The 55,931-nt window shown below is 74.7% G+C and carries 56 protein-coding genes, 1 tRNA gene, 1 pseudogene and 2 riboswitches (2 of these 60 running past the window's edge); of the genes and pseudogenes, 34 read left to right on the plus strand and 24 right to left on the minus strand.

Annotated features, from left to right (window positions below; genetic code table 11):
• From der to gcvP, 13 genes are all read left to right on the plus strand, one after another.
• Positions 1–438, plus strand: partial view of a ribosome biogenesis GTPase Der gene (der, locus tag CLV35_RS07800; RefSeq protein WP_121192863.1) — the end only. 1,086 nt of this gene lie to the left of the window's left edge; 438 of the gene's 1,524 nt are visible here — the last part of the coding sequence; the start codon falls outside the window, past its left edge; the stop codon is at positions 436–438.
• A gap of 75 nt (positions 439–513) precedes the next feature.
• Positions 514–587: transfer RNA gene (locus CLV35_RS07805), tRNA-Pro, on the plus strand.
• Positions 588–826: 239 nt separating this feature from the next.
• Entirely contained in the window at positions 827–1,441 is a 615-nt protein-coding gene (locus CLV35_RS07810; RefSeq protein WP_121192864.1) for a CDP-alcohol phosphatidyltransferase family protein, read from the plus strand.
• Complete coding sequence (locus CLV35_RS07815) at positions 1,438–3,933, plus strand: mannose-1-phosphate guanyltransferase (RefSeq protein ID WP_147431907.1); 2,496 nt, start codon at positions 1,438–1,440, stop codon at positions 3,931–3,933. The genes CLV35_RS07810 and CLV35_RS07815 overlap by 4 nt, the downstream gene beginning before the upstream one ends.
• 30 nt (positions 3,934–3,963) lie before the next feature.
• Entirely contained in the window at positions 3,964–4,749 is a 786-nt protein-coding gene (locus CLV35_RS07820; RefSeq protein ID WP_121192866.1) for a DUF881 domain-containing protein, read from the plus strand.
• Positions 4,746–5,078: a small basic family protein gene (locus CLV35_RS07825; RefSeq protein ID WP_121193017.1), complete on the plus strand. Its 333-nt coding sequence runs from the start codon at positions 4,746–4,748 to the stop codon at positions 5,076–5,078. Before CLV35_RS07820 ends, CLV35_RS07825 begins: the two co-directional genes overlap by 4 nt.
• A 2-nt stretch (positions 5,079–5,080) precedes the next feature.
• Positions 5,081–5,746, plus strand: a complete 666-nt coding sequence (locus CLV35_RS07830) for a DUF881 domain-containing protein (RefSeq protein WP_121192867.1) — start codon at positions 5,081–5,083, stop codon at positions 5,744–5,746.
• A 78-nt stretch (positions 5,747–5,824) separates the two neighbouring features.
• Positions 5,825–6,199 carry a glycine cleavage system protein GcvH gene (gene gcvH, locus CLV35_RS07835; RefSeq protein ID WP_121192868.1) on the plus strand — a complete coding sequence of 125 codons (375 nt, stop codon included), beginning with the start codon at positions 5,825–5,827 and terminating at the stop codon, positions 6,197–6,199.
• Between the two features lie 122 nt (positions 6,200–6,321).
• Positions 6,322–6,834, plus strand: a complete 513-nt coding sequence (locus CLV35_RS07840) for an FHA domain-containing protein (protein WP_121192869.1) — start codon at positions 6,322–6,324, stop codon at positions 6,832–6,834.
• Between the two features lie 32 nt (positions 6,835–6,866).
• Complete coding sequence (ftsR, locus tag CLV35_RS07845) at positions 6,867–7,613, plus strand: transcriptional regulator FtsR (RefSeq protein WP_121193018.1); 747 nt, start codon at positions 6,867–6,869, stop codon at positions 7,611–7,613.
• A gap of 68 nt (positions 7,614–7,681) precedes the next feature.
• Positions 7,682–8,167: a bifunctional nuclease family protein gene (locus CLV35_RS07850; protein WP_121192870.1), complete on the plus strand. Its 486-nt coding sequence runs from the start codon at positions 7,682–7,684 to the stop codon at positions 8,165–8,167.
• A gap of 187 nt (positions 8,168–8,354) precedes the next feature.
• On the plus strand, positions 8,355–8,963 hold the full coding sequence (locus CLV35_RS07855) for a MerR family transcriptional regulator (protein ID WP_121192871.1): 609 nt from the start codon (positions 8,355–8,357) through the stop codon (positions 8,961–8,963).
• Positions 8,964–9,032: 69 nt separating this feature from the next.
• A riboswitch (glycine riboswitch) is annotated at positions 9,033–9,128 on the plus strand.
• Positions 9,129–9,240: riboswitch (glycine riboswitch) on the plus strand.
• Between the two features lie 29 nt (positions 9,241–9,269).
• The gene (gcvP, locus tag CLV35_RS07860) at positions 9,270–12,113 is read left to right on the plus strand and encodes an aminomethyl-transferring glycine dehydrogenase (protein ID WP_121192872.1); all 2,844 of its coding nucleotides are present in this window, start codon (positions 9,270–9,272) and stop codon (positions 12,111–12,113) included.
• Positions 12,114–12,171: 58 nt separating this feature from the next.
• Here the strand turns inward: gcvP and CLV35_RS07865 are convergent, their stop codons facing one another.
• Positions 12,172–12,372: a DUF5999 family protein gene (locus CLV35_RS07865; RefSeq protein WP_121192873.1), complete on the minus strand. Its 201-nt coding sequence runs from the start codon at positions 12,370–12,372 to the stop codon at positions 12,172–12,174.
• Positions 12,373–12,656: 284 nt separating this feature from the next.
• Here CLV35_RS07865 and CLV35_RS07870 point away from each other — a divergent pair, with 284 nt between their 5' ends.
• Both CLV35_RS07870 and CLV35_RS07875 read left to right on the plus strand, forming a co-directional pair.
• Complete coding sequence (locus CLV35_RS07870) at positions 12,657–13,733, plus strand: type III polyketide synthase (RefSeq protein WP_121192874.1); 1,077 nt, start codon at positions 12,657–12,659, stop codon at positions 13,731–13,733.
• A 1-nt stretch (position 13,734) separates the two neighbouring features.
• Positions 13,735–14,244 carry an isoprenylcysteine carboxyl methyltransferase family protein gene (locus CLV35_RS07875; RefSeq protein ID WP_121192875.1) on the plus strand — a complete coding sequence of 170 codons (510 nt, stop codon included), beginning with the start codon at positions 13,735–13,737 and terminating at the stop codon, positions 14,242–14,244.
• A gap of 6 nt (positions 14,245–14,250) precedes the next feature.
• Here the strand turns inward: CLV35_RS07875 and CLV35_RS07880 are convergent, their stop codons facing one another.
• The 4 genes from CLV35_RS07880 to CLV35_RS07895 form a co-directional block, all read right to left on the minus strand.
• Complete coding sequence (locus CLV35_RS07880; protein ID WP_121192876.1) at positions 14,251–15,135, minus strand: formate/nitrite transporter family protein; 885 nt, start codon at positions 15,133–15,135, stop codon at positions 14,251–14,253.
• A gap of 109 nt (positions 15,136–15,244) precedes the next feature.
• Positions 15,245–15,742, minus strand: a complete 498-nt coding sequence (locus tag CLV35_RS07885; protein ID WP_121192877.1) for a phosphatase domain-containing protein — start codon at positions 15,740–15,742, stop codon at positions 15,245–15,247.
• A complete protein-coding gene (locus CLV35_RS07890; protein WP_121192878.1) occupies positions 15,739–18,777 on the minus strand; it encodes an AAA family ATPase in 3,039 nt (1,012 codons plus the stop codon). The genes CLV35_RS07885 and CLV35_RS07890 overlap by 4 nt, the downstream gene beginning before the upstream one ends.
• On the minus strand, positions 18,777–19,925 hold the full coding sequence (locus CLV35_RS07895; RefSeq protein WP_121192879.1) for an exonuclease SbcCD subunit D: 1,149 nt from the start codon (positions 19,923–19,925) through the stop codon (positions 18,777–18,779). Before CLV35_RS07895 ends, CLV35_RS07890 begins: the two co-directional genes overlap by 1 nt.
• A 122-nt stretch (positions 19,926–20,047) precedes the next feature.
• On the opposite strand from CLV35_RS07895, the gene CLV35_RS07900 reads away from it, so the two are divergent.
• Positions 20,048–21,526 carry a glutamate--cysteine ligase family protein gene (locus CLV35_RS07900; RefSeq protein WP_121192880.1) on the plus strand — a complete coding sequence of 493 codons (1,479 nt, stop codon included), beginning with the start codon at positions 20,048–20,050 and terminating at the stop codon, positions 21,524–21,526.
• Positions 21,527–21,529: 3 nt separating this feature from the next.
• Here the strand turns inward: CLV35_RS07900 and CLV35_RS07905 are convergent, their stop codons facing one another.
• A complete protein-coding gene (locus tag CLV35_RS07905) occupies positions 21,530–22,678 on the minus strand; it encodes an SDR family oxidoreductase (protein ID WP_121192881.1) in 1,149 nt (382 codons plus the stop codon).
• A gap of 214 nt (positions 22,679–22,892) precedes the next feature.
• On the opposite strand from CLV35_RS07905, the gene CLV35_RS07910 reads away from it, so the two are divergent.
• The gene (locus CLV35_RS07910) at positions 22,893–23,513 is read left to right on the plus strand and encodes a LysE family translocator (protein WP_121192882.1); all 621 of its coding nucleotides are present in this window, start codon (positions 22,893–22,895) and stop codon (positions 23,511–23,513) included.
• Positions 23,514–23,519: 6 nt separating this feature from the next.
• Here CLV35_RS07910 and CLV35_RS07915 read toward each other — a convergent pair whose 3' ends face one another.
• Both CLV35_RS07915 and CLV35_RS07920 read right to left on the minus strand, forming a co-directional pair.
• Positions 23,520–24,626 (minus strand): MFS transporter, encoded by a 1,107-nt coding sequence (locus CLV35_RS07915; RefSeq protein ID WP_407938191.1) that lies wholly within the window; start codon positions 24,624–24,626, stop codon positions 23,520–23,522.
• 59 nt (positions 24,627–24,685) lie between these two features.
• Positions 24,686–25,450, minus strand: a complete 765-nt coding sequence (locus CLV35_RS07920) for an SDR family NAD(P)-dependent oxidoreductase (protein WP_121192884.1) — start codon at positions 25,448–25,450, stop codon at positions 24,686–24,688.
• Between the two features lie 83 nt (positions 25,451–25,533).
• Between CLV35_RS07920 and CLV35_RS07925 the strand changes: the two genes are divergently transcribed.
• The 3 genes from CLV35_RS07925 (at position 25,534) to CLV35_RS07935 (ending at position 28,543) form a co-directional block, all read left to right on the plus strand.
• The gene (locus CLV35_RS07925) at positions 25,534–26,634 is read left to right on the plus strand and encodes a spore photoproduct lyase family protein (protein ID WP_121192885.1); all 1,101 of its coding nucleotides are present in this window, start codon (positions 25,534–25,536) and stop codon (positions 26,632–26,634) included.
• Positions 26,635–26,696: 62 nt separating this feature from the next.
• Entirely contained in the window at positions 26,697–27,920 is a 1,224-nt protein-coding gene (locus CLV35_RS07930; protein WP_407938197.1) for an MFS transporter, read from the plus strand.
• Positions 27,917–28,543 (plus strand): NADPH-dependent F420 reductase, encoded by a 627-nt coding sequence (locus tag CLV35_RS07935; protein WP_121192886.1) that lies wholly within the window; start codon positions 27,917–27,919, stop codon positions 28,541–28,543. Before CLV35_RS07930 ends, CLV35_RS07935 begins: the two co-directional genes overlap by 4 nt.
• A gap of 9 nt (positions 28,544–28,552) precedes the next feature.
• Here the strand turns inward: CLV35_RS07935 and CLV35_RS07940 are convergent, their stop codons facing one another.
• The gene (locus tag CLV35_RS07940; RefSeq protein WP_121192887.1) at positions 28,553–29,611 is read right to left on the minus strand and encodes an Rv2578c family radical SAM protein; all 1,059 of its coding nucleotides are present in this window, start codon (positions 29,609–29,611) and stop codon (positions 28,553–28,555) included.
• Between the two features lie 61 nt (positions 29,612–29,672).
• On the opposite strand from CLV35_RS07940, the pseudogene CLV35_RS07945 reads away from it, so the two are divergent.
• From CLV35_RS07945 to CLV35_RS07970, 6 genes and pseudogenes are all read left to right on the plus strand, one after another.
• Positions 29,673–30,277 (plus strand): annotated as a pseudogene (locus CLV35_RS07945) (DUF7711 family protein).
• A 215-nt stretch (positions 30,278–30,492) separates the two neighbouring features.
• On the plus strand, positions 30,493–31,065 hold the full coding sequence (locus CLV35_RS07950; RefSeq protein ID WP_121192889.1) for a hypothetical protein: 573 nt from the start codon (positions 30,493–30,495) through the stop codon (positions 31,063–31,065).
• A 35-nt stretch (positions 31,066–31,100) separates the two neighbouring features.
• On the plus strand, positions 31,101–31,259 hold the full coding sequence (locus CLV35_RS07955; protein WP_121192890.1) for a putative motility protein: 159 nt from the start codon (positions 31,101–31,103) through the stop codon (positions 31,257–31,259).
• 60 nt (positions 31,260–31,319) lie between these two features.
• On the plus strand, positions 31,320–32,933 hold the full coding sequence (locus CLV35_RS07960) for a methyl-accepting chemotaxis protein (RefSeq protein WP_121192891.1): 1,614 nt from the start codon (positions 31,320–31,322) through the stop codon (positions 32,931–32,933).
• Positions 32,934–32,970: 37 nt separating this feature from the next.
• Positions 32,971–33,939, plus strand: coding sequence for an SDR family oxidoreductase (locus CLV35_RS07965; RefSeq protein ID WP_121192892.1), 969 nt, complete (start codon positions 32,971–32,973; stop codon positions 33,937–33,939).
• Between the two features lie 24 nt (positions 33,940–33,963).
• Positions 33,964–34,731: an SDR family NAD(P)-dependent oxidoreductase gene (locus CLV35_RS07970; protein ID WP_231121591.1), complete on the plus strand. Its 768-nt coding sequence runs from the start codon at positions 33,964–33,966 to the stop codon at positions 34,729–34,731.
• Positions 34,732–34,743: 12 nt separating this feature from the next.
• Here the strand turns inward: CLV35_RS07970 and CLV35_RS07975 are convergent, their stop codons facing one another.
• On the minus strand, positions 34,744–35,748 hold the full coding sequence (locus tag CLV35_RS07975; RefSeq protein ID WP_121192894.1) for a sulfotransferase domain-containing protein: 1,005 nt from the start codon (positions 35,746–35,748) through the stop codon (positions 34,744–34,746).
• A 91-nt stretch (positions 35,749–35,839) separates the two neighbouring features.
• Here CLV35_RS07975 and CLV35_RS07980 point away from each other — a divergent pair, with 91 nt between their 5' ends.
• Complete coding sequence (locus CLV35_RS07980) at positions 35,840–36,742, plus strand: hypothetical protein (protein WP_121192895.1); 903 nt, start codon at positions 35,840–35,842, stop codon at positions 36,740–36,742.
• Positions 36,743–36,751: 9 nt separating this feature from the next.
• On the opposite strand, the gene CLV35_RS20770 is transcribed toward CLV35_RS07980, so the two are convergent.
• From CLV35_RS20770 to CLV35_RS08020, 9 genes are all read right to left on the minus strand, one after another.
• Complete coding sequence (locus CLV35_RS20770) at positions 36,752–39,673, minus strand: helix-turn-helix transcriptional regulator (protein WP_121192896.1); 2,922 nt, start codon at positions 39,671–39,673, stop codon at positions 36,752–36,754.
• 39 nt (positions 39,674–39,712) lie between these two features.
• Positions 39,713–40,240 carry a Rieske (2Fe-2S) protein gene (locus tag CLV35_RS07990; protein WP_121192897.1) on the minus strand — a complete coding sequence of 176 codons (528 nt, stop codon included), beginning with the start codon at positions 40,238–40,240 and terminating at the stop codon, positions 39,713–39,715.
• Between the two features lie 65 nt (positions 40,241–40,305).
• Positions 40,306–41,409: a threonine aldolase family protein gene (locus tag CLV35_RS07995; protein WP_121192898.1), complete on the minus strand. Its 1,104-nt coding sequence runs from the start codon at positions 41,407–41,409 to the stop codon at positions 40,306–40,308.
• Entirely contained in the window at positions 41,406–42,083 is a 678-nt protein-coding gene (locus tag CLV35_RS08000; protein ID WP_121192899.1) for an SDR family NAD(P)-dependent oxidoreductase, read from the minus strand. Before CLV35_RS08000 ends, CLV35_RS07995 begins: the two co-directional genes overlap by 4 nt.
• Positions 42,080–43,432, minus strand: a complete 1,353-nt coding sequence (locus tag CLV35_RS08005) for a DUF6421 family protein (protein WP_231121592.1) — start codon at positions 43,430–43,432, stop codon at positions 42,080–42,082. The genes CLV35_RS08000 and CLV35_RS08005 overlap by 4 nt, the downstream gene beginning before the upstream one ends.
• Positions 43,433–43,524: 92 nt before the next feature.
• Positions 43,525–43,929 carry a PPOX class F420-dependent oxidoreductase gene (locus CLV35_RS08010; RefSeq protein WP_121192900.1) on the minus strand — a complete coding sequence of 135 codons (405 nt, stop codon included), beginning with the start codon at positions 43,927–43,929 and terminating at the stop codon, positions 43,525–43,527.
• Between the two features lie 91 nt (positions 43,930–44,020).
• A complete protein-coding gene (locus tag CLV35_RS19990) occupies positions 44,021–44,173 on the minus strand; it encodes a hypothetical protein (RefSeq protein ID WP_183061866.1) in 153 nt (50 codons plus the stop codon).
• A gap of 68 nt (positions 44,174–44,241) precedes the next feature.
• Positions 44,242–44,640 carry a hypothetical protein gene (locus CLV35_RS08015; RefSeq protein WP_121192901.1) on the minus strand — a complete coding sequence of 133 codons (399 nt, stop codon included), beginning with the start codon at positions 44,638–44,640 and terminating at the stop codon, positions 44,242–44,244.
• A gap of 188 nt (positions 44,641–44,828) precedes the next feature.
• A complete protein-coding gene (locus CLV35_RS08020) occupies positions 44,829–45,110 on the minus strand; it encodes a hypothetical protein (protein WP_121192902.1) in 282 nt (93 codons plus the stop codon).
• A gap of 143 nt (positions 45,111–45,253) precedes the next feature.
• Here CLV35_RS08020 and CLV35_RS08025 point away from each other — a divergent pair, with 143 nt between their 5' ends.
• A complete protein-coding gene (locus tag CLV35_RS08025; RefSeq protein ID WP_121192903.1) occupies positions 45,254–45,667 on the plus strand; it encodes an SRPBCC family protein in 414 nt (137 codons plus the stop codon).
• A 4-nt stretch (positions 45,668–45,671) separates the two neighbouring features.
• Here CLV35_RS08025 and CLV35_RS08030 read toward each other — a convergent pair whose 3' ends face one another.
• From CLV35_RS08030 to CLV35_RS08040, 3 genes are all read right to left on the minus strand, one after another.
• Positions 45,672–46,541, minus strand: coding sequence for a hypothetical protein (locus tag CLV35_RS08030; RefSeq protein ID WP_121192904.1), 870 nt, complete (start codon positions 46,539–46,541; stop codon positions 45,672–45,674).
• Positions 46,531–47,028 (minus strand): SigE family RNA polymerase sigma factor, encoded by a 498-nt coding sequence (locus CLV35_RS08035; RefSeq protein WP_121192905.1) that lies wholly within the window; start codon positions 47,026–47,028, stop codon positions 46,531–46,533. The genes CLV35_RS08030 and CLV35_RS08035 overlap by 11 nt, the downstream gene beginning before the upstream one ends.
• A gap of 177 nt (positions 47,029–47,205) precedes the next feature.
• Entirely contained in the window at positions 47,206–48,249 is a 1,044-nt protein-coding gene (locus tag CLV35_RS08040) for an NAD(P)-dependent alcohol dehydrogenase (protein WP_121192906.1), read from the minus strand.
• Positions 48,250–48,510: 261 nt separating this feature from the next.
• Between CLV35_RS08040 and CLV35_RS08045 the strand changes: the two genes are divergently transcribed.
• Together CLV35_RS08045 and CLV35_RS08050 are read left to right on the plus strand one after the other, a co-directional pair.
• Positions 48,511–51,954 (plus strand): LamG-like jellyroll fold domain-containing protein, encoded by a 3,444-nt coding sequence (locus tag CLV35_RS08045; protein WP_121192907.1) that lies wholly within the window; start codon positions 48,511–48,513, stop codon positions 51,952–51,954.
• Between the two features lie 21 nt (positions 51,955–51,975).
• Positions 51,976–52,731: a sulfite exporter TauE/SafE family protein gene (locus tag CLV35_RS08050; RefSeq protein ID WP_121192908.1), complete on the plus strand. Its 756-nt coding sequence runs from the start codon at positions 51,976–51,978 to the stop codon at positions 52,729–52,731.
• A 6-nt stretch (positions 52,732–52,737) separates the two neighbouring features.
• On the opposite strand, the gene map is transcribed toward CLV35_RS08050, so the two are convergent.
• Positions 52,738–53,511 (minus strand): type I methionyl aminopeptidase, encoded by a 774-nt coding sequence (gene map, locus CLV35_RS08055; RefSeq protein WP_121192909.1) that lies wholly within the window; start codon positions 53,509–53,511, stop codon positions 52,738–52,740.
• A gap of 64 nt (positions 53,512–53,575) precedes the next feature.
• Between map and CLV35_RS08060 the strand changes: the two genes are divergently transcribed.
• The 4 genes from CLV35_RS08060 to CLV35_RS08075 all read left to right on the plus strand — a co-directional run bounded on the left by CLV35_RS08060 (position 53,576) and on the right by CLV35_RS08075 (position 55,228).
• On the plus strand, positions 53,576–53,878 hold the full coding sequence (locus CLV35_RS08060) for a helix-turn-helix domain-containing protein (RefSeq protein WP_121192910.1): 303 nt from the start codon (positions 53,576–53,578) through the stop codon (positions 53,876–53,878).
• A 78-nt stretch (positions 53,879–53,956) separates the two neighbouring features.
• On the plus strand, positions 53,957–54,442 hold the full coding sequence (locus CLV35_RS08065) for an SRPBCC domain-containing protein (RefSeq protein WP_269203895.1): 486 nt from the start codon (positions 53,957–53,959) through the stop codon (positions 54,440–54,442).
• A complete protein-coding gene (locus CLV35_RS08070) occupies positions 54,439–54,792 on the plus strand; it encodes an ArsR/SmtB family transcription factor (protein ID WP_121192912.1) in 354 nt (117 codons plus the stop codon). Before CLV35_RS08065 ends, CLV35_RS08070 begins: the two co-directional genes overlap by 4 nt.
• Positions 54,785–55,228 carry an SRPBCC family protein gene (locus CLV35_RS08075; RefSeq protein WP_121192913.1) on the plus strand — a complete coding sequence of 148 codons (444 nt, stop codon included), beginning with the start codon at positions 54,785–54,787 and terminating at the stop codon, positions 55,226–55,228. The genes CLV35_RS08070 and CLV35_RS08075 overlap by 8 nt, the downstream gene beginning before the upstream one ends.
• Here the strand turns inward: CLV35_RS08075 and CLV35_RS08080 are convergent.
• Positions 55,212–55,931 carry the 3' portion of an HNH endonuclease signature motif containing protein gene (locus CLV35_RS08080; RefSeq protein ID WP_121192914.1) on the minus strand. It continues 525 nt past the right edge of the window, so only the last 720 of its 1,245 coding nucleotides appear in the window; its start codon lies off the right edge, out of view — the gene reads right to left on this strand; it ends in the stop codon at positions 55,212–55,214. The two genes, CLV35_RS08075 and CLV35_RS08080, sit on opposite strands and share 17 nt — an antisense overlap.

Consider the following 55,931-nt stretch of genomic DNA (forward strand, 5'->3'; position numbering starts at 1 on the left):
GCCTTCAACAAGTGGGACCTGCTCGACGAGGAGCGCCACGAGATCCTCGAGCGCGAGATCGACCGCGACCTCGCGATGGTGCGCTGGGCGCCGCGGGTCAACATCTCGGCGATGACCAAGCGCCACCTCGACAAGCTGGTGCCGGCGCTCGACACCGCCCTCGAGGGGTGGGAGACGCGCGTGCCGACCGCGCGGCTCAACTCCTTCCTCGGCCAGCTCGTGTCGGCGACGCCGCCGCCGGTCCGCGGGGGCAAGCAGCCGAAGATCCTGTTCGCCACGCAGGCCGGTGCGGCCCCGCCGCGCTTCGTGCTCTTCACGTCGGGCTTCCTCGAGGCCGGCTACCGCCGCTTCATCGAGCGGCGGCTGCGCGAGGAGTTCGGCTTCGCCGGCAGCCCGATCTCGATCTCGGTGCGCGTCCGCGAGAAGAAGAAGCGCTGAGCCTGCCGGGTGTCAGGCGGCTCCCGCTGCTGCGGTAAGGTCTACGGGTCCGCCCGGCACGACCGGGCGCTCGTTCGGGCTGTGGCGCAGCTTGGTAGCGCACTTGACTGGGGGTCAAGGGGTCGCAGGTTCAAATCCTGTCAGCCCGACATCGTGACGCCCCCGACCAGAGCTCCTGGTCGGGGGCGTTCGTCGTTCCCGATGGTTGTCCGGTCACAGACGGTGGAGACCGGCGGCCCCTCACGGGTAGTGTCGCGGCACAGAGACGTACGAGGCAGCCCGTACGCCCCGTCCCCGAGCGCCAGCAGCTGCGCCGTCGCAGCGCTCGCCGCCCAGCCGCACCGGAGCGGGACAGCCCCCACACCCGCCCCGTCTGGAGGACGACAGCATGGACGGACCGCCTCCGCCCGAGCTCGTGCCGACCGACCGCGTGCTCACCGTGCCCAACGCGCTGTCGGCGCTGCGCCTGGTGGGCGTGCCCTTCTTCCTCTGGCTCGTGCTCGACCACCACGACGGGTGGGCGCTGGCGCTGCTCGTGGTGAGCGGGCTGACCGACTGGCTCGACGGCAAGATCGCCCGGGCCACGGGCACGACGAGCCGGCTCGGCGCGCTGCTCGACCCGGCCGCCGACCGGCTCTACATCGTCGCGACGCTGGTCGGGCTGACCATCCGAGGCGTGCTGCCGCTGTGGGTGCCGGTCGTGCTGGTGGCGCGCGAGCTGGTCCTGGGCGTCGCACTGCTCGTGCTGCGGCGCCACGGGTACGGCCCGCTGCCGGTGCACTTCCTCGGCAAGGCGGCGACCGCGAACCTGCTCTACGCCTTCCCGCTGCTGCTGCTCGGCGACGGCCGCGGGACGCTCGAGTCCACGGCCGACGCCTTCGGCTGGGCCTTCGCGGTCTGGGGCACGGTCCTCTACTGGTACGCAGGGGTGCTCTACCTCGCGCAGGCGCGCGAGCTGCTCCGGCGCGTACCCCGCCTGCGAGTGGGAAAGGCACTCTCGTGAAAGCCGTCGTGATGGCGGGCGGTGAGGGCACCCGGCTGCGGCCGATGACGGCCAGCATGCCCAAGCCGCTGCTGCCCGTGGTCAACCGGCCGATCATGGAGCACGTCCTGCGCCTGCTGCGCTCCCACGGCTTCGACGAGACCGTCGTGACCGTCCAGTTCCTCGCCGCGCTGGTGCGCAACTACTTCGGCGACGGCGAGGACCTCGGGATGTCGCTGCAGTACGCGACCGAGGAGACCCCGCTCGGCACGGCGGGCAGCGTGCGCAACGCCGCCCACCTGCTCAAGGACGACACCTTCGTGGTGATCAGCGGCGACGCCCTCACCGACATCGACCTGACCTCGCTGGTCAAGGCCCACCGCCAGCGCGGCGCGCTGGTCACGGTGTGCCTCAAGCGCGTCGAGAACCCCCTCGACTTCGGCATCACGATCCTCGACGAGGACGAGCGCATCCAGCGGTTCCTCGAGAAGCCCACCTGGGGGCAGGTCTTCTCGGACACCGTCAACACCGGCATCTACGTGATGGAGCCCGAGGTCCTCGAGCTCGTCACCGCGGGGGAGACGGTCGACTGGTCGGGCGACGTGTTCCCGAAGCTCCTCGAGCGCGGCGCCCCGGTCTACGGCTACGTCGCCGACGGCTACTGGGAGGACGTCGGCACCCAGGAGTCCTACCTGCGCGCGCAGGCCGACGTCCTCAACGGCAACGTCGACGTGCAGATCGACGGGTTCGAGGTCTCGCCCGGTGTCTGGATTGCCGAGGGCGCCGACGTCGACCCCGACGCCAAGCTCGTCGGCCCGCTCTACGTCGGCGACTACGCCAAGGTCGAGGGCGGCGCGACGCTGCGCGAGCACACCGTGCTGGGCAGCAACGTCGTCGTGAAGAGCGGCGCCTTCCTCGAGCGCGCCGTCGTGCACGACAACGTCTTCATCGGCCCGCACGCCAGCCTGCGCGCCTGCGTCATCGGCAAGAACACCGACGTCATGCGCAGCGCGCGCGTCGAGGAGAACGCCGTCATCGGTGACGAGTGCGTCATCGAGGAGGAGGCGATCGTCCAGTCGGGGGTCAAGGTCTACCCCTTCAAGACGGTCGAGGCCGGCGCGGTCGTCAACCAGAGCGTCATCTTCGAGTCGCGCGGCCAGCGCAGCCTGTTCGGCCCGCGCGGCGTCAGCGGCATCGTCAACGTCGAGATCACCCCCGAGCTCGCCGTGCGCCTCGCCAGCGCCTGGGCGACGACGCTGCCCAAGGGCTCGACGGTCATCACGGCCTGCGACCACAGCCGCGGCGCCCGCACCATCAAGCGCGCGGTCATCGCCGCCCTCAACAGCTCGGCGCTCAACGTCGAGGACCTCGAGGCCGTGCCGCTGCCCGTCGCGCGCCTGCAGACCGCCGACGGCGGCGTCGGCGGCGTCTACATCCGCACCACCCGCGGGCTGCCCGAGAGCATCGACATCGTCCTGCTCGACGGCGCCGGCGCCGACCTCAGCCAGAGCGGGCAGCGCAAGGTCGAGCGCGTCCTCTCCCGCCAGGAGTACCGCCGCGCCTTCCCCGGCGAGATCGGCGACCTGCAGTGGCCCAGCCGGGTCGGCGAGGGCTACGTCACCGCCCTGCTGCACCGGCTCGACACCCGCGGCGTCGCCGAGGCCGAGCTCAAGGTCGTCGTCGACACCGGCGGCGGCCCGGCCGCGCTGATCCTGCCGCCCCTGCTCGGCCGGCTCAGCATCGACGTGCTCACCATCGGCAACCGGCTCGACGAGACCTACCCCACCGAGACCCGCGAGGGCCGGCAGGTCGCGCTCGAGCGGCTCGGCGAGCTCGTCGCCTCCTCGGGCGCGGCCTTCGGGGTGCGCTTCGACCCCGTGGGCGAGCGCATCTCCCTCGCCGACGAGACGGGTCGGCCGGTGCCTGACGAGCGCGCCCTGCTCGTGGTGCTCGACCTGGTCGCAGCGGAGAAGAACCGCGGCGTCGTGGCCCTGCCGGTCACCACGACGCGGGTCAGCGAGGCGGTCGCGAGGTTCCACGGCGTACGCATCGCCTGGACCGGTACGTCGTCGGCCCAGCTCGCGGCGGCCGCGCACGACCCCGACCTCGTCCTCGGCGCCGACGGCCGCGGCGGGTTCGTGGTGCCGGAGTCCAGCGGCATCGTCGACGGCATCGCGGCCTTCGTCCACCTGGTCGGCCTGGTCGCCCGCACCCAGCTCCAGCTCTCGGAGATCAACGCCCGCATCCCCACCTCGCACATCGTGCGCCGCTCGATCCCGACGCCGTGGGCGGCGAAGGGATCGGTCATGCGCGCGGTGGTCGAGGCGGCCGGCGACCGGCAGGTCGACACGACCGACGGCGTACGCGTCGTCGAGCGCGACGGCAGCTGGACCCTCGTGCTCCCGGACCCCTCCGAACCGGTCACGCACCTGTGGGCCGAGGGGTCGAACGACGCCGCTGCGGAGGCGATGCTCGACGAGTGGGCGCTCGTCGTCGAACGCGCCAACCGCTAGTCCGTCCGACCCGCGTGGCACGATGCGGGGGTGACGACCGGCGCGGCTCCGCAGGCGCGCCCGGACGCGACCATGGCGCTGGTCGACGAGCTGCTGCTGCACCGCGGCGAGAGCGCCTACGCCGTCGCCGCCCGCAACCCGCACCCCGGCGCGGCCCGCGTGGCGCTGGTCGGGCTGGTGGTGGCCGGGCTGGTGCTCGGCGTCGCGGCCGCGGAGCACCGGGCGACCCGGCCGGCCGCCTCGGCCGACCGGGCGGGGCTCGTCGAGGCGGTGCAGGCCCGCTCCCGCTCCGTCGACACCGAGCGCGCGGAGCTCGCCCGCCTGCGCGCGGGGATCGCGGCGCTGCGCGCGTCGCCGGCCCCGTCGGCGGTGCCGTCGCCCGACCCGGCGGCCGCTGCCGCCGCCGGCCTCGCCGCGCTCCGCGGGCCAGGGGTCGCGGTGACGGTCGACGACCCGGCCGACCGGTCGGCGCCGCGCGTCGAGGACCGCGACCTCCAGCTCGTGGTCGACGGGCTGTGGGCGGCCGGCGCGACCGGCGTCGCTGTCGACGGCAACCGCCTGACCTCGCTCACCGCGATCCGCACTGCGGGCAGCGCCGTGCTCGTCGGCTACCGCGCGGTCTCCCCGCCCTACACGGTGCTGGCGACCGGGCCCGCAGCCCTGCGCTCGCGCTTCGTCGCCGGCGCCGGCGGAGCGCTGCTCTCCGAGCTGGCCGACGCCTACGGCGTGCGGTGGAGCGCGCGCTCGCGCAGCAGCGTCGCGCTGCCCGCCGCCACCGCCTCCCTGCGCGTCGCGAGCCCGGGACCGACCCGGTGATCCCCGTCCTCGGGCTCGTCGTCGGCGTCGTCGCCGGCCTCGTGCTGCACCCCACGGTCCCGCTCTGGCTGCAGCCCTACCTGCCCATCGCGGTCGTCGCGGCGCTCGACGCGGTGTTCGGCGCGTGCCGCGCGGCGCTCGACGGCGTCTTCGACGAGCGGGTGTTCGTCGTGTCGTTCCTGTCCAACACGGTGGTCGCTGCGCTGATCGTCTACCTCGGCGACCAGCTGGGCGTCGGCGGGCAGCTCTCCACCGGGGTCGTGATCGTGCTCGGCGTGCGCATCTTCGCCAACGTCGCGGCCATCCGGCGCCGGCTGTTCGGGGCCTAGCCGTGCGACCGCTGCCCCCGCTGCGCGCCCGGCCGCGGGCGCAGGTCGCCGTCGGGGTCGTGCTCGCCCTGGTCGGCTTCGCCGCCGTCGTGCAGGCCCGCTCGTCGGGCACCAGCTCGCTGTCGGGGCTGCGCCAGACCGAGCTGGTGCGCATCCTCGACGACTCCGAGGCGCGCTCCGAGCAGCTGGCCGAGGAGCTGCGGACCCTGCAGCAGGACTACGACTCGCTCTCCCGCGGCCGGGCGGCCGACGCCGCGGCCGCGGCCGACGCGCGCCGCCGTGCCGACGAGCTCGGCATCCTCGCCGGCACGTTGCGGGCCACCGGTCCGGGGGTCGAGGTGCGCATCCCCGACCCGCAGGGCCGGGTCCGCGCCGTCGCGCTGCTCGACCTGGTGCAGGAGCTGCGCGACGCGGGCGCCGAGGCGATCCAGATCGGGTCGGTGCGCGTCGTCGTGAGCACCGCGCTCGAGGAGTCGGCGCAAGGGGTCCGCGTCGACGGGACCGTCGTGCCGCAGCCGTACGTCGTGCTCGCCGTCGGCCCCGCGGCCGACCTCGCGTCGGCGCTCGGCATCCCCGGCGGGGTCGTCGAGTCGCTGCAGGCGGCCGGCGTCTCGCCGCAGGTCTCCCAGCGCGCGAGCGTGCTGGTCAGCGCGTTGCATCCCGGTTGAGCCCGTGGCTAGGGTCGCGGGCTAGGGTCGGGCTCCCGGCCCGCGAGCCCACGCACCGCCACAGACACGGAGGACCGAGTGCTCCCGCAGGACCTGCGCTACACCGCCCAGCACGAGTGGCTCCGCGAGAGCGACGGCGTCGTGCGCGTCGGCATCACCGACTTCGCGCAGGACGCGCTGGGCGACGTCGTCTTCGTCCAGCTGCCCGCGGTCGGCGACACGGTCACGGCGGGTGAGTCGTGCGGAGAGGTCGAGTCGACCAAGAGCGTCAGCGACGTCTACTCCCCGGTCACCGGCGAGGTCGTGGCCCGCAACGAGGCCCTCGAGCAGACGCCCGAGCTGGTCAACTCCGACCCCTACGGCGAGGGCTGGATGTTCGAGGTGCGCGGCGGCGCGCAGGGCGGTCAGGAGCTGCTCGACGCCGACGCCTACGCCGCCCTCACCCAGCAGTAGACCGATCAGCGGCCGACCGTCCTCGCGCGGTAGCCTCGACCTCGAGTCAAGGTTCAGCGACCCCGCTGCGCACACCCGGCGACCGCGCCGGGCGTCGCGCCCCCGTCGACGAAAGGCCGCACATGTCGTTCTGCACCAACTGCGGGCACGCCAACGACGAGTCGGCCCGCTTCTGCAGCAGCTGCGGCACCGCCCTGCGCACCGGCGACATGACCAGCGCGCTCTCGATCCAGGGGCTCGCGGGCGAGCCGGCCACCGAGCCCGAGGCCGACGCCGGCTCGTTCTCGCAGGCCGACCTCGCAGCGGTCAGCGCCCTGCCGCCGGGCTCGGCGCTGCTCGTCGTGCGCCGCGGGCCCAACGCCGGCAGCCGGTTCCTGCTCGACGAGGACGTCACCACCGCCGGGCGCCACCCGGAGAGCGACATCTTCCTCGACGACGTCACGGTCTCGCGCCGGCACGCGGAGTTCGTGCGCACGCCTGACGGCTTCCTCGTCCGCGACGTCGGCAGCCTCAACGGCACCTACGTCAACCGCCAGCGCATCGACTCGGTGCTGCTCTCCGGCGGCGACGAGGTCCAGGTCGGCAAGTACCGCCTGGCCTACCTGCTGAGCGGGGGCGGGGGAGCCAAGGGGTGAGCGCGCTCCCGGCGTCCCGTGCCACCGACCCCATGACGCGCTCGACCGGCTCGACCAGGAGCATCGGGGAGGTCCTCTCGACCCTGCGTACCGAGTTCCCCGACGTCAGCATCTCGAAGATCCGCTTCCTCGAGGCTGAAGGTCTGGTCGAGCCTGAGCGCACCGCGTCGGGCTACCGCAAGTTCTCCGCTGCCGACGTCGAGCGGCTGAGGTACGTGCTGCGCGCCCAGCGCGACGCCTACCTCCCGCTGCGGGTGATCAAGGAGCACCTGGAGGCGATCGACCGCGGCCTCGAGCCGCCGGCGCTCTCCGCCGCTGCGCCGCGCGTGCCGCAGGCGAGCCTCGAGCCGGCCGACGACCCCGACGTGCTGGCGCGCGAGGCCTTCGGCCCCGACGCCGCCGCGACCCTGCGCCTCTCCCGGCGCGAGCTGTGCGAGGCCGCCGGCATCGCCGAGGCCCAGCTGCGCGAGGTCGAGTCCTTCGGCCTCATCGGCGAGCCGTCGGCGACCGGCCACTACGACCGCGACGCGCTGCTCGTGGCCAGGGTGGTCGGAGAGCTCGCCCGCTTCGGCGTCGAGCCGCGCCACCTGCGTCCCTTCCGCACCGCGGCCGAGCGCCAGGCCGGGCTCGTCGAGCAGGCCAGCGCACCCCTGCTGCGCCAGCGCGGCGCCGACGCCCAGGCCCGCGCCGAGGAGGCCACCCGCGAGCTGACGGCCCTGACCGTGCGGCTGCACGCGCTGCTCGTGAAGGCGGCGCTCGACCGCTCCGCCGGGCGCTGAGGGCCCGCCCGCTCCGCCGCTGACGAGAGCGCCGACGGCGCGAGACCTCCTGCGGGTAGGGTGAAACCGTGCGCCAACTCGACGTCGTCGGGGTTCGGGTGGAGATGCCCTCGAACCAGCCGATCGTGCTCCTCAAGGAGTCTGACGGGGAGCGCTACCTGCCCATCTGGATCGGTGCGGTCGAGGCCACCGCCATCGCCTTCGCGCAGCAGGGCGTGGTGCCGGCGCGGCCGCTCACCCACGACCTCATGCGCGACATCCTCGACACCGTCGGGCGCCAGCTCGAGCAGGTGCGCATCACCGCCCTGAGCGACGGGGTGTTCTACGCCGAGCTCCAGCTCACCGGCGGCCTGCAGGTGAGCAGCCGGCCCTCCGACGCCATCGCCCTGGCGCTGCGCACCGAGAGCCCGATCTTCTGCGACGACGGCGTGCTCGACGAGGCCGCCATCGCGATACCCGACGAGCAGGAGGACGAGGTCGAGAAGTTCCGCGAGTTCCTCGACTCGATCTCGCCCGAGGACTTCGAGGCCGGCGGCGGCCAGGGGCGGCAGTAGCTCCGCCGCCCGCGCGGGTGGCGCTGCCCGCCAGCCGGGAACGACACGCCGGGCTGCGTCGTTGACCGCGGCCCGCCGCAGCCGTAGCGTCTGTCGAACGCCGTCGGTGTAGTTCCACCGGTGGCAGCAGGCTCCAACGCGCTGACCGGCGCAGCACAGCACGGGCGTCATACCGGAAGGCACTGCCATGAGCGGCTCTCGCGGGTCCGACAGCTCGGCGCGCCCTGCGCAGGTCCCGCTGCCCGCCGGGCTGCAGGGCACCCAGCAGGAGCTCTTCCCCGACGAGGCGGCCGCCGAGCTCGAGGGCGTCGGCTTCCGCGGCCCCACCGCGTGCGCCGCAGCCGGCATCACCTACCGCCAGCTCGACTACTGGGCCCGCACCGGCCTCGTCGAGCCCACCGTGCGGCCCGCGTCCGGCTCCGGCACCCAGCGGCTCTACTCCTTCACCGACATCCTGCTGCTCAAGATCGTCAAGCGGCTGCTCGACACCGGCGTCTCGCTCCAGAACATCCGCACCGCGGTGACGCACCTGCGCGAGCGCGGCGCGGGCGACCTCGCCAGCATCACGCTGATGAGCGACGGCGCCAGCGTCTACGAGTGCACCTCGGCCGACGAGGTCATCGACCTGGTCCAGGGCGGCCAGGGCGTGTTCGGCATCGCCGTCGGCCGGGTGTGGCGCGAGGTCGAGGGCACCCTCGCCGAGCTGCCCGGCGTCCGCGCCGACGGCCAGGAGCACGCCGCGCCGCAGGGCACCGACGAGCTGGCCTCTCGCCGCTCGGCCCGCAAGACCGGCTGACGCGCAGCTCCTCCCGCGGCTCGGGAGCGGGCCCTGCCCGGCCGCGCTGGGCTAGGCTGGGTCCGTCGACGATCCCGCGCGGGAGAGTCACCGCGCAGCCAGCGCGGCGCGCCGAAGGAGCAACCTCCCCGGAACCTCTCAGGCACCCAGGACCGCGCGGTGGAGACACCTCTGGAAAGCAGGGTCCCCGGCGCAGCCGCACCCTCGCCGACGGTGAAAGCCGGGCCCGCGCACGTCGCCCGGTGAAGCTCTCAGGCTCCATGACAGAGGGGGAGCGCCCGACCCGACCGCGCCCGGAGGCTCCCCTTGCTCGCAGAGTTCGTCGCCCGCCACATCGGACCCGGCCCCGCCGAGCAGCAGCAGATGCTCTCGGCCCTCGGCTACGACAGCCTCGACGCCCTGCTCGACGCGGCGGTCCCCGCCTCGATCCGCAGCACCGAGCCCCTCGACCTGCCGGCGCCCGGCAGCGAGGCGGAGGTGACTGCAGCGCTGCGTGCGCTGGCGCAGCGCAACCGCGTCGGCACCCCGATGATCGGGCTCGGCTGGTCGCGCACGCACACCCCCGGCGTGATCCGGCGCAACGTGCTGGAGAGCCCCAGCTGGTACACCGCCTACACGCCCTACCAGCCCGAGATCTCGCAGGGCCGGCTCGAGGCGCTCTTCAGCTTCCAGACCCTGGTCAGCGACCTCACGGCCCTGCCGATCGCCGGCGCCTCGCTGCTCGACGAGTCGACCGCGGCCGCCGAGGCGATGACGATGGCCGCCCGCGTCGCCGGGCCTGCGGCCAAGGGCGGCGTCTTCGTCGTCGACGCCGACACCCACCCGCAGACCCTCGCGCTGCTCGCCGCGCGCGCCGAGCCGCTGGGCATCCCGCTGCAGGTCCTCGACCTCGCCGACGGCGGCGCGGCCCTCCCCGAGGGCCCCCTGCTCGGCGTGCTGGTGTCCTGCCCGAGCTCGACCGGCGGCGTGCGCGACCTGCGCGCGCTGGCCGAGGCCGTCCACGCGCGCGGCGGCCTGGTCGCCGCCGCCACCGACCTGCTCGCGCTGACCCTGCTGACGCCACCCGGCGAGTGGGGCGCCGACGTGGCCGTCGGCAGCGCCCAGCGCCTCGGCGTACCCCTCTTCTTCGGCGGCCCGCACGCCGGCTTCATGTCGGTGCGCGAGGGCCTCGCGCGTCAGCTGCCAGGCCGGCTCGTCGGCCTGAGCCGCGACGCCGACGGCCGACCGGCCTACCGCCTCGCGCTGCAGACCCGCGAGCAGCACATCCGCCGCGACAAGGCGACCAGCAACATCTGCACCGCGCAGGTGCTGCTCGCCGTGGTGTCGGCGATGTACGCGTCCTACCACGGCCCCGAGGGGCTGCGGGCGATCGCGACGCGTACGCACCGGCACGCCGTCGAGCTCGCGACGGCCCTGCGAGCCGCCGGCGTCGAGCTCGCGCACGAGCACTTCTTCGACACCGTCACGGCGGTCGTGCCGGGCCGCGCGGACGAGGTCGTGGGCAAGGCTCGCGCGCTCGGCGTCGACCTGCGCCGTGTCGACGCCGACCGCGTCGGCGTCAGCACCGACGAGACGACGACCGCGGAGCACGTCGAGCTGGTCCGCCAGGCGTTCGGCGTGCAGGCCGCCGAGGCGCGGGAGGAGGCCGCCGCGTACCCCGCTGGTCTCGCGCGCACCTCGAGCTTCCTCACCGCACCGGTCTTCACCGACCTGCGCAGCGAGACCGACCTGCTGCGCTACCTGCGCCGCCTCTCGGACAAGGACTACGCGCTCGACCGCGGCATGATCCCGCTCGGCTCGTGCACCATGAAGCTCAACGCGACCACCGAGCTCGAGCCGATCTCCTGGCCCGAGTTCGCCGACATCCACCCGTTCCAGCCGAGCGAGGACTCGGCCGGCTACGCCGAGCTGACCGCCGACCTCGAGCGCTGGCTCGCCGAGATCACGGGCTACGACTCGGTGTCGCTCCAGCCCAACGCCGGCGCGCAGGGCGAGCTGGCCGGGCTGCTGGCGATCCGCGCGTTCCACCGGGCCGAGGGCCACGGCGAGCGCGACGTCTGCCTGGTGCCGGCGAGCGCCCACGGGACCAACGCCGCCAGCGCGGTGCTGGCGGGCCTGCGGGTCTCGGTCGTCGCGACCACCGAGCAGGGCGAGATCGACCTCGACGACCTGCGCGCGAAGCTCGCCACCCACGAGGGCCGGGTCGCGGCGATCATGCTCACCTACCCCTCGACGCACGGCGTCTACGAGGAGACGGTGGGCGAGGTCTGCTCGCTCGTGCACGAGGCGGGCGGCCAGGTCTACGTCGACGGCGCCAACCTCAACGCCCTGGTCGGCGTCGCGCGCCCGGGTGCCTTCGGCGCCGACGTCTCGCACCTCAACCTGCACAAGACCTTCTGCATCCCGCACGGCGGCGGCGGCCCGGGCGTCGGCCCGGTGGCCGTGCGCGCCCACCTGGCGCCCTACCTCCCGAACCACCCGCTCGCCGCGCAGGCGGGGCCGGAGACCGGCACCGGCCCGATCAGCGCCGCGCCGTGGGGGAGCGCCGGCATCCTGCCGATCCCGTGGGCCTACATCCGGCTGATGGGCGCCGAGGGCCTGCGCCGGGCGACGTCGGTCGCGGTGCTGTCGGCCAACTACGTGGCGGCGCGCCTGCGCGAGCACTACCCGGTGCTCTACACCGGCCGCGACGGCCTCGTCGCCCACGAGTGCATCCTCGACCTGCGCCCGCTGACCAAGGCGACCGGGGTGACCGTCGACGACGTGGCCAAGCGCCTGATCGACTACGGCTTCCACGCGCCGACCATGAGCTTCCCGGTCGCCGGCACCCTGATGGTCGAGCCGACCGAGAGCGAGGACCTGCGCGAGATCGACCGCTTCTGCGACGCGATGGTCGCGATCCGGCAGGAGGCCGACGCGGTGGCCGAGGGTCGCTGGCCGGCGGGCGACAACCCGCTCGCGCGGGCGCCGCACCCTGCCGAGTCCCTGGTCGACGACTGGGACCGCGCCTACACCCGGCGCGAGGCGGTCTACCCGGGCGGCGCGTCGCCCGAGGGGAAGTACTGGCCGCCCGTCTCGCGCATCGACTCGGCGTGGGGCGACCGCAACCTGGTGTGCGCCTGCCCGCCGGCGTCTGCGTTCGAGGAGTAGGCGGCTCGCTCGGCCGCGCGGGCGTGCGCCCGCTCGGCTGTGCGCTCCCGCGGCTGGCTCAGGCCGCGTGCGCCGGCACGGGGCGGCGGGGAGCCGCGACCTGGCCGTCGGGGAACAGCTCGCCGTTGTCCTCGAAGAGGACCACGCCGTTGCAGAGCAGGGCCCAGCCCTGCTCCCAGTGGCGGGAGACGACGGCCGCGGCCTCGTGGTCGGGCGCGTGCGAGGTGGGACAGGTCGGATGGTGCGAGCAGGTGGTCATGTGTCTCTTCCCCTCCAGGGGACGCTTCTCGTGGTCTCTCTCACAGTGCTCTTCGGTCGGCTCGGCTTCCACCTTCACCTCCCGCGTGTCGGCGATCGCTGGTTCACCCGTCGAGCCCCGTCATCTCGGGTGAGTCGCTGGACCCTGCGATCGGTTCAGTGGCGCCGGCGAGTCACGAGGCACTCGTCGACCTGAGCGCACAGAGGCGCGCCAGATACGCCGCGGAGGTCGGCCACGGGCTCGGTCGGCTGGCGCGCCCGCCGGCGCCGCGTAGCGTGAGAGCCGTGGCGCGCATCGCAGCGGTCGCGGGAGCACTTCCCGAGCACCGGTACCCCCAGCAGCAGATCACCGAAGCCTTCACCGGCCTGATGCGCCCGGAGGACGACCGGCGGGCGCTGCTCGAGCGGTTCCACCGCTCGACCGGCGTGGAGCACCGCCACCTCGCGCTGCCCATCGAGGCCTACGCCGAGCTGCGCGACTTCACAGGAGCGAACACCGCGTACGTGTCGGCCGCCACCGCCCTCGGCGCCCGCGCCGTCGCGGCGGCGCTCGAGCGCAGCGGGCTCGCGGGGAGCGACGTCGACCTCGTCATCTCGACGACCGTCACCGGGGTGGGAGTGCCCTCCCTCGACGCCAGGCTGGTCAACCTGGTCGGACTGCGTCCCGACGTCAAGCGGCTGCCGCTGTTCGGGCTCGGCTGCGTCGCCGGTGCGGCAGGGGTGGCCCGCGCGGCCGACCACCTCGTCGGGCACCCGGACGACGTCGTGGTGCTGGTCGCGGTCGAGCTGTGCTCGTTGACGTTCCAGCTGGGCGACTCGTCGGTGGCGAACCTGATCGCCACCGGACTGTTCGGCGACGGCGCCTCGGCCGTGGTCCTGGTCGGCGACCGGCGCGCGCAGGCGATGGGGCTCGACGAAGGCACCGGTACGCCGCGGGTCGTGGCCTCGCGCAGCAGCTTCTACCCCGGCACCGAGGACGTGATGGGCTGGGACGTCGGCACCACCGGCTTCCGCGTCGTGCTCTCGGCCTCGGTGCCCGACGTCGTCGAGGAGCACCTCGCGGGCGATGTGAAGGGCTTTCTCGCCGACGCCGGCCTCGACATCGGTGACATCGGCTCGTGGATCGGGCACCCCGGCGGTCCCAAGGTCCTCGACACCGTGACGCGCGTGCTCGGGCTGCCCGACGACGCGCTGGAGCTGTCGTGGCGCAGCATGCGCGAGACCGGCAACCTGTCCTCGGTCTCGGTGCTCAACGTGCTCGAGCGCACCGCCGCCGAGCGCCGCCCGGCCGCGGGCGAGCCCAGCGTGATGTTCGCGATGGGGCCGGGGTTCTGCAGCGAGCTCGTGCTGCTGGAGTGGTGAGGTGAGCTGGTACGTCGCGCTCGTCCTCGCCGTCGGCGCCGAGCGCCTCGCTGAGCTCGTCGTCGCGACCCGCAACGCCCGCTGGAGCCTGGCGCGCGGTGGAGTGGAGTCCGGGCAGGGCCACTGGCCGTTCATGGTGGTGCTGCACACCGGGCTGCTCGTCGCCTGCGTCGCGGAGGCCGGCGCGCTCGACCGGCCCTTCCTGCCGGCTCTCGGCTGGACGTGCACGGCGCTCGTCGCGTCGTCGCAAGCCCTGCGGTGGTGGTGCATCGCCACGCTCGGGCGGCAGTGGAACACCCGCGTCATCGTGGTGCCGGGCCTCGAGCGCGTCGAGCGCGGCCCCTACCGGCTGCTGCGCCACCCCAACTACGTCGCCGTCGTCGTCGAGGGGGTCGCACTGCCGCTCGTGCACTCGGCCTGGCTGACCGCCACCGTCTTCACCGTGCTCAACGCCGGGCTGCTGAGGGTGCGCCTCGCCTCGGAGGAGCGGGCGCTGCAGAGCCTGGCCTGAGCCCGCTCAGCTCTCCGCCCGCTCCTTGGCGACCCGCTCCTTGCTGCGCACCAGCCGCAGCAGGGTGATGAGCCCGAGGCCGCCCACGACGTTGGCGACGACGGTGTAGGCGAACCACTGCAGCCAGTCCAGGTAGCCGTAGGGCGCCGACCCGCCCGTCAGGGCGACGAACACGAGCAGCGAGTCGAGCACCGAGTGGAACACCCCGGTCCCGGCGAGCACGAAGCCGAAGGCGAGGGCGGCCATCGCCTTGGCCGGGTCGGAGTCGGTGCCGTGCTGCATGCGGGTCATGAGCGTGATCGCCGCGCCGGCGAGCACGCCGAGGCAGACGGTGCGCACCGACAGGTGCGCCTGCGCGTAGGTCGCGGCGGTCTCGACGGCCAGGTGGTGCAGGCGGGGGAAGCCGTGGGCGATCACCCACGCCATGCACCAGCCGCCGACCAGGTTGGCCACCAGGGTGAGGACCCACAGGCGTAGGAGCTGCACGGGCCGCGCGCGCTTCGCGGCAACGGCCGTCACCGGCACCAGGAAGCCCTCGGTGAACAGCTCGCTGTCGGCGAGCAGCAGCGCGAGGAAGCCCACGGAGAACGCGACCCCCGCGAGCAGCGGGCTCCCGGTCGCGTCGAGCACGACCAGCAGGGCGAGCAGGCCGAGAGCGACGTCGACGCCGCCCATCAGCCCGGTGCTGACCAGCGCTCCCCAGGTGCGCTCGAGGCGCTGCTCGCCCTCGTCGGCGAGCCGGTCGAAGGCGTTCTCGACGCGCTCCTCGAGCACCGGCTCGTCGCGCTCGTCGGTGTCGGGCGCACCGGCGTCCTGCTCGCGCTCGTCGTCGTCGCGCTGGTCGTCAGCGCTCTCTCGGCCCTGGGCGGCGTGGGCAGGCGTCGCTGGCATGGGTTCCTCCGGGTTCGCCGCCCGCAGCCGGGAGGTCGGACGCAGCGCGGGCGCGCGACGCACCGGGATGGTTCCGCGCGGGCGGGCGGTCCATGCCCCGGCGCACGGGTCAGGTGCGTCCCTCGTCCTGCTGCGCCTGCTGGAGGGTCAGCTGCTCGTCGGCGTCGCGGCCCATCCAGTCGGCGTGCATGACGGCGAAGCCCGCAGCGCGGGCGGCGGCGACGACCGCTGCGTCGTCGTCGACGAGCACGTCGACCGGTCGCTCAGCCGCCAGCCGGCGCAGCAGCTCGACCTTCGTCTGCCGGGCCGGCCGCCGGTCGCCGCCGCGCCGCATCAGCAGGCGGCCCTCGGGCAGGCCGTGCTCGCGCAACCAGCGCTCGGTGTCGGCGCGGCAGCGCTCGGGCCGGCCGGTCACCCACACCAGCTCGTGGTCGGCCGCCAGCTGGTGGGCCACCGCCTCGCCCTCGACGAGCAGGGGGTCGTCGGGTGCCGCGGCGAAGAAGGCGTCCCAGGCCTTGGGCCGGGACTCCACGTGGTGGAGGCGGTGCCGCACGTCGGCGACCACGCCGTCGAGGTCGACGGCGGCGTAGGGGCGCAGCTCGCTCATGCCGCCGAGGATGCCCCCTGCACGGAGCTCGTGGTCGCCCGGCCCGCCGAGGTCGACGGTGCGCAGCCGGTCAGCGACACCCGGGAACCGTCGCGGCCCTTGGCGACGCGGACCTGCGCCGGCACGCGGGCCCGGAGCTCGGACACGTGGCTCACCAGCCCGACGACCCGACCGCCCTCGCGAAGCCCGTCGAGCACGTCGAGCACCTCGTCGAGGGTCTCGTCGTCGAGGGAGCCGAACCCCTCGTCGATGAACAGCGTCTCGAGGACCGCCCCGCCCGCCTCTGCCGCGACCACGTCGGCCAGGCCGAGCGCGAGGGCCAGCGACGCGGAGAACGCCTCGCCGCCGGACAGGGTGGCCGGGTCGCGCTCGACGCCGGTCCAGGCGTCGAGCACCGTGAGTCCGAGCCCGGCCCGGCCCCGGCCGCTGGTGGCCGCCGCGGTGTGGGCCAGGGAGTAGCGCCCGCTGGTCATGCGCAGCAGCCGCTCGCCGGCGGCCAGCGCCACCTGCTCGAGCCGGGCGGCGAGCACGTAGGCGGACAGCCGCATGCGCAGGGTGTTGTCGCCGCCGCTGCCCTCGGCGAGCGCCGAGAGCGACGCGAGCACGGCGTGGCGCTCGCGCTCGGGCGCGAGCCCGCGGAGCGCCTCGTCGGTGGTCACGAAGAGCTGCTCGAGCGCCGCGGACCGCCTGCGGGCCAGCGCGGCGTCCTCTCCCGCCTGCGCCAGTGCTCGCGACGCGGCGGCGAGCTCGAGCTCGGCGCCCGGCAGGTCGGGCGGCGCGGCGGCGAGCAGCCGCTCGAGCCCGCCGTCGGCGTAGGGCTGCTCGGCGAGGCGGTCGGCGAGCGCCGCAGCCTCCTGCTCGAGCCCGCGCAGCTCGGCCTCCAGCTCCGCGGTGGCCGCAGAGGTGCGGCACGCGGCTCGCGCGGCACCCAGGTCGTCGAAGGCCGCCTCGGCGACGGCGGCCACCGCCTGCTCGCGCGTCGCGGAGCAGGCGGCCCGCTGGCGCTCGTGGGCCTCCGCCGCCTCGGCGGTCGCGACGAGCAGCGCGGCCACGCGGCGCAGGCGCTCGGCGCGCCGGGCGACGCTCGGGTCGTCGCCCCGGGCGGCGTCGAGGCGCTCGCGCGCGGCCGCCAGCTGATCGGCGCGCGCCTGCGCGGAGGCGGCCGCCTGCGCCGCGCGCGCCGTGGTGGCCGAGAGCCGCTCGCCGAGCGTGCGGTCCTGCTCGTCGAGCTGCAGCAGGCGCTCGTGGGCCGCGGGTTGCCCGGCGGCCGCCTCGGTGGCCAGCTCCAGCTCGGCCACGAGCTGCCGCCAGGCCGACTGCAGCTCCGCCAGTCCGGCGCTGCCCGCGAGGGCTGCAACGGCGGCGTGCCGGGCCGTGACCACCGACACGGTCTCCGCCGCCTGGGCCCGCCGCGCCTCGGCCAGCTCGAAGGCCTGGCGGGCGCGGTCCTCGTCGGCAGCTGCGTCGCCCTGCGCCCGAGCAGGGGCCGGGTGCTCGCTCGCGCCGCACACCGGGCAGGCGTCGCCGTCGACGAGGCCCTGCGCGAGCTCGGCCGCCATGGCGTCGAGGCGGGCGCTGCGGGCGTCGAGCCAGCGCTCGCGCTCGTCCTGGGCCGAGTCGGTCAGCAGCAGCAGCCCGGCGCGGGCCTCCGCGAGGGCCGCCTCGAGCGCGTCGCGCTCGCGACCGGCGGCGACCCGCGCCTCGGCCTCCTGCACGAGCGGGGAGAGCCGGCGCGCCTCCGACGCCGCCGCCACGGCGGCCTCCAGCGCCGCGCGCGCGTGCGCCCGCAGACCGGGGAGGGCGTCGCGCAGCACCACGAGCCGCTGGTGCTCGGCGAGCGCGTCGGCGGCCACCGCCCGCTCGGCCTGCTCCGACGCCACGAGCTGAGGGAGGTGGGCCTCCTCCTCGGCGAGCCCGCCCAGCCGGCTGGCCTCGGCCAGCCGGTCCTGGGCGGCCGACCGCAGCGACGGCCCGCCGGCGCCGGGCGGGGCGTCCTGACCCTCCAGGCCCGCCGCACCGGCACGGGCGGCCAGCTCGGCGGCCGCGCGGTCGAGGTCGCGCTCAGCGCGGGCGAGGGCGTCGAGCAGCGGGCGCACCGGCAGCGCGCGGCGGGCTCGCGCCAGCTCGTCGGCGAGCTGCCCGTGCCGCGCGCGCGAGGCCGCGGCCCGCTGGGCGCGCCCGTGGAGCGCCCGCGCCGCGTCCTGCAGGGCCGCTTCGCCGCGGGCCGCGTCGAGCCGCGCCCGCGCTCCCTCGACCGCCTGCTCGGCGGCCGGCAGCGCCGCCCCCGCGGCGTCGGCGCGCCCGCGCGCGTCGAGCACCAGCGCACGGAGCCAGCCGGCGGGGTCGTCGGCGGCCTCGGGCGCCGGCGCCCCGGCCTCCTGCGCGGCGCGGGCGAGCAGGACGCGGAGGTCCTCCTCGCGGTCGGCCAGGCTGCGGGCCGACTCGCGGCGGCGCTCGGCCAGCCACGCCTCGACGGCCGCGAAGCGCTCGGTCGCGAACAGCGTCTGGAGTATCGCGCGCCGGGTCTCGGCGTCGGCGCGCAGGAAGCGGGCGAACTCGCCCTGCGGGAGCAGCACGACCTGGCAGAACTGCTCCGCCGTCATGCCGAGCACCTCGCCCAGCAGGTGGCCCGCCTCGTCGAGCCGCGTGGCCCGCACGACGGGCTCGTCGCAGACGACCTCCTCGACCAGCACCCCGGCCTGCTCGCGCACCGTGCCCGTGCCGCGCTTCTTCGGCCGGTCCCAGGCGGGGCGCCGCGTCACGCGGAAGCGGCGGCCCCGGCAGGTCAGCTCGAGGCGCACCTCGGTCGTGACGGCGGGCGAGGCGTGGTCGCTGCGCAGCCGTCCCGCGCCCTGGCGGGCGCCGGGGACCACGCCGTAGAGGGCGAACACGACGGCGTCGAGGATGCTGGTCTTGCCCGCGCCGGTGGGGCCGGAGAGCAGGAAGAGCCCGGCGTCGTGCAGCGCGTCGAAGTCGACCTCCTCCGTGCCGGCGAAGGGCCCGAACGCCGTCATGCGCAGCGTGTGCAGGCGCATCAGGCGACCGCCTCGCGCAGGCGCACGGCCTCGAACGCCTCGCGCAGCAGGGCGGTCTCGGCGTCGGTGGGCGCCGCCCCGGCGCGCACGTGCTCGACGAAGCCCGCGGCCAGGCCGAGGTCGTCGAGCCCGCGCACCAGCTCGGAGTAGCCCTGGGCCCGCTGCGGGCCGCCGACCGGGTCGAACCCGAGCACCAGCACGTGGGGGAACCGGGCGCGCAGCCGCTCCATCGGCTCGCGCGGGCGCACGGCGTCGGTGAGCGTCACCTGCAGCCAGGAGTCCTCGAGGTGGGCGTGCTGGGCGCCCGTCAGCAGGTCGTCGAGGCTGCCGCGCAGGGTGGCGAGGGGGCGGGGGACCGGGCAGGGGACCACCTCGACCGACCCGAGCCCCGACGCCCCGAGCTCGACCAGGGCCACCGACTTGGTGTGGCGCGCCTCGGAGAAGGAGTAGGCCAGCGGCGATCCGCTGTAGCGGACGGCCGGCCCCAGCTGCTGCGGGCCGTGCAGGTGGCCGAGGGCGGCGTAGTCGACGCCGTCGAACACCGAGGCCGTCACCGCGCCGATGCCGCCGACCGAGATGTCGCGCTCGCTGTCGCTGGGCAGCCCGCCGCTGACGAAGGCGTGGGCGGCGACCACCGAGCGGGTGCCGCGCCGGCGGGAGAGGTCGGCGCGCACGAGCCGCATCGCCGCGCCGAGCACGGCGGCGTGCCCGCGCTCGTCGCAGGCGAGCAGCGGCCCTGCGGCGTCGGGCTCGAGGTAGGGCAGGGGGTAGAGCGCGACCGGGCCGTGGTCGTCCTGCAGCAGCACCGGGGTGCCCACCGCGCGCGGGTCGGTGCGCAGGTGGACCCCGGCCGCGTCGAGCAGCCGCGAGCCGAAGCCCAGCCGTGACGCCGAGTCGTGGTTGCCGCTGAGCAGCACCACCCGGGCGCCCGCGGCCACCAGGCGGGAGAGCGCGTCGTCGAACAGCGCGACCGCGTCGACGGCGGGCAGCGCCCGGTCGTAGACGTCGCCGGCGACCAGCACCACGTCGACCCGCTCGCGGACGACGACCTCGACCAGGAAGTCGACGAAGGCGGCCTGCGCCCCGAGCATGCCCTCCCGGTGGAAGGAGCGGCCCAGGTGCCAGTCGGAGGTGTGGAGGATGCGCACGCAGGAGACCGTAGGCGGGGGCACTGACAGAGTCGGGGAGCCGCGCCGCCCGCAGCCCGCCGGAGCAGCGGCGCGGACCGGCTCCGGGGGTTGAAGATCACCCACCGGGGGACCGTGCAGTCGTGGGAAAGCCCGTCGAGCAGCGCGAGTTCACCCGGGACGACCGTCGCAGGTACCGCGAGAAGGTCCACCGCGACCTCGACGCGCTCGCCCGCATGCTCGCCGAGGACCGCTTCGCCGACGAGTCGCCGATGACCGGCCTGGAGGTCGAGCTCAACCTCGTCGACGCGCAGGGCGACCCGGCGATGCGCAACGCGCAGGTCCTCGAGAGCATCGCCGACCCCGCGTTCCAGACCGAGCTCGGCCGCTTCACGATCGAGGTCAACGTCCCGCCCCAGGTGCTCGGCGGCCGCAGCGCCGAGCAGCTGGAGGGCGCACTGCGTACGACCCTCGACTCCGCCGACTCGCGCGCGGAGGCGGTGCAGGCCCGCATCCTGATGGTGGGCGTCCTGCCGACGCTGCGCGAGCAGGACGTCAGCTCGGCCTCGATCTCCGACGACTCGCGCTACGCGCTGCTCGACGAGCAGATCCTCACCGCCCGCGGCGAGGACATCTCGCTGGCGATCTCCGGGCGCGAGCAGGTGTCGACCCTCGCCGACTCCATCGCCCCCGAGGCAGCCTGCACCAGCACCCAGCTGCACCAGCAGCTGCGGCCGGAGCACTTCGCGGCCGCGTGGAACGCCTCGCAGGCGGTGTCGGGGGTGCAGCTGGCCGTCGGGGCGAACTCGCCGTACCTCTTCGGGCGCCAGCTGTGGCAGGAGACCCGCATCGCGCTGTTCCAGCAGGCGACCGACACCCGCAGCGAGGAGCTCAAGGCGCAGGGCGTGCGCCCGCGGGTGTGGTTCGGCGAGCGGTGGGTCACCTCGATCTTCGACCTGTTCGAGGAGAACGTGCGCTACTTCCCGGCGCTGCTGCCGGTGTGCTCCGACGAGGACCCGCTCGCGGTGCTCGAGGCGGGCGGCGCCCCCGAGCTCTCGGAGCTCGCGCTGCTCAACGGCACGATCTACCGCTGGAACCGCCCGATCTACGACGTCACCGACGGCTCGCCGCACCTGCGCGTCGAGAACCGCGTCCTGCCGGCCGGGCCCACCGTCCTCGACACGCTCGCCAACGCGCTCTTCTACTACGGCGTGACCCGCGTGCTCGCCGAGGAGGAGCGCCCGGTGTGGTCGCGGCTGCCCTTCGGCGTGGCAGAGGACAACTTCCTGCGCGGCGCACGCGACGGCATCGAGGCCAGCGTGACCTGGCCCGGCATGGGCCGGCTGCGCGCGACCGACCTCGTGCTGCGGCACCTGCTGCCACTGGCCCATGAAGGACTGGCGAGGTACGGCGTGGACCCGGATCTGCGCGACCGCTACCTCGGCGTGGTGGAGGGCCGCTGCGCCGCCCGACGCAACGCCGCGTCGTGGCAGGTGGCGCAGACGACGCTGCTCGAGTCGCGGCACGGCATGGACCGGGCGTCGGCGCTGCGGGCGATGACGGGCACCTACCGCGAGCTCATGCACACCAACGACCCGGTCCACACCTGGCCGGTCGGCTGAGGCTCAGCCGGCGGTGACCGTCGACGACAGGGGTACGCGCGGGCCGGGAACCGTCGCGCCGTAGCCCTTCTGCGTCAGCAGGAAGTGCTCGACGTGCGCGGCGATGTCGGCCCGGGTGAACGCCACGTCGGAGGACCCCTCGCCGCACACCGCGTCGGCGTGAGTGCGGTCGAACTCCTTGGTGGTGCGCATGTAGCTCGAGTAGAACGTGATCGCCTCGTCGAAGGCCACGTCCATCGCGTTGAGGCCGTCGCGCGAGCGGGCCCAGGTCGCCCGCGGCATGCCGAGCAGCTCGTGGATGACGGCCACGACCAGCGCGACGCTGGGAGCCTGGGCGTTGGTCAGGTGGAAGTAGCGCTCAGCGCTCTGCGACAGCCCGATGGTGACGGCGTTGCGCGCGACGGTGTCGACCGGCACCAGGTTGAGCTGCGCGAGCGGCTCGGCGACGACGGTCAGCGGCGTGCGTCGCGGGTCGACGCCGTAGCGGCGACCCGCCGTCTGGCGCAGGAACAGCGCGAGGCGGGCGAAGCCGTACATCCCCGAGAAGCTCGTCGCGTGCAGCGTGGCGGAGTGGCCGACCACGATGCTCGGGCGCATCACGCGCACGTGCATGCCGGTCTCGGCGGTGACCAGCCGCTCGCCGAGGATCTTGCTCTCCTCGTAGCAGTTGTTGGCGGCCTCGAGACCCGGCGCCTCGCCCTCCAGCACCCGCCCGCTCGCGCGACCGGCGACGTAGGCGGTGCTGACGTGGTTGAACACCGCCGCGCCTGAGGCGCGGGCCAGGTCGAGCACGTGCCGGGTGCCCTCGACGTTCTGCTGGAGGATCTCGTCGCGGTAGTGCTCCTCGTAGCGCAGCGACGCGGCGCAGTGCCAGACCTGCTCGACCTGGGGGAGCGCGGAGACGACGCCGCACCCCTCCTCGCTGATGTCGCCCCACACCGGGACGACCCGGTCGGCGAGGGCGGGCAGCAGGTCGGCGCGGCCGTAGCCCACCGCGCTCTCGGACAGCGAGGCGAGCAGGCGCTGCCGGGCGGAGGTGGCGTCCGCGCCGCGCACGAGGCAGTAGAGCTCGTCGTCCGTGCGCTCGAGCAGCTCGAGCGCGACGGCACCGCCGACGAGGCCCGTCGTCCCGGTGAGCAGGTGGCGTGGCATGGGTCTCCCTCAGTAGCGGTGCGTAGGGGGCGGTGCGGCGGTGCACCTGCGTCGTCGTCGCCACATGCGCAGCGAGTGGTCAGAACGTAACGCCGAGGTGAGCGTTGCGTAGCGGAGCGGCCCGAAGATCCCCCGTGCACACCCCGGAAATGACCCAGAGTGACTAGGTACGACCACGCCGCCACGGCGGACCTCGCGTGGGAGACTGAGCGGCGTGACGGCGTCCCTGGTCTCGTTCTCCCTCGCCGCGGCGCTGATCGTCCTGCTGCCCGGCCCCGACACCCTCGTGGTCCTGCGCAACCTCGTACGCGGTGGCCGCCGTACCGCGACCCTGACCGTGCTCGGGGTGCTGAGCGGGCTCGTCGTGTGGGTCGGCGCCGCCGCCCTCGGCCTGGCTGCGGTGCTGCACGCGAGCGAGGCCGCCTACACCGTGCTGCGGATCGTCGGCGCGATCTACCTCGTCTGGATCGGGGTGCAGTCGCTGCGCTCGCGCGGCAGCGTCCCCGACGTCGAGGACGCCCTGCCCGAGCGGCGCGGCCTGCTCGGCCGGGGCTACGGCGCGGGGCTGGCCACCGACCTGCTCAACCCGAAGGTCGGCGTCTTCTTCGTGACGTTCCTGCCGGGCTTCGTGCCCGACGGCCGGCCGGTCGGCCCGGTGTCGCTGCTGCTCGGCGCGGTCTTCGTGCTCGAGACGGCGTTCTACTTCGCCCTGCTCCTGCTGCTCGCCGGCCGCATCACCGGCTGGCTCGCCGACTCGCGCACCAGGCGGCGCATGGACCGCCTCACCGGGCTGGTGCTGGTGGGGTTCGGAGCGCGCCTGGCGGCCGAGGGCTGAGCCGCGTCAGTCCAGCGCTGCGGCCGAGCCGAGGACCAGGAGCGCCAGCGCGGTCAGCGCGGCGCAGGCGACGAACACGAAGCTGTAGCCGAGGCTGGTCGCCGAGCCGAGGGCCAGGACGGGCCCGGAGCCGATCGCGCCGAGCCGCCGGGTGTTGGCGTAGAGGCCTGAGGCGACCCCCGGCCGGGGGATGACGCGCTGGAACAGCGAGAGCCCCACGCCGGCGACCGCGGCGACGAACCAGGCGTTCAGGGCCTGGCCGGACACCAGCAGCCACGGTCCGTGGACGGCCGCCATGAGCGAGTAGTAGGCGGCGCCCGCCACGCACCCGCTGGCGATGAGCGCGATGTCGCTGAACCGCGTACCGAGCCGGCCGATCAGGAGCAGCGCGGGGATCTCGAGGGCTGCTGCGACCGACAGCGCCACCCCGGCCCACACCACGTCGAGGTCGAGCCGACGGGTGACGAACAGCGTCATGACCGACACGGCCGCGCTGTTCGTCGCCTGGAGCACGACGAAGGCGCTGACGACCAGTGCCACTGCAGACCTGCGCATCGCCCGGCCCTCGTCGAGCGGCGCCGGCGGGTCGTCACCCCGGCGCGCGGCGCGGGCGCGCCGCGACATCATCGCGGCGGTGGTCGCGACGTTGAGCACGCTGACCGCGGCGATCACGAGCAGCAGCGCCCGGGCACCGAACCCGCTGATGACCAGGCTGGCGAGCGGTGGCCCCGCCACCCAGGCGAAGGAGAAGATCGCCCGCGTGTCGACGATGTCGACCCGGCTGGCTCCCGAGTGCCGCAGGTGCGCGTAGAGCAGCGACACCCCGACACCAGCGGGACCACCGAGGACCACCAGGGCCACGACGGCCACGCCGAGAGACGACGAGAGCGCCAGCAGCAGCGCGAGCAGCAGGGTCAGCAGTCCGGCCACGAGCATGGGCCCGAGGTAGTCACGGCGCCGGTCGGCCAGGGCGGGGACGACCAGCGAGGCGACGAAGCCGCTGGCGTTGTAGACCGCGAGGACGCCGCCGACGCCCGCGGCCGACAGGTCGTAGAGCGAGACGAGCAGCAGCGCGAGGGCGGGGCTCAGCAGCGCCGACTGCAACCCCCACACGAGGGCGGCGGCCGGGACCAGTGCCCGCCCGCCCTGCGACGACAGTGCCGCCAGCGGGCTCAGTCCTGGGCCGTGCGGCGGTTGAGGTCGCGGGCGCTGGCCTGGTCGCGCGGCTGCAGGGTGATCGAGGCGACGGTGACGTGCGAGGGCCGGGTGACGGCCCAGGCGACCGCCTCGGCGATGTCGTCCGCGGTGAGGGGGGTGACGCCCTGGTAGACCGCCGACGCGCGCTCCTCGTCGCCACTGAAGCGCACCTTGGAGAAGTCCGTCTCGACCATGCCGGGCGCGACCTCGATCACCCGCACGGGCTCGCCGAGCAGCTCGACCCGCAGCGTGTCGGTGACCGCGACGGCGGCGTGCTTCACGGCGGTGTAGCCGCCACCGCCCGGGTAGGTCTGGTGGCCGGCGATGCTGGTCACGACGACGACGCGCCCGTCACCGGAGCTGCGCAGCGCGGGCAGGAAGGCGCGCACGGTGCGGGCGACGCCGAGCACGTTGGCGTCGTACATCCAGCGCCACTGCTCCTCGTCGAACTCCGCCACCGGGTCGAGCCCGAGCGCGCCGCCCGCGTTGGCGACCACGACGTCGACGGTGTCGAGCCCCGCGGCGAACTCCTCGACCGAGGCGGTGTCGGTGACGTCGAGGCGGCGGGCCTGCGTCGAGACGCCGTGCGCCTCGGCGACCGCGGCGGCCACCTCGTCGAGCTGCTCGACCCGGCGGGCGCCCAGGACCAGGTCGAAGCCGGCCGCTCCGAGCGCGTGGGCGGTGGCCGCCCCGATGCCGCTGCTTGCTCCGGTCACGACGGCGAGGGGGGTGCGGGTCACGGTCCGGGAGCCTACCGAGGGCAGTGGCGCACCTCATGGCCCGGGAGCGGAGTGCGCAGGCCTCGCCGGTGGTTGACCAACCCATGACCCACGACTCGCTCGCGCCGGTCCGTCGCCGCACGGTCACGTGGACGCCCAAGCGGGCCTACGTGACCGCGTCGGCCTACGACGAGCCGCACGGCCGCGCGATCCTCGCGCGGCTGGAGGCCGCAGGCGTACCCGACATCGAGGTGCTGCGCGGCGACCGCCTGCCGAGCCTGCGCGGCGCGACCGAGCGCGAGACGTACGCGCGCGCCAAGTCGACGCTCGCCGTGGTCACCAGCGCGGCGACGGTCCGCAAGCCCGTCCCCATCCCGCCGAGCGCCGACTGGTCGTTCCCGCTCGCCCAGGGCTGCCCCGGCCACTGCCAGTACTGCTACCTCGCCGGCTCGCTGACCGGCCCGCCGGTGACCCGCGTCTACGCCGACCTGCCGCGCATCCTCGCGGGGCTCGACGAGGTCGTCGGCCACGGCGAGGTCACCAGCGGCACCGCCGAGCGCGGCCACGAGGGCACGACCTTCGAGGCCTCCTGCTACACCGACCCGCTCGCGATCGAGCACCTCACCGGCTCGCTCGCCGCGACGGTCGAGCACTTCGGCACCCACCAGTGGGCCGGCCCGGTGCAGCTGCGCCTGACCACGAAGTACGACGCGGTCGAGGGCCTGCTGGGCCTGGACCACCGCGGGCGCACGCGCATCCGCGCGTCGGTCAACGTCGCGGACGTCGAGCGCTTCGAGGGCGGCACCGCGCGGGTGGTGTCGAGGTACGCGGCGCTGCGCTCGCTCGCGCTCGCGGGCTACCCGGTCGGGCTGACGATCGCGCCGATCATGCCGGTCGAGGACTGGCGAGCGGCCTACGCGGGGCTGCTCGCGCAGGCGGCGGACGCGCTCGGCGACGTCCCGGGCCTCGACCTCACGGTCGAGTGCATCACCCACCGGTTCACGCCCAGGAGCCGCGAGGTCCAGCTGGAGTGGTACCCCCGCACGGCCCTCGACCTCGACCCCGCCGGACGCACGACCAAGCGGGGCAAGTTCGGCGCGGTCAAGCACGTCTACGACAAGGCCGTCATGTCCGAGCTGCGCGGCTGGTTCACCGGTGCAGTGGCCGAGCAGCTGCCCGCCGCGCGTCTGCTCTACTGGACGTGAGTCACGACGCGGTGGCGGCCCTGCCCGACTGCACCGAGGACCTTCCCGTGACGCTCGACGCCCTGCCCTCGACCCGACCGGCCGCCGCACCGACGAGCGGGCGTCGTCCCCGCGTCGGGCTCAGCCTCGCCGCGCTGGCGCTCGGCGGCTTCGGCATCGGCACCACCGAGTTCGCGACGATGGGCGTGCTGCCCGACATCGCATCCGGCACGGGGCAGTCGATCCCCACGGCCGGGCACCTCATCTCGGCCTACGCGCTCGGCGTGGTCGTCGGCGCCCCGCTCCTCGCGGTCGCCGGGGCGCGGCTGCCCCGCAAGGCGCTGCTCCTGCTGCTGATGACGGCGTTCGCCGCCGCCAACCTCGCATCCGCGCTCGCGCCCGGCTTCGGCACGCTGCTCGCGGCCCGCTTCCTCAGCGGCCTGCCCCACGGCGCCTACTTCGGCATCGCCTCGGTGGTGGCCGCCTCCCTGGTGGCGCCGCAGCGCCGCGGCTGGGCGGTCTCGATGATGATGCTCGGGCTGACCGTGGCCAACGTGCTCGGCGTTCCGGTGAGCACGCTGCTCGGACAGGGCCTCGGCTGGCGCTCGACCTTCGCCGTCGTCGCGGTCATCGGCGCACTGACCGTGGCGGCCGTCGCGCTGCTCGTGCCTCCGACGCCGCTCGAGCACGGTGCGAGCGCGGCGCGCGAGCTCGGCGCCCTCGGCCGGCTGCAGGTGTGGCTGACCCTGCTGGTCGGAGCCGTCGGCTTCGGCGGGTTCTTCGCGGTCTACAGCTACATCACCCCGACGCTGACCGACGTCACCGGCTACCGCGAGTCGGCGGTGCCCGTCGTGCTCGCCGTGTTCGGCATCGGCATGACGCTGGGCAACCTGCTCGGCGGCCGGCTGGCCGACTGGTCGGTCGACCGCTCGATCGCGGGCGGCCTGGTCGCCGTCGTCGTCGTGCTGGCGACCTTCCCCCTGACGGCGCGGTCGGTGGTCCCTGCAGCCGTGTCGGTGCTGCTGCTGGGCGCCACGGGCTCGGCGATGATCCCCGCGCTTCAGACGCGGCTGATGGACGTGGCCGGCGACGCCCAGTCGCTCGCCGCTGCGGCCAACCACTCGGCCCTCAACATCGCCAACGCGCTGGGCGCCTGGCTCGGCGGGGTGGTCATCGCCGCAGGGCACGGCTACACCTCGCCCGCCCTGGTGGGCGTCGGGCTGGCCCTCGGCGGCCTGCTCGTGCTCGGCGCTGCCGTCGCGCAGGCGGGACTAACCCGGCGGCCCGGCCGGTTGGCCCAGGCATGACGATCGCCATCCTCGGATCAGGCAAGATCGGCGGCACCCTCACGCGCCGCCTCCGCGCGCTCGGCCACGAGGTGGTCGTCGCCAACTCGCGCGGGCCGGCGAGCCTCGCCCAGCTCGCCGCGGAGACCGGAGCGGAGACGGCCACCGTCGCCGACGCCGTCTCGCGCGCCGACACCGTCGTGCTCGCGGTCCCGCTGAAGAACGTGCCCGACATCGCGTCGGGCGCCTACAGCGGTCGCGTCGTCATCGACGCCGACAACTACTACCCGGCTCGCGACGGCCAGATCGCCGAGCTCGACGCCGGCGACCTGACCTCGAGCGAGTGGACCGCGCGCCTGCTGCCCGGCGCCCGGGTCGTCAAGGCCTTCAACACCATCCGCTTCGACCACCTCGGCGAGCGCGGCCTGCCCGCCGGCGCCGAGGGCCGCATGGGCATCCCGGTCGCCGGAGACGACGCCGAGGCCAAGCAGCAGGTGCTCGACCTGGTCGAGCAGCTGGGATTCGACGCGGTCGACGCCGGCCCGCTCGCGGAGAGCTGGCGCCAGGAGGTCGGCGCCCCTGCCTACGGCGCCGTCGCCGGCCGCGACGAGCTGGCCCGCCTGCTCGCCTCCGCCACCCGCTGACCCGCCCGCTCACAGCAGTGGGAGCTGCTGCGCGGGCGGGGTACGCGGGAGCGCCGCCCGCTCGTGCCGTGCCGCCCGCTCGTGGCCGGTGCGCCAGGTCGTCGTGACCCGGCGGCCGACCCCGTGGCGGGCGGCCAGCTCACGGACCTGGGCGTTGATGCGGGCGGTGTAGTCCCTCGGCGCGTAGGAGCCGGCGGCGTACATCTCGCGGTAGCGCGGCACGAGGTCGGGGTGCGCCTCGGCCAGCCAGCGGAGGTACCACTCGCGCGCACCCGGCCGCAGGTGCAGCGCGAGCGGGGTGACGTAGTCGGCACCGGCCTCCGCGACGGCGGCGACGGTGGCCCCGAGCTGGGCGGGGGAGTCGCTGAGCCACGGAAGCACCGGAGCCATCAGCACGCCGCACGGGATGCCGGCCTCGCGCAGGGCGGCGACCGCCTCGAGCCGCCGGCTGGGCGGCGGCGTGCCGGGCTCGACGGTGCGCCACAGCTCGCGGTCGACGAAGCCGACCGACAGGGCGACCGAGACGTCGGTGACCTCGGCCGCCGAGCGCAGCACGTCGAGGTCGCGCAGCACCAGCGCGCTCTTGGTGAGGATCGAGAACGGGTTCCGCGCGTCGCGCAGCCGCTCGAGGACCTGGCGCGTGAGGCCGTAGCGGCCCTCGACCCGCTGGTAGGGGTCGGTGTTGGTGCCCAGCGCGACGTGCTCGCCGCGCCAGCTCGGCCTGCGCAGCTCGCGGGCGAGCACGTCGGCGACGTTGACCTTGACGACGACCTTGGAGTCGAAGTCGGCGCCCGAGTCGAGCTCGAGGTACTCGTGGGTCTTGCGGGCGAAGCAGTAGCGGCAGGCGTGGGAGCACCCGCGGTAGGGGTTGACGGTCCAGCGGAACGGCACCGCCGAGGCGGCCGGCACGGAGTTGAGCGCCGAGCGGGCGTGCACCTCGAAGAAGGTCATGCCGCGGAACTCAGGGGTGTCGAAGGTGCGCGTCACGGCTCCGACCGGCAGCAGGGCACCGTCGCCCGCTGCGTCCTCCACTGCTCCGGCGTCGACCCGCTGCGCGTCCCATCGCATGCGGTCCAGTAGAACACGTGTTCGAACGGTGCGCCAGCACCGCCACGGCAGGATGGGGACCATGAGACGCTCCCGCGCCCTGCACCACCTCGACGACCTCGTCGCCGCCGCCGGCCGGCTCGCCGCTCCCGGCAGCATCGTCAGCCTGCCGGTGCGCTCGCTCTGGGTCTCCGGCGCCCTGGCCGACGGTGCGGCCGAGCTCGAGGTCGTGCAGGTCGCCGTGGCGCTCGACATGCCCGCGGACGACCTGCCGCTGCACCTGGAGCCGGCAGGCGCTCAGCACTGGGCCAACGCGGCCGGGGTCGCCACGAAGCCGGTGACCCTGCTCTGGCGCTCGACCCGGGCGCCGCTCCGCACCGCTGGCTTGGAGCGACCCCTGCAGGTGTGGGACTCGGCCACCGGTCGCGTCGACGCTGCGCTCGACGCGCTCGCCGAAGGTGCGGCCGACGTGCTGCGCGAGGTGGAGCCGCCGGCCGAGCAGCTGCTCGCCGGCCTCGAGGCCGACCGCGACGTCAGCTGCGCGCGCTGCGGCGGGCCACCACCGCGTACTCCGAGCGCCGGTGGGCGCCGGGCCGCCTCGACCGCATCGCCGACCCGTTGTGGCAGGTGTCGCGCGGCTACCTCGAGCTGCTCGACGCCCTCGAAGGAGTTCGCGCACAGCGCTAAAGGGACCGGCCGGAACGCCCGAAGAGCAGGCTGAGGCACGGAAGGGCCCGGGGGAGCAGCGCAGCACCCCGACGCCGCGCCGGACCTCCTCGCGCTGCGCTACACCGTGACCGCCGGCCCCGGCTGCTCCCACGCGTCGGGGCCGGCGTGGTCCACGTCTGTGCGAGCCGGCAACCGAGCAGACCACGCCAAACCACATCCGTCGAGGAGATCCCGTGCGACGCCTGACCGCCGGCGTCGCGTGCGCCGCCCTCGCCCTGGTGCCCGGCACCTCCTCCGCCGCGCCCGTTCCTGCCGCCTCGGCCGTCTCGCGCGCCGCGCTCGTCCCGGTGACCACGGGCGGCTACGTGCCCTTGTTCCCCTACCCCGTGCCGCGCCTGACGCCGCCGCGCATCGGGTTCTCCTTCGGCTACGGCTACCGCCACCCCGAGCTGCCGCCCCGCGACTGCGACCCGCGCCTGCGTGGCGTGCCGCGCACGATCAAGCTGTCGGCGACGGCGACCAAGGGCGCGCTGAAGGTCTCGTTCTACTCGACGAACGACCCCGACATCACGAAGTTCCGCGTGACCGCGCGCAGCCAGACCCTGGTGGCCGGCAAGAACCCCTCGTCGACCTGGAAGACCGTCACGCCGCCCAAGGCGTGCCGCGTCATCACCGCGACGGTCAGCGGGCTCAAGAAGGGCACCTACTACGTGGTCTTCGTCGACGCCGTGATGGTCCGCCACCTCGGGCCGACCGCGACGATCGACCGGACGGTGGGCCGTACGGGTCTGCTCTCCTCGCTCTGACGAAGGTCCGGCCGCTGCCTGCCGATCAGGCTGGCATGGATGGAATCAGCTCGGTCGACGCCGCCCCCGGAGCCGCGCAGGTCGCGATGCTGCGCAAGGTCCTCGACGCCGGCAGCCAGAACATGGCCAATCTGCTCGAGGCGCTGCCGCAGCCGGTGCCGCCCACCGCTCGCCCTGGCGAGTACCTCGCCTGACCAGCACGGACGACCCACAACCACCCGGCACGACACACCAGGCACGATGAGGGACGAGCGATGAAGCACTCCGCACCGCGCTGGGGACGGCTGGTCGACGACCGGCCCGTCCGCACGAAGATCCTCGCCCCGGCGGTCATGGCGCTGCTCGCCATGGCGCTGGTCATGGGGGGCGCGATGACCGCCCTGTCGTCGGCGAACGCCAGCAGCGCGTCGCTCTACGACCGCTCCGCGCGGCCGCTCGGAGACCTCATCCGCGTGCGCGACGCTCTCGGCGACTCCCGGGTCGCGGTGGAGGGCTTCCTGCTCACCGACCAGGGCGCCAAGGCGCAGGCGCAGAAGGACGTGCAGGACGCGGACGCCGCACTGGACTCGGCGCTGGCCGACTACACCGCCCACGCGTCGCTGCAGGGCAAGCGCGCGACCCTGCTGGCGCAGACGAAGCAGGGCATCGCGGCCTGGCGCCAGGTGCGCGACACCCGCGTCCTCGCCGCCTCGGCGCGCGGTGACGAGGGCGTCGCGACGACCGCGCTGCACGGCCCGCTGGCAGAGGCGAACAAGGCCTTCGCCGGCCCGCTCGACGAGCTCGCCGCCTCCGAGCAGCAGGTCGCCGCAGCGCGTGCCGCCTCGGCGCACCGGAGCGCCGGCCACGCCCGGCTCATGGTCCTGCTCATCGGCGGGCTCGGCGCGCTCCTCGCGCTCGCCGCCGCGCTCTACGTCGCCCGTCGGGTCCTGCTGCCGCTGCGTCGGGTCGTCGACGTCCTCGCCGCCACTGCCGACGGTGACCTCACCCGCCTGGCCGACGTGACCTCGCGCGACGAGATCGGCCAGATGGCCGCCTCGCTCGACCGGTCCACACGAGCCACCGCTGCCACGGTGGAGGCGATGCACCAGAGCGCTGCCCGGCTCGCCGCCACGAGCGCCCAGCTGGGCGGGGTCGCCACGCGCATCGCGGACGCGGCCACGAGCACGACCGCGCAGAGCCAGGCCGCCACCGCAGCCGTCGAGGAGGTGTCGGGCAGCGTCTCGGCCGTCGCCGCCGGCGCCGGCGAGATGGCCAGCGCCATCGACTCGATCGCGCAGAACGCCGGCCGCGCCATGCAGGTCGCCGCCTCGGCGGTCGACGCCGCCGCGCGCACGTCCGAGACGGTCCACCGGCTCGGGCAGAGCTCGGCGCAGATCGGCGACGTCATCAAGGTCATCACCTCGATCGCCGGGCAGACGAACCTGCTGGCCCTCAATGCGACCATCGAGGCGGCCCGGGCCGGCGAGGCCGGCCGCGGGTTCGCCATCGTGGCCGGCGAGGTCAAGGACCTGGCGCTGGAGACGGCGCGGGCCACCGAGGACATCGCCCGGCGCGTGCAGGCGATCCAGGAGGACACCTCCAGCGCCGTCGAGGCCATCTCCGAGATCAACGCGGTCATCGGCGAGATCAACGGCTACCAGGCCACCATCGCGGCCGCGGTGCAGGAGCAGGCGGCCACCACCGAGGCCATGGACGGCTCGGCCGGCCGCGCCGCGAGCAGCACCACCCGCATCGGCGAGACCATCGCCGCCGTGGAGCAGGGCGCCGACGCCACGAGCGCCGCCGCGACCGAGAGCCAGGCCGCGGCCTCCGCCCTCACCGAGGTCAGCGACGAGCTCACCGGCCTGGTGGCGCGCTTCCGCACCTGAGCCGGGCCCGGGCGGCCCTCGGCAGTAGGGTCGCCCGATGCAGATCCTGGTGCTGGGCGGCACGTCCTTCGTCGGCCGCGCCCTCGTCGAGGCCGCCCTGTCGGCGGGCCACTCGGTCACCTTGTTCAACCGGGGCCGCACCGAGCCGGGTCTCTTCCCCGGCGTGCCGCGCCTGGTGGGCGACCGCGAGACCGGCGACTACGCCGCGCTGGCCGACGGCTCGTGCTGGGACGCGGTGGTGGACGTGTCGGCCTACGTGCCCAGGCACGTCGCGCAGGCCCTCGACGCGCTCGAGGGCCGCACCGGCCGCTACCTGTTCGTGTCGACCGGCTCCACCTACGACCGTCGCCGGGCGAAGCCCGGCCTCGACGAGACCTCGCCCCGGCTGGCGCCCGAGCGCAGCACCGAGGTCGTGGACGACACGACGTACGGTCCGCTCAAGGTCGCGTGCGAGGACGACGTCCTCGCCCGGCTCGGCGACCGGGCGACGATCGTGCGACCGGGCGTCGTCGCCGGCCCTGGCGACCCGACCGACCGCTTCACCTGGTGGGTGCGCCGCGCCGCCCGCGGCGGCGCCGTGGCCCTGCCGGGCCGCCCCGACCAGCCTGTGCAGGTCGTCGACTCGCGCGACCTGGCGGCGCTGATGCTCCGGCTGCTCGAGGACGACCGCCCAGGCACGTTCAACGCCGTCGGTCCCGCCCAGCCGGTAGACCTGCGCGGGCTGGTCGAGGCCTGCGCGCGGGCGGCGGGCACGCAGGTCGAGGTCGTCCCGGTGCCGCAGGACGCCGTCCACCCCGGCCTGCCGCTGGTGCACGTCGACCCGTCCTACGACGTGATGTCGACGCGCAGCGCCGCCCGGGCGCGCGCGGTCGGGCTGCCCTCGACGCCGCTCGAGCGGACCGCTGCCGACGTCCTCGCCTGGGACCGCGAGCGCGGCGAGCCGCCGCTCGCCGTGGAGCTCGACCCGGCGCGCGAGGCCGAGCTGGTGGCCGCCGCCCGCGACTGAACCCCTGCCGCTACCGTGCCGGGCGTGGACTTCCCGAGCTTCGACCTGACCGGACGCACCGCCCTCGTCACCGCCGCCGGCCGCGGCCTGGGGCGCGCGTGCGCCCTGGCCCTGGCCCACGCGGGCGCCGACGTCGCCCTGGGGCTGCGCGACGCCACGACCGGCGGCGACCTCGTCGCCGAGATCGAGGCGCTCGGGCGCCAGGCCCACGCGGTGCAGATGGACATGACCGACCTCGACCAGGTGCGCGCCGGTGTCGACGAGGCCGCCCGTCGCCTGGGACGCCTCGACATCCTCGTCAACAACGCCGGCATCGCCCCGGTCAACCTCGCCGAGGCGGTCACCGAGGCCGACTTCGACCGGACCCTGCAGGTCAACCTCAAGGGCACGTTCTTCGCCAGCCAGGCCGCGTTCGCCCACATGCGCGAGGCGGGCTACGGCCGCATCGTCATGATGGGCTCGCAGGCCGGCACCGTCGCCCTGCCCACCGAGTCGGTCTACTGCATGACCAAGGCGGCCGTCTCCCACCTGGCGTCGTGCCTCGCGGTGGAGTGGGGCGCGCACGGTGTCACCGTCAACTGCGTCGCGCCGACCTTCATCCGCACGCCCGGCACCGAGCCCGCGCTCTCGGACCCGGAGTTCGAGGCCGACGTGGTCGAGCGCATCGCGGCCCTGCACCGGATCGGCGAGCCGATGGAGGTGGCCGGGGCGGTCGTCTACCTCGCCTCGCCGGCCGCGTCGCTCGTGACCGGCCACACCCTGTTCGTCGACGGCGGCTGGACGGTGCGCTGACCGCTCGGTCGCTCAGCCGGTGGGGCGGTCGATGCTCTCGAAGGCCGTCCCGAAGCGCCGCTGCACCGCCAACGGCTCCCGGCCGGTGCCGTTGCGCGGGTCGCGCCAGTGCGCGACCGAGATGCCGGTGAGGCGCTCGAAGAGCGCGATGTCGTCCTCGAACCACGGGATCAGCCGCTCGCGCTCCTCGGGGGTCAGCGGCGTACGCCGTTGCTGCTCGCGCTGCAGCAGCCGGGCGAGCCGACCGGTCGCCGCAGCGGCCGCGCCGGCCAGCGGCCCGGGCAGGTGCGGGGCGGCGGTGGAGGCACGGCGTACGGCTGCAGCCAGCGCGCGGTTCACGGACGACGAGCTGACCTGCGCGGTCACGTTGGCGCTGGGCAGTGCGGTGACGACGCCGGTCTCGACGCCGAGGAAGGCCGTGACCCTGTCGAGCGTCTCGGCGGGCCGCTCGCGCAGGTCGCGGTAGACGAGCACCAGGACCTGCTCGCGCGGGAAGACCGACCAGAGGTGCTCGAGGTGCGAGCCGTAGAGACCCAGCTCGAGGTAGCGCCAGAAGAGCCCCCAGCCCTCGGCCTTGCGGCGCGGCTCCTCGGCGCAGGCGTCGAGGAAGCTGGGGACGGGCTCGAGGCCGGCGGTGCGCAGGTGCGTCCAGTTGGAGTGTGCCCGGTCGACCGGGTCGCGCACGACCGCGACGAGCTTGGCGTGCGGCACGAGCGCCGCCATCCGGTCGTGCGCCTCGTGGTCGCCGAGGTAGAGCGTCGTCGACTCGCCGCGCAGGGTGCCGGACGGGGCCTCGTCGAACAGCGCCTCGTAGTCCGAGCGCCGCCAGACGTAGCCCGCGTAGGTGGCCGCGTCGCCCGGTCCGCCGCGCTGCTGCGGCGGGGAGCCGTCGGCGTTGAAGAACTTGGGCTCCTTGTTGCGCGACAGGAAGAGCTGCGGGTGCGTGTCGAGCGCGACGTGCAGCGCGGTGGTGCCGCACTTCGGCGCACCGACGATGACGAAGTCGGGCAGGGCCACGGCGCCTCCTCCGCTCGAGCCGGTGAAGTGGACCGTAGCGGTAGACAAGGCGGCGGACAACTCGGGCACGGCTTCTGACAGGATCGCGGCCATGCTCCGCCTGCCCACGCTGACCGACGCCGTGACCGTCGTGCGCCCGCCCTCGCCAGGCCCCGGGTCGTGGGCGGGCGGTCCCAGCGCGGTGGTGCACGAGGGGGAGGTGCACCTGGCCTACCGGCTGCGCCGCCCGGTCGGCGAGGGCCGCGGCTACCGCAACGTCGTCGCCCGCTCGCGCGACGGCGTGCAGCTCGAGACGGTCGCCGTCCTCGAGCGCGACGCGTTCGGCGGCGAGTCGCTCGAGCGGCCCTGCCTCGTGCGCACCCCGGACGGGCGCTGGCGGCTCTACGTCAGCGTCGCGACCCCCGGCACCAAGCACTGGCGGGTCGACCTGTTGGAGGCCGGCACGGTCGAGGAGCTGGCGACGGCACCGCACCGCACGGTCCTGCCCGGCAGCGACGAGGTCGCGGTCAAGGACCCGGTCGTGCTGCACCACGCCGGGCGCTGGCACCTCTGGGCCTCGGTGCACCCGCTCGAGAGCTGGGACGACGCCGACCGGATGACCACCGACTACGCCACCAGCGACGACGGCGTCGACTGGACGTGGCACGGCACGGTGCTCGCCGGCCGGGCGGGGGAGTGGGACGCGCGCGGCGTACGCGTCAGCTCGGTCGCCCTCGACGGCGACCGGCTCGTGGCGACCTACGACGGCCGGGCGACGGCCGCGCAGAACTGGGAGGAGGTCACCGGCACCGCCACCGGGGAGCTCGGCAGTGACGGGACCTTCGGCAGGCTGCACGCGAGCACGGAGCCACCGCTGCGGTCGGACTCGCCGACCGGCGGCCTGCGCTACCTCGCCCGCGTCGAGGTGCCCGAGGGTCTTCGGTGGTACTACGAGGTCACCACAGCCACCGGCTCGCACGAGCTGCGCACGGAACTCGTCGGCCCGTCGAGCTGACCCCGGTGGTCAGCGCTGGTCTGCGGGCACAGGGGTGACCAGGCCGCGCCGCTGCGCGATGACGACCGCCTCGGTGCGGCCGGCCGCGTGCAGCTTGGCCAGCACGTTGGAGACGTGCACGCTCACCGTCTTGGGGCTGATGAACAGCAGCGTGCTGATGTCGCGGTTGCTCCGGCCCTGCGCCAACAGCTGGAGCACCTCGAGCTCGCGGGGCGTCAGCTGCTGCTCGCCGCCCGCGGGCGGTGCAGGAGCGCCCAGCTCGGCCAGTTCGGCGAGCAGCGGCGCAGCTCCCAGGGCGGAGGCGACCCGCCGAGAGAGGACCAGCTCGTGCTCGGCCTCCGCGGTCCGGCCGGCGGCGCGCAGGGCGGCAGCGAGACGCGTACGGCTGCGGGCCGTCTCGTAGACGTGCCCGGAGCGCTCGAAGCCGGCGACCGCAGCCGTCCACGCGTCCACCAGCTGCTCGCGTTCGACGCCCTCGTCGCCGGCCAGCCGGCGCAGCCGCAGGTGCTCGGCGCGCACCCGCGCCTGCCACGCGAGGAGCTCCGGACCGTGGCGCGAGGCCCGCTCCGCAGCGCGCTCGGCAGCCTCCACCAGCGGGGCGGCCTTCTCGAGCAGGTCGCCGCGCTCGGCGGCGTCGGAGCGGGCGGCGGCCGACGCGTACTGGCCGAGCAGGAGACCGCCGAAGCGGACGCGTGCGCCGAACTCCTCGCCGCCCCACAGCACCGCGATGCGGTGGACGGCGTCGCGGTGGACAGCCTCGGCGACGTCGAGCCGCCCGGCACCGCCGTAGAGGTCGATCCCCGCGCTCGCGCAGTTGACCGCGAGCAGGCCGTCGCGCTCCCACCAGGTCTGGAGAGCGGGGAGCCGGTCGAACGGCTGCTCGCCCCGACCGACCTGCACCAGCAGCGCGGCGCCCTCCAGCTCGGCCCGCGGCATCGGCGGTGCGTCGGTGCCCTCGGTCTCCAGCGCGACCAGCGCGGCGTCCCACTGGCCCAAGGCGTAGCGCACGAGGCCGGACATCAGCCGGACCTCCAGCGCGTAGGCCGCCCAAGGCCGTCGCACGGCGACCGCCCTCGCCACACCCCGGTCGTAGACCACCCGCGCCTCCTCCATGCGCCCGGCCTCGTAGAGCACCGTGCCCAGGTTGAAGGTGCTGCGCATCTCGGCCAGCAGGTCGCCGGCCGCTGCTGCGTCGGACACGCTGAGCCTGAGCGCGTCCTCGGTGGCGTCGGCCGTCGCGTAGGAGCCCAGCCTCGCCAGTGTCGTCGTGGCGTCGGCGAGCACGGCGGGCAGGTCGAGCCGGCGTGCGAGCTCGGCGGCCTCCTGGGCGATGAGCACCGCCGCCGCGTCCTCGTCGGCCGCCGCGGTGGCACGGGCCTGCACCGCCAGCAGCTTGGCCCGCAGCTCGCCGGGCACCTGTGCCGGCTCCAGCGCCAGGGCGTCGGTGACCTCGCGCAGGCGGGGAGCGCCATCGTCGACCAGCAGCGCGGTCGCAGCCACCGCGTGCAGCAGCTCGGCGCGCAAGCGGGGGTCCACGTCGTCGGGCAGCGAGGCGAGCTGCTCCTCGACGAGGGCGAGGCCCCGGTGCAGGAGCCCGGCCGCGACCGCCGCCTCGGAGGCGCGCACCACCAGCGGCACCACCTCGTCGACCGGTGCGCTGCCCGGCCCGCCCTGGGCCAGCAGCTCGAGCACGTTCTCGAAGTGGCGGGCCGCCTCGGCGGGGCCACCGGCGGCGAGGGCCTCCTCGCCCGCGGCCTTGCTGGCCGCGATGGCGACGGGTACGTCTGACGCCGCGCGGGCGTGCCGGGCGAGCTCGGCCGCCGTCCGGTCCACGGCTCCGCTGGACAAGACCTCGACGTACCTCCGGTGCCAGCGCACTCTCTCGCCGGGCAGCAGGTCGTCGTAGACCGCCTCCGCGAGCAGCGCGTGCCGGAACGCGTAGCCGTCGTGCCCCACCGGCACGAGCACGTTGCGGTCGACCGCGGCACGCACCGCCTCGTCGAACTCCGGACCCTCCGGCCCGGCCACCGCCGCCAGGAGCGGGTGGCTCACCTGTCGGCCCGCGACCGACATGGCGCGCAGCAGCGTGCGCGCGGAGTCCGGCAGCGAGTCGAGGTGCAGCAGCAGCAGGTCGGCGAGGTCGGCCGAGAGCACCTGCTCGCCCCGGCGGGCGGCGGCGACCAGCTCCTCGGTGTAGAACGCGTTGCCCTCGGCGCGCTCGACGATGCCCGACACGACGTCGTCGGGGAGGCGGTCGGGCTCGAGCTCGAGGACCAGCCGGCGCACGTCGGTGCTGGGCAGCGGGCGCAGCGGCAGCCGGGTGACGCCGGGCAGCCGGGCCCAGCCGGCCGCGTCCGCCCGCAGCGGGTGGCGCCGGTGCAGGTCGTCGGTGCGGTAGGTCACCAGCAGGGCGGCGCGCGGGCCGGGTGAGCGGCTCAGCAGGTAGCCGAGCAGCTCGCGGGTGGAGGCGTCGGCCCAGTGCACGTCCTCGACGACCACGAGGAGGGGGCGGTCGCGGGCTGCCCGCTCCAGGGCGGCGGCGATCGCCTCGAAGACGGCGCCGCGCGAGTCGGGTCCGGCGGCCCGCCGACCGGGCAGCACGCGCGCGAGCGCCGGGTGCTCCTCCTGCACCGCGTCGAGCAGCCCCGGCAGCTCGGCAGCCAGCCGGCCCAGCGCCTCGGTGAAGGGCAGGTAGGGCAGCGCGTCGCCGCCGGAGTCGAGGCAGTGCCCCGCGACCACGAGCCAGCCGGCCGCCCTGGCCCGCGCCGCGGCCTCCGTGCAGAGCCGGGTCTTGCCGACGCCGGCGTCGCCCGCCAGCAGCACGGCGCGTCCCGGCACGGCCGGGTCGCCCACGCCCAGCGCGCCCAGCAGGGCGGTCAGCTCGTCGGCGCGCCCGACCAGCGCGGTCGTCGGCGCGACGGCAGGCTGCATGCGCCCATCTTGCCGGGTCGGGCCTCCGCCTCGCTCGGGTCAGCCGGCGACGACCTGCCCGTCGACCACGTGGACCGCTACCTCGGCGAGCGGACGCGGCGCCGGACCGCTGAGGTTCTTGCCCGTGGCGGCGTCGTAGACCGAGCCGTGGCAGGGGCAGTTGAAGGTCTTGCCGCCCGGGGCGACCGTGCAGCCCATGTGCGTGCAGATCGCCGAGAAGGCGACCACGGTGCCCGCCGTCGGCTGCGAGAGCAGGATCGGCTTGCCGTCGGGGCCCTTCGCCGACACCGAGCCGCCCACCGGGATGTCGCTGACGTTGCCCAGGGCCGCAGCCGAGCCGCTGGCGGCCGGACCGCCCGTCGCCGACGCGTCGGCCGAGCCGGCCGGGCTGCTGGGCACTGCGGACGCCGCGTCGGCGGGCGCCGCGGCCGCACCCCGGTCGCCGCTGCTGCTGCCGCCGCAAGCCGCCAGGGCCAGCAGCCCTGCACCGCCGCCGGCGACCGCGAGGAAGGTGCGGCGGTCAGGGACGGGCGCGCTCTCGCGCGGCTGCGGTCGCTCGCTGGTCATCGGGTTCTCCCTGCGTCGGCGGGTCTCTCTGACCCACCGGCATACGGCCCGCCGGCCCGTCGCGTTCAGCGCGACGCGTAGGCCTCCAGCTCGTCGCGCACGGCGGAGGAGAACGCGTCGATGTCGGCCTCGGTCGTGTCGAAGGTCGTCATCCAGCGGACCTCGCCGGTCGCCTCGTCCCAGACGTAGAAGCGGAAGCGCTCCTGCAGCCGCTGGGTCACCTCGGCGGGCAGCACGGCGAAGACCGCGTTGGCCTGCACCGGCCGCACCACCTGCAGGCCGGGGAGGCCGGACACCGCCTCGGCGAGCCGGGTGGCCATCGCGTTGGCGTGCGAGGCGTTGCGCAGCCACAGGTCGCCGCTGAGCAGCGCGTCGAACTGCGCGGAGATGAAGCGCATCTTGGAGGCCAGCTGCATGGCGGACTTGCGCACCCACAGCATGCCCGGGACGGCCGCCGGGTCGAGGACGACGACGACCTCGCCCATCATCAGCCCGTTCTTGGTGCCCCCGAACGACACGATGTCGACCCCGACCTCGGAGGTGAAGGCCGCGAAGTCGACGCCCAGACCGGCGGCCGCGTTGGAGATGCGGGCGCCGTCGAGGTGGACGCGCATGCCCTTGGAGTGGGCGTGCGCGCAGATCGCGGCGATCTCGTCGACGGTGTAGCGGGTGCCGAGCTCGGTGGTCTGCGTGATGGAGACGACCTGCGGCTGGGCGCGGTGCTCGTCGTCGAAGCCGCGCGCCTCGATGTCGATGAGCTCGGGGGTCAGCTTGCCGTCGGGCGTCGGCACGGTCAGCAGCTTGAGCCCGCCGACCTTCTCGGGCGCGCCGGACTCGTCGACGTGGATGTGGGCGCTGGCCGCGCAGACGACCGAGGCCCACCGGTCGGTGAGCGCCTGCAGCGAGACGACGTTGGCCCCGGTGCCGTTGAACACCGGGAACACCTCGGCGCGCGGGCCGAAGTGCCCGCGGAAGACGTCCTGCAGGTGGGCGGTGTAGACGTCGCCGCCGTAGGAGGTCTGGTGCCCGCCGTTGGCCGCCGCGATCGCCTCGAGCACCTCCGGGTGCACGCCGGAGTAGTTGTCGCTGGCGAACCCCCGCGACCCGGGGTCGTGGCGCCGCACGGGCGAGGAGGCGGGCGAGCTGGTGGCGAGCAGGTCGGTGGTCACCGGGCCAAGATAATGCGCGAGCCGTTGAGCTCGGCGGCGTCGGTGTCCCAGAGCCTGGCGACGGAGTCGGCCAGCTCGTCGACGTCGGTGGACCCGGCGTAGGAGGCGTCGGGCCGCTCCTGCCGCATCGCCTCGGTGACCAGGGCCTTCACGACCAGCACCGCCGCAGCAGCCCGCTGCGGGGTGGGATCGGCCTTGCGGCCGGACTGGCTGCGCCGGAAGGAGTCGGCGAGCGCGAACGTCCAGGCCTCGGCGGCCGCCTTCGCCGACGCGTACGCTGCGCCGCCCGCCGTCGGCGACGTCACGGCCGTCGCCGACACGATCGCGAACCGGGCGGCCGGGCTCGCGACGAGCGCGTCGTGGAACGCGAGGCTGACGTGCTGCAGCGTGCGGACGAGCTGGCCGTGGAGCCACTCGGCGTCGGCGGTGCTCGCGTCGGTGAAGGTCTTCGCGCCGCGCCACCCGCCGACCAGGTGGACGACTCCGTCGACCCGGCCGTGCTCCCGCTCGACCCAGCGGGCCCACTCCCGGGTCGCGGCCTCGTCGAGGAGGTCGACCGTGCGGCGGTCAGCTGCGACGACGTTGGCACCACTGCGTACCAGTCGTCGGACGACGGCCTGGCCGGCGCCGCCGCCGGCGCCGGTCACCACGACGACCGAGTCGGACAGGCTCACGCGCGGATGCCGGCGGTCGACTCGATCACGGGCCCGATCTTCTTCGACAGCGCCTCGAAGAACATGCTGAGCGGGAACTCGTCGGCCATCACCGCGTTGGTGAGCTCCTTGGGCGGCCCGTCGAGCGGCAGGGCGGCGCGGCCCTGCGCCCAGCGGGACGCGGGGTGCGGCTCGACGTAGGTCGTGACGAGGTCGTAGGCGGCCAGCCAGTGCGAGACCTTGGGCCGGTCGATGCTGCGCCAGTAGAGGTCCTCGATCTGCTCGAGCAGCGCGATCACCACCTCCGGCAGCGCCTCCCAGTCGATGCTGAGCCGGCTGTCGGTCCAGTTGAGGACGCGGCGCCGGTGCAGGAACGCGAACAGGAGCTGGCCGCCGAGCCCGTCGTAGTTGCGCACCCGCGACCCGGCGAGCGGGAAGCGCAGGCCGCGGTCGAGGACGATGGCGTACTGCGCGAGCCGGGCTCCCGCGACGCCCTCGCGCTCGAGCTCGACGGCCGCGCGGAACGCGGTGAGGTCGCAGCGCAGCTCCTCGAGCGCGTAGAGCCAGAAGGGCATGCGCTGCTTGATCATGAACGGGTCGAACGGCAGGTCGCCGCGCATGTGGGTGCGGTCGTGGATGACGTCCCAGAGCACGAAGGTCTCCTGGGCGAGCTGCTGGTCGGCGAGCAGCGCGGCGGCGTCGTCGGGCAGCTCGAGCCGGGTCGTCTCGACCGCGGCGGAGATGACCCGCCGGAAGCGGGCGGCCTCGCGGTCGCAGAAGATCGCGCCCCACGTGAAGCGGGGGATCTCGCGCACGCTCACGGTCTCGGGGAAGAGCACGGCGGAGTTGGTGTCGTAGCCCGCGGTGAAGTCGACGAACGTGACGGGCACGAACATCGGGTTGCCGTAGCGGGTGGTCTCGAGCTCGGCGACCCAGCTGGGCCAGAACACCCGCACCAGCAGCGCCTCGAGGTGGCGGTCGGGGTTGCCGTTCTGGGTGTACATGGGGAAGACGACGAGGTGCTCGACGCCGTCGTCGCGGGCGCTCTCGGGGTGGAAGGCCAGCAGCGAGTCGAGGAAGTCGGGCTTGCCCAGGCCCTCGTCGGACCACCGGCGCAGGTCCGCCACCAGCGCCGTGAGGTAGTCGGCGTCGTGCGGGTAGGCCGGCGCCAGCTCCTCGACCGACGCGACCACGCGCGCGACCAGCGCCTGCGCCGCGGCGAGGTCGTGGGCGGCGGCGTCGACCGAGCCGTCGGGGGACAGCGACGGGCGCAGCTGCTCCACCGCGTCCTTGAGCGCCAGCCACGCCGGCGTTCCTGCCGTCGCGCGCTCGGCGCCTGCCACCAACCCGGGCATCTCGGACAGCGTCATGGGCTGTCTCCTCCTCGTGACACGGGCGCAGGATCTCTGCGCGCTGGACGAGGCCGACTCTAGTGCCGGAGGACGCCCCGGGCGATCAACGTCTAGGACCGCGCAGCGGCGCCCCAGCCGTGGAAGCGGTCGACCTCGATCCAGGCGCTGACGCGTCCGCGGTCGCGGTTGGGGTAGTCGCCGCCGCCGTAGTGGCGCGAGAGGCGGTCGATGTCGGAGAGGTCGGTGTCGTCGCGGAGCTCGACGACCCGGCCCTGCAGGCTGACGTGGGTGTACCAGTCGTCCTTCGCCAGCGCGGTCAGGCTCACCCGCGGGTCGGCCCGCAGGTAGTCCAGGCGCTTGCGGCCCTCGTCCATGTTGACGAGGATGCGGTCGCCGTCGAGGAGGTACCAGGTCGCCACCGACACCGGGGCGCCGTCGGGACGCAGCGTCGTGATGACGGCGGGGTTCGGCTGCGCCAGCAGCGCTCGCAGGTCGTCGGGCAGGGCGGTGCTCACGGGTGCTCCTCGGGCGCGGGGTCTTCGTACGCGGCACACCGTACGCCGGTCGTCCTGCCGCTGTGCCGCGGCAGGACGACCGGCTGCGCGACTAGTCGCCGACCTCGGGGCGGACCGTCGGCTCCGCGCCGTCGTGCTTGGCGCGACGGGCGTCGTAGACGAAGCTGAGGGCGGGCACGACGAACATCGCGCACACGATGGCGAGCATCCCGAGGACGCCCCACCAGTCCATCTGTGAGCTCATGGGCTCTGTCTCCTCGCGCAGTGCGGGCAGGGGGAGCCCCGGTGCAGGCGGGAGTGCCCCACGCAGGGCTAGGCGCAGAGCGGGAGCAGCGGAGGCCCGCGGGCCGGCGCGGTGTCCGACCGCGGGGCGAGCGGCGCGGCGCAGGCACCGAGGAACCGGCGCCGCCGGGCGGCGAGCACCACGGTCCACGCGAGCGGCAGCAGCGCGGCCGCGGCGGGGCCGGTGGGCAGCTCGTGGCGGGCGACGGCACGGCCGGCGCGGGCAGGCAGCTGGGGAAGGACCGAGAGCACCGCGCCGAGCGCATCAGGTGCGGCCCGGACCTCCGTCAGCGCGGCGGTCGCGGACCCGGCGGGAGCGGTCGGGCCGACCTGCGGCGCTGCCGCGGCGCCGGAGAGCACCAGGCCCAGCAGGAGGAGCAGCGTACGCAGCCGGCGCGCCACCTGCGCGCCACGGACCGTGCTCCCCATCGCTCCAGGGTATCCGGGGCGACGAGGGCGCAGGGCCCGCGAGCAGTGCCGTCGGGGGAATCGAACCTCCCGCTGCACCCATGCTCGACTGCCACGCTCAGGGAACGTCGTCTTTCGGCGGTCTCCCACCAGCGCATCCAGGGACGGCGCTTCATTCAACCCCTGATGGGTCGCGGGCATTCCGCCGGTCAGGGCCTCGGGTAGCCGTCGCCGAGCCGGGTCGGCGGCCGGAAGCCCACCTGGGCGCTGACGGGCAGCGTCGTCGGCGGCTGCACGACGGAGGCGGTCGGGCCCGGCCGCGGCCCCTCGCCACCTCTCTGCACGACCGGGTCAGCGGGCGAGACCGCGACCAGCCCCGCCGCCACGACGACGGCCGCCACCAGCTGGGTCGGCCGGGGGAGCGCCAGCCGGGGCAGCGTCGGCAGGACGGTCAGCGCGGAGGGGGACAGGTGCAGCGGCGTGGCGTTCATGGCGGCTTCCTCGGGCGGTCTCGGTGTCTCGTGCCGACCCTGCTCCGTCCTGCTTGCGAACCACCTGTAGCCGGATTGGGGACCACTTGGAACGGCCCGCAAGACACTCGCGCCGAGGCCCTGCCCTGCACCATGCTGGGTCCATGAGCACCGCGAGCGGCGGCTCCCGCCACCTCACCGTCCGGGTCGAGCGCAGCGCGGCGGAGGTCTACGCGTACGCGTGCGACCCCGCGCACCTGCCCGAGTGGGCGGCGGGCCTCGCCACCACCCTCGAGCGCCACGGGGACCAGTGGGTCGTCCGGATGCCCGACGGCGAGGCGGTGCTCGAGATGGGGCCGCCCAACGAGCTGGGGGTCCTCGACCACTGGGTGACTACGCCCGACGGGCACCGGCACTACAACCCGATGCGGGTGCTCGCCCTCGACGACGGCTGCGAGGTCGTCTTCTCCCTGCGGCCCACGCCCGGCATGACCGACGCCGAGCTCGAGCGCGACGCCGCCACGGTGCAGGCCGACCTCGAGCGCCTCCGCGACCGGGTGCAAGCGCCCGCCGGGTGACGCATCACGGCGTGCCGAGCGGAGCAGCCGGGGCGGTGCCGGTGAGCCGGTCGGCCGCGGCCCGCGCGAGCGAGTCGAACCACGCGGCCGGCAGGTGCGCGTCGTACATCGCCACGTCCTTTCCCCACGCGTTGAGCGAGAGCCGTGTGACCAGGTCTCCCGAGCGGGCGACGACGATCCACTCGACCGCCGTGCCGCCGTCGTCGCTCACCGCCGTCTCCGTCTTGGCCCCGACCCACTGCGGGTCCGTCGTCGGCGACGCCGTCATGACCTCGACCACGTGGTCCGGCGTCGTGCACGTGAGCAGGGCGGCAGCCGTCGCGTACGCGGCCTCCGCCTTGCCCGGCGCCATGCGGGCGACCTCCTGGGTCAGGTTCCAGGACACGCCCCCTGCGGAGTCGACAGACGAGTCCGCCCAGTCCGCAGCGGTGTAGGCGCTGGCGTCGGCCGTGCCGGGCAGTCCCCTCCCGCTGTCGGCCTTCGTGCCCGCCGGCCAGCCGAGGTCGGCGGGGCTGAGCAGGTGGCCCGCCATCGCCGGGTCGGCGGCGGGCAGGTCGGCCCGCGGGATGGCGTCGGCAGTGGTGCTGTAGACGTGCTGGTCGGGGCAGGGTGCGGCGACCGGAGTCGACGCGGCCGAGGGGGCGTCGCCGACCACGACGGGCACGCCGTCGCGTCCGGACCCGCGGGTCTCGTGCACCACGGCGCCACCGGCGATCACGGCGCAGACGGCGACCACGGCCCCCGAGGCGGTGGCGCGGCGGCGCCGGACGAGCGCGGCCCTGGTCCACGGCGCAGTGTCGCCGCGGTGCGGGCGGGTGCGCCGCAGCTCGTCGTCGAGCACGGTGAAGGCGGAGCTCAGGCGGTCATCGGACATCGGTCGTCTCCTCGACGGGGTCGGTCAGCAGGTGCTCGAGGCTGGCGCGCGCGCGGAACAGGCGCGACTTCACCGAGCTGGGGGTGGTGGAGGTCTCGGCGGCGATCCGCTCGAGGGGCAGGTCGTAGAAGTAGTGCAGGACGACGGCGACGCGCTGCGCCTCCGGCAGGGCCCGCAGCGCCCGCACGAGGGCGACGCTGTCGGGTGAGAGCTCGGGCACCGGGTCGGGCGGACCGTGCCGGCGCCAGGCGAGCGCCCCGGTGCGGGCCCGGCGCCACCGGCTCACCGCCAGGCGCATGGCGACGGTCCGCAGCCATGCCTCGGGCGAGTCGACCTCGCCGAAGCTGCGCCGGCGGCTCCAGGCGCAGGCGAAGGCCTCGTTGACGACGTCCTGGGAGTCGCCCAGGTCACCGGTGACCGCGTAGACCGCGCGCACGAGCCGCGGCGCGCACGCCGCGTACAGCTCCTCGAAGTCCTTCTCCTGCACGGCGACTCCCGCTCCCCGCTCGGCGACTGCCTACGACCAGGGTGACGCGCGGGGGAGGCTCGCGGTTGCGGTCGGCCTGCCAGACGCACGACGGCCGCCGCGCCCCAGGCGCTCCTCGTGGCGAGGTAGCGCGGGCGCGGCGGCCGTCACCGGCAGTGCTCAGATGGTCGGCAGTGCTCAGATGGTCGAGGCGTCGATCACGAAGCGGTAGCGCACGTCGCTCGCCACCACGCGCTCCCACGCCTCGTTGACCTGGTCGGCGGAGATCGTCTCGATCTCGGCGCCCAGGCCGTGCTCGGCGCAGAAGTCGAGCATCTCCTGGGTCTCCGGGATGCCGCCGATGCCCGAGCCGGCCAGCGACCTGCGCCCGCCCATCAGCGAGCCGAGCGTCACCGACACCGGCTCCGGCGGCGCACCGACCTGCACCATCGTGCCGTCGGTCTTGAGCAGCGCGAGGTAGTCGTCCATCGGCAGCGGGGCCGAGACCGTGTTGACGATGAGGTCGAAGCGGCCGGCGAGCTCGCTGAAGGTGTCGGGGTCGCTGGTCGCGTAGTAGGCCGAGGCGCCCAGGCGCAGGCCGTCCTCCATCTTCTTCAGCGACTGGCTCAGCACGGTGACGTTCGCGCCCTTGGCGGCGGCGATCTTCACGCCCATGTGCCCGAGGCCGCCGAGCCCGACGATCGCGACCTCCTTGCCAGGCCCCGCGCCCCAGTGGGTGAGCGGGGAGTAGAGCGTGATGCCGGCGCACAGCAGCGGGGCGGCGACGTCGAGCCCGACGCCCTCGGGGATGCGCAGCACGAAGTCCTCGGTCACCACGATGTGGGTCGAGTAGCCGCCGGCGGTGGGCTTGCCGTCGCGGCCGACCGAGCCGTAGGTGCCGATGTTGCCGTTCAGGCAGTACTGCTCGAGGCCCTTCTGGCAGTTCTCGCACTCGCGGCACGAGTCGACCAGGCAGCCGACTCCGACGCGGTCGCCGACGGCGTGCTTGGTGACCTCCGCGCCGACCTCGCTGACGACGCCGGCGATCTCGTGGCCGACGACGATGGGCCAGCCGACCTGGCCCCACTCGCCGCGTGCGGTGTGGATGTCGGAGTGGCAGATGCCGGCGTACTTGATCTCGATCAGCACGTCGTGGGGGCCGAGGTCGCGGCGCTCGATGGTGGTCGGCACGAGCGGTGCGGCCTCGCTGGGGGCGGCGTAGGCCCGGACGGTCGTCGGCATGGGGGTGCTCCTCGCGGTGTACGTCTGCGGCCGCCTCACGCGGCGCGCGAACGGCCCGCCGTCGCGGGCCGCCCTGCCAGTCTGCCCGCCGCCCGGGGGGCGCAACCGCCATGACGTGCTCACCCGTTCGGCGGACGGAGGCGCAGGTGCCGTCCTAGGCTCGGAGCGCAACGAAGACCACGGGGGTCGGAGGGGCCGCAACGGCGTCGGCACAGAGCTTCGCCGCGGGCTTCCTCCTCGCACGACCATCAAGAGGCGCTCATGCGCGCAGCACGCAGCCTGGCGACGCTGGCCGTCGCCGCACTCCTCGCGGCCGGGGCAGCCGCGCTCCCCGCCGGCCCGGCCGCGGCCCTCGAGAACGGCACGGTGCCCGCCGCCGCCGCCAGCTCGTGGCAGACCAACGGCGTCGTCCGGGCCATCACCGTCGCCAACGGCATCGTCTACCTCGGCGGCGACTTCACGTCCGTGCGCCCTCCGGGGGCGGCGGCGGGCAGCGGTGAGGTGTCGCGCAGGTACCTCGCCGCCTTCAGCGCCTCTACGGGCGCGCTCGTGAGCTCGATCAACCACACCGTCTCCGCGCCGGTCTACGGGCTCTCGACCAGCTCGGACGGCTCGCGGGTCTACCTCAGCGGCGACTTCACCAGCATCGACGGCGCCTCGCACGGCCGCGTGGCTGCGCTGTCCGCCGCCGGCGGCGGGCTGCTGCCCTGGGCGCCGAGCGTCAACGGGCGGGTCAACAGCGTCGTCGCGACGGCCACCACCGCGTACGTCGGCGGCTCGTTCTCGCAGGCCGGGGGCGGGGCGGCGACCCGGGTCGCCGCGCTGAGCGCGTCGACCGGAGCACGGGTGGCCGGCTTCTCGGCGAGCGCCGACAACGTCGTCTACTCGATGGCGCTGTCCGCGGCGGGCGACGTGCTCTACCTGGCGGGCGGCTTCCTCAGCGTCAACGGCAACACCGGCTACCACGCCGCAGCGCCGGTCAGCGCGGCCACCGGTGCCCTGCTGCCCTTCTCCGCCGGGTCGGTGATCCCGCCCAAGAGCGCCACCTGCACCAGCGAGATGAAGACCGTCAAGACCGACGCAGGGGCCGTCTACTTCGGCGCCGAGGGCACCGGAGGCGGCTGCTTCGACGGGACCTTCTCGGCGCGGGTGTCCGACGGCACGCTGCGCTGGGTGAGCCGCTGCCTCGGCGCGACGCAGGGCATCGAGATCCTCAACGGCCTGCTCTACGAGGGCTCGCACGCCCACGACTGCAGCGCCGACAAGTCGGACCCCGACGCCTTCCCCGAGGTCGGCTGGTCGAGGGGGCTCTCGCGCCACCTGCTGGCGCGCAGCGCGAGCGACGGGCACGTCTCGTCGTGGTACCCCAACACCAACGGCGGCCCCGGCGGCGCCGGCCTCGGCCCGCGCGTGCTCGCGACCGACGGCACGCAGCTGTTCGTCGGCGGCGAGTTCACCAGCGTCAACGGGCGCAACCAGCAGGGCTTCGTACGCTTCTCGCCCTCCACCGGCGACACCACCTCGCCCGCCCAGCCGGCGGCGCCGAGCGTCACGGCGAGGCCAGGAGGAGCGCTGGCGGTCTACGTGCAGTCACCGCTCGACACCGACGACACGGACCTGACCGTGCGCATCTACCGCGACGGCGGCTCCACGCCCATCGCCTCCGTGCCCGTGCACGCGCTGTTCTGGCGCGACCCTGTGGTGGGCGTCGAGGACGCCGGCCTGGCCGTCGGCAGCAGCCACACCTACACCGCCGACGCCGTCGAGACCTTCGGCACCCGGGTGTCGCCACGCTCGGCGGCCTCGCCCGCGGTGCAGGCGGTGGCGACTCTGCCGGCCTACTCGACCGCGGTCCTCGACGACTCGCCGAGGCTCTTCTGGCGGCTGGGCGACGTGCGCGCACCGGCTGCTGCCGACAGCTCGCCCAACCTGACCGGCGGGGTCTTCTCGCCGACGGGCGTGAGCTACGGCGTCGCCGGCAAGGGGCCGGGCGAGCTGGCGATCACCACCGACGGGGTCAGCGGGCTGCTCTCCAGCTCCGCGGCCGTGCCCGCCCCGACCGCCTTCAGCATCGAGGCGTGGTTCCGCACCACGACCACCTCGGGCGGCAAGATCCTCGGGTTCGGCAACCGGCAGGGAGGGCTCGACTTCAACGGGAACGCCGCGGTGAGCGGCTCCTACGACAAGCACGTCTACATGACCAACAACGGTCGGCTGGTCTTCGGGGTCTACACCGGGTCGCCGCAGACCATCACCTCGGCGAGCTCGTACAACGACGGCCAGTGGCATCACGTGGTCGGTACGCAAGGTGCGGCGGGGATGGCGCTCTACGTCGACGACGTACGCGTCGGCACCAACCCGACCACGACGAACCAGTCGTTCTCCGGCTACTGGCGCGTGGGCGGGGACAACCTCGCCAGCTGGCCGAACGTGCCGACCAGTGCGTTCTTCGCCGGCACGATCGACGACCCCGCGGTCTACCCGACAGCGCTCACCGCCGCGCAGGTCGACGCGCACTGGCGGGCGTCGGGACGCGGACCCGCCGACACGACGCCGCCCAAGACGGCCATCACCTCGCCGGCGCCGGGCGCCAGCGTGCAGGGCCTGACGACCGTCTCCGCGACGGCGAGCGACGACACCGCCGTCGCGTCGGTGACCCTGCGGGTCGACGGGTCGGTGGTCGGCACGGACACCTCGGCGCCCTACGAGTTCGCGTGGGCAGCCAGCGGTGCCGGCAGCCACACGCTGGTCACCACGGCGCAGGACGCCGCAGGCAACACGGGCTCGTCCAGCCCGGTCGTCGTCACGGTGACCAGCACGGGCGACACGACGCCCCCCGGACCGCCCGGTGCGACGACCGTCACGGGCAGGGGCACCGACCACGTCGACCTCGCCTGGACGGCCGCGTCCGACGACCAGGGCGTCGCGGGCTACCGGCTGGTGCGTGACGGGACGGTGCTGCCGACGGTCATCACGGGCCTCAGCACCACCGACACCGGGCTGGCGCCGGGCAGCCGGCACACGTGGACCGTGCGGGCCGTCGACACGTCGGGCAACGTCGGCCCGGACAGCGCGGCGGTCAGCGCGCGAACCCTGCTGTTCACCGACAGCTGGGCAGGTGCCGACGGCACGCCGTGGAGCAGCGCGTGGACGACCGGCACCTCCAACGGGACGGTCAGCACGCAGGCCGGCGGCGGCTCGCTGCTCGTGGGCAACGTCTCCGGTGCCTTCGCCCGCGCCCAGCTGACCGGCGCCGCGCCGCGCGCCGACACCGACACGGTGCTCTCCTACCGCTGGAGCTCGACCGGCGCGACGGGCTACCTGGACGTCTACGTCCGCGGCTCGGGCGGCTGGCAGAACGCCTACCGGCCGCTGACCGGCTACGGCATCGAGGTGGCGTCGAACTCCACGACCGTGAGCCTGTCGCGCAACGTCAACGGCGTGCGGACGACTCTGAGCACCGTCAACGCCCAGAGCGTCACGACAGCCCGGCAGTGGCTGCGCATCCGGGTCACCGGCTCGACCGTGCAGTACCGCATCTGGCCCGACGGCTCGCCCGAGCCGGCCGCCTGGAGCTCCACCGTCACCGACACCGCGGTGACGGCACCGGGTCAGCTGTTCGTCTCGGCCGACCGCGGCTCGCAGAGCACGACCTCGCGCTCGGTCACCCTCGACGACCTGGTGGTGGCCGACCTCGCGCCCTGACCGGGTGCGACACTCGGCCGGGTGTCCGCCGCCCACCTCGCGCTGCTCGTGGCGGCGGGGGTGGGCGCCGGGCTCGCCGGCAGCGTGACCGGCCTCGCCTCGCTGGTGAGCTACCCCGCCCTGCTCGCGACCGGCCTCTCACCGGTCAGCGCCAACGTCACCAACACCGCGGCGCTCGTCTTCAGCGGCGTGGGCGCGACCCTCGGGTCGCGCCCGGAGCTGGCCGGGCAGCGTACGCGCGTGCTGCGGCTCTGCGCGGCGTCCGCGACCGGCGGCGTGCTGGGCGGGGCCCTGCTGCTGCTCACCCCGGAGGGCGGCTTCGAGCGCACCGTCCCGTGGCTCATCGGGCTGGCCTCGGTCTCGATCCTGCTGCGGCCGGTGCGGCTCGCTCGTGCGGTGGCGCATCCGGGTCACACCGACGGACGAGCCGTGCAGGCCGCTGTGCTCGCGGTGGCCATCTACGGCGGCTACTTCGGTGCCGGTGCAGGCGTCGTGCTGCTTGCCCTCCTGCTCGCGGTGACCGGTGAGCCGCTGCCGCGCTCGAACGCGGTCAAGAACGTCGTGCTGGGCGTGTCGAACGCGGTCGCGGCCGTCGCCTTCGCCGTCTTCGGTCCCGTCGACTGGTCTGCAGTGGTGCCCCTGGCTCTCGGCTTCCTCGCGGGCGGCCGGCTGGGGCCGGTGGTCGTACGCCGTGCGCCGGCGGGCGCGCTGCGTACGGTCATTGGCCTGGCCGGGATCGCGCTCGCCGTACGGCTCGGAGTGCAGGCGTACGGCTGAGGTCCCTCACGCTGCCGGGGGCAGCGTGAGCACCTCCGCGCCGTCGCGCGTGATGGCGACCGTGTGCTCGCTGTGGGCGGTGCGGGCACCGGTCGCGCTGCGCAGCGTCCAGCCGTCGGCGTCGGTCACCAGCGTGGCCGTGTCCGCCATGACCCAGGGCTCCAGCGCGAGCAGCAGTCCCGGGCGGAGCTTGAAGCCCCGGCCGGGCCGGCCGTCGTTGGGCACGTGCGGGTCCTGGTGCATCGTCGAGCCCACGCCGTGGCCGCCGAACTCGGTGTTGACGGGGTAGCCGGCGGCGCGGAGCACCGTGCCGATGGCGTGCGAGAGGTCGCCGACGCGGGCGCCCGGCCGTGCTGCGGCGATGCCTGCGGCCAGCGCTTCCCGGGTGGCCGTGATCATCGCGGTGTCCTCCGGTCGTCCCTGGCCCACGACGAAGCTGACGGCCGAGTCGGCCACGACGCCGTCGAGCGAGACCGCGAGGTCGAGGGTCACCAGGTCGCCGTCGACGACCGCGTAGTCGTGGGGCAGGCCGTGGAGGACGGCGTCGTTGACCGAGGTGCAGATGTAGTGGCCGAACGGTCCGCGACCGAACGACGGCGCGTAGTCGACGTAGCAGGACTCCGCGCCGGCGTCCTCGATCATCGAGCGCGTCCACGCGTCGATGTCGAGCAGGTTGGTGCCGACCTGGCAGCGAGCCTTCGCCGTCTGGAGGATGGTGGCGACGAGCGCGCCGACCGCCCGGGCGCGCGGCAGCTGGGCCGGGTCGAGGATCTCGATCACGTGGCGCCTCTCGCAGTCCAATAACTATCCCGGACAGCGTAGCCCGTCCGCTAGCATCGCGGCCATGGTGCGACTCCCGCTCACCCCCGCGGAGGTCGAGCGCGGGCGGCGTCTCGGCGCCCTGCTGCGCGGCGCCCGGGGGGACCGGCCGCTGGTGGCGACGGCGCTGGATGCGGGCGTCTCGCCCGAGACGCTGCGCAAGATCGAGTCAGGCCGCGTGGCGACCCCCGCGTTCTCCACCGTCGCCGCCGTCGCCCGGGTGCTGGGCCTGTCGCTCGACGCGCTCTGGACCGAGCTGCACACCCCGGCGGCACCGTCGGACGTGCGGCAGCCGGTCGAGGGTGCGAGCGACCGCCTGGTGTCCTGACCCCTGCACCGCCTCGTTCTGCGGGCGCAACCGGTGGTTGCGCTTGTTGGTCGACAAGGCGTACGTTTCTCGCAACCGATGGTTGCGAGAGAGGGGACAGCAGTGGGGCTGGGATCGATCGAGCGGCGCGTGCACGTCGACGCATCACCCGACGTGGTGTTCGAGGTGGTCAGCGACCCCGTCCACGTGCAGCAGTGGTGGCCCGACGAGGCCCACTACGACAGCACGCCGGGCAGCCCCGGCGACATCGTGTTCGGCAAGGCGGGGGAGCGGGTGGTGGTCGGCTTCGAGGTCGTGGAAGTGCTGCCACCACGCCGGTTCTCCTTCCGGTGGACTCAGCCGGCAGGGGAGCCGGCCGCCATCGGCAACTCGTTCCTCGTCACCTTCGAGCTCGAGCCCGCCGGCGACGGGACCCTGCTGCACATGACCGAGACCGGGTTCCGCGAGCGCGGCTGGGAGGCCGCAGTGCTCGAGGAGACCTACCGCGACCACGAGCACGGGTGGGACCACCACCTCGCACGGCTGGCGCCCTACGTCGCCGCCCGACTCGCGGGTGCGCGGTGACGGTCGCCGTCGACGACCGGTTGTGGTCTGCAGTGGGCGACCCGACCCGACGCCGGATGCTCGACCTGCTGCTGGCAGCAGGAGGCGGCACCGCGACCACCCTGAGCGCCCAGCTCCCGGTGACGCGGCAGGCGGTGGCCAAGCACCTGGTGGTGCTCGACCGCGCCGGTCTCGTCCACGCCACGACGGCAGGTCGGGAGAAGCACTACCACGTCGACTCAGCGCAGCTCGAGCGCGCCGTCGCTCAGCTGGCCGAGGTCGGCGCCACGTGGGACCGGCGACTGCGCCGGATCCAGCAGATCGCCGAGGCGGTCGCGACGAGCACGAGGAAGGACGCGCACGATGGCTGACATCCTGCACCGCATCGGAGTCGAAGGGTCGACACCGCAGGCGGTCTACGAGGCGATCACCACGATGGACGGGCTGTCCGGCTGGTGGGCGGAGAAGACGACCGGGTCGACCGAGGTCGGCGGCGTGGTCGAGTTCCGGTTCCGTCCCGGCGGGTTCGACATGCAGGTCGTCGAGCTCGAGCCCGGCAGCCACGTCCGTTGGCTGGTCGTCGACGGGCCGGCCGAGTGGGTCGGTACGCACGTCGACTGGCGGCTGCGGCAGGACGGCGACTTCACCATCGTCCTGTTCAGGCACGAGGGCTGGCGTGAGCCGGTCGAGTTCATGAGCCACTGCAGCACGAAGTGGGCGACCTACCTGCTCAGCCTCAAGCAGCTGCTCGAGACGGGGACGGGCGCGCCCGACCCTCGCGACCTGCAGATCAGCGACTGGCACTAGTCCTCGTCGCTGGTGAAGGGCAGGGGGAGGGTGGCGCCGGGGTTGCGGTCAGGGCGTGGACTGCTGGTGTGGGTGGCCCGCCCCGGGGTGAGCGGATCTGGAACAGGCCGGGTCTGGCGGGGTCGGGTTCGACGGTCCAGCCGTCCCCGTGGACGAGGTGGTGGCAGCGTTCGCAGAGCAGGCACTCGTTGACCAGGTCGGTGGGGCCGGAGTCGCGGGCCCAGTGCTTGATGTGGTGGACCTGGACGGTGCGGTTCTCGCAGCCGGGGGTGATGCACCCGCCGTCACGGACCCACGCGGCCTTGACGTGCGACTTCGGGGCGAGGCGTATCTCCCGGCCGAGGGCGAGCGGCTCGCCCCACTCGCTCACGATCACCGGGGTGAGGTCGCAGGCGCAGGTGAGCCGTGCGAGCGCAGCAGGGCCGAACGAGCGCCCGACCAGGGCCGCGAGCCCGCTCGCCGCGAGCCCGGCCGCAGCCGCCGCCGCACTGCCACCGCCGCCACCGACCCCGGCGCCGGCTGCCGCAGTGAGTTCGGCGCGCAGGGTGGGCAGGTCGAGCACGAGGCTCAGGTGCGGGGCGACCCCGCCGACGGTCGGGGCCTGGCCGGTGGCGAGGGCGGTGGCGGCGAACTGGACGAGGGTGTCGGCGGTGCGTTGGGCCTTGGTGCGCGGGTCGGGGCTGCCGTCGGGCAGGGCCTGGCG

The sequence above is a fragment of the Motilibacter peucedani genome (assembly GCF_003634695.1).
Lineage (GTDB): Bacteria > Actinomycetota > Actinomycetes > Motilibacterales > Motilibacteraceae > Motilibacter > Motilibacter peucedani.

Coding starts and splice junctions, on each gene's coding strand:
- CLV35_RS08005 (WP_231121592.1), bottom strand. CDS start 43,432: ATGACGCTGTCCGAGATGCCCGGGTTGGTGGCAGGCGCCGAGCGCGCG.
- CLV35_RS08040 (WP_121192906.1), bottom strand. CDS start 48,249: ATGCCGACGACCGTCCGGGCCTACGCCGCCCCCAGCGAGGCCGCACCG.
- CLV35_RS19990 (WP_183061866.1), bottom strand. CDS start 44,173: ATGAGCTCACAGATGGACTGGTGGGGCGTCCTCGGGATGCTCGCCATC.
- CLV35_RS07940 (WP_121192887.1), bottom strand. CDS start 29,611: ATGCGATGGGACGCGCAGCGGGTCGACGCCGGAGCAGTGGAGGACGCA.
- CLV35_RS08020 (WP_121192902.1), bottom strand. CDS start 45,110: ATGAACGCCACGCCGCTGCACCTGTCCCCCTCCGCGCTGACCGTCCTG.
- ftsR (WP_121193018.1), top strand. CDS start 6,867: ATGACGCGCTCGACCGGCTCGACCAGGAGCATCGGGGAGGTCCTCTCG.
- CLV35_RS07865 (WP_121192873.1), bottom strand. CDS start 12,372: ATGACCACCTGCTCGCACCATCCGACCTGTCCCACCTCGCACGCGCCC.
- CLV35_RS07840 (WP_121192869.1), top strand. CDS start 6,322: ATGTCGTTCTGCACCAACTGCGGGCACGCCAACGACGAGTCGGCCCGC.
- CLV35_RS07990 (WP_121192897.1), bottom strand. CDS start 40,240: ATGACCAGCGAGCGACCGCAGCCGCGCGAGAGCGCGCCCGTCCCTGAC.
- CLV35_RS08075 (WP_121192913.1), top strand. CDS start 54,785: ATGGCTGACATCCTGCACCGCATCGGAGTCGAAGGGTCGACACCGCAG.
- CLV35_RS08045 (WP_121192907.1), top strand. CDS start 48,511: ATGCGCGCAGCACGCAGCCTGGCGACGCTGGCCGTCGCCGCACTCCTC.
- CLV35_RS07880 (WP_121192876.1), bottom strand. CDS start 15,135: ATGCCAGCGACGCCTGCCCACGCCGCCCAGGGCCGAGAGAGCGCTGAC.
- CLV35_RS07890 (WP_121192878.1), bottom strand. CDS start 18,777: ATGCGCCTGCACACGCTGCGCATGACGGCGTTCGGGCCCTTCGCCGGC.
- CLV35_RS08030 (WP_121192904.1), bottom strand. CDS start 46,541: ATGTCCGATGACCGCCTGAGCTCCGCCTTCACCGTGCTCGACGACGAG.
- CLV35_RS08060 (WP_121192910.1), top strand. CDS start 53,576: ATGGTGCGACTCCCGCTCACCCCCGCGGAGGTCGAGCGCGGGCGGCGT.
- CLV35_RS07960 (WP_121192891.1), top strand. CDS start 31,320: ATGAAGCACTCCGCACCGCGCTGGGGACGGCTGGTCGACGACCGGCCC.
- CLV35_RS08065 (WP_269203895.1), top strand. CDS start 53,957: ATGGTTGCGAGAGAGGGGACAGCAGTGGGGCTGGGATCGATCGAGCGG.
- CLV35_RS08015 (WP_121192901.1), bottom strand. CDS start 44,640: ATGGGGAGCACGGTCCGTGGCGCGCAGGTGGCGCGCCGGCTGCGTACG.
- CLV35_RS07925 (WP_121192885.1), top strand. CDS start 25,534: ATGACCCACGACTCGCTCGCGCCGGTCCGTCGCCGCACGGTCACGTGG.
- CLV35_RS07935 (WP_121192886.1), top strand. CDS start 27,917: ATGACGATCGCCATCCTCGGATCAGGCAAGATCGGCGGCACCCTCACG.
- CLV35_RS07980 (WP_121192895.1), top strand. CDS start 35,840: ATGCTCCGCCTGCCCACGCTGACCGACGCCGTGACCGTCGTGCGCCCG.
- CLV35_RS07885 (WP_121192877.1), bottom strand. CDS start 15,742: ATGAGCGAGCTGCGCCCCTACGCCGCCGTCGACCTCGACGGCGTGGTC.
- CLV35_RS07965 (WP_121192892.1), top strand. CDS start 32,971: ATGCAGATCCTGGTGCTGGGCGGCACGTCCTTCGTCGGCCGCGCCCTC.
- CLV35_RS20770 (WP_121192896.1), bottom strand. CDS start 39,673: ATGCAGCCTGCCGTCGCGCCGACGACCGCGCTGGTCGGGCGCGCCGAC.
- CLV35_RS07955 (WP_121192890.1), top strand. CDS start 31,101: ATGGATGGAATCAGCTCGGTCGACGCCGCCCCCGGAGCCGCGCAGGTC.
- CLV35_RS08025 (WP_121192903.1), top strand. CDS start 45,254: ATGAGCACCGCGAGCGGCGGCTCCCGCCACCTCACCGTCCGGGTCGAG.
- CLV35_RS07905 (WP_121192881.1), bottom strand. CDS start 22,678: ATGCCACGCCACCTGCTCACCGGGACGACGGGCCTCGTCGGCGGTGCC.
- CLV35_RS07810 (WP_121192864.1), top strand. CDS start 827: ATGGACGGACCGCCTCCGCCCGAGCTCGTGCCGACCGACCGCGTGCTC.
- CLV35_RS07855 (WP_121192871.1), top strand. CDS start 8,355: ATGAGCGGCTCTCGCGGGTCCGACAGCTCGGCGCGCCCTGCGCAGGTC.